Annotated in this window: 42 protein-coding genes and 3 pseudogenes (1 of these 45 only partly in view); 31 read left to right on the forward strand and 14 right to left on the reverse strand. The window is 61.4% G+C overall.

The window, feature by feature from the left end; genetic code table 11:
* The first annotated feature begins 188 nt into the window (after positions 1-188).
* The 3 genes from AB4Y44_RS13910 (at position 189) to AB4Y44_RS13920 (ending at position 2,271) form a co-directional block, all read left to right on the forward strand.
* Positions 189-668 (forward strand): transposase, encoded by a 480-nt coding sequence (locus AB4Y44_RS13910; RefSeq protein ID WP_368699909.1) that lies wholly within the window; start codon positions 189-191, stop codon positions 666-668.
* 22 nt (positions 669-690) lie between these two features.
* A complete protein-coding gene (locus tag AB4Y44_RS13915) occupies positions 691-1,191 on the forward strand; it encodes a transposase (protein WP_368699910.1) in 501 nt (166 codons plus the stop codon).
* Between the two features lie 762 nt (positions 1,192-1,953).
* Positions 1,954-2,271, forward strand: coding sequence for a hypothetical protein (locus AB4Y44_RS13920; RefSeq protein ID WP_342923785.1), 318 nt, complete (start codon positions 1,954-1,956; stop codon positions 2,269-2,271).
* Positions 2,272-3,000: 729 nt separating this feature from the next.
* Here AB4Y44_RS13920 and AB4Y44_RS13925 read toward each other — a convergent pair.
* Together AB4Y44_RS13925 and AB4Y44_RS13930 are read right to left on the reverse strand one after the other, a co-directional pair.
* Positions 3,001-7,323 carry a hypothetical protein gene (locus AB4Y44_RS13925; protein WP_368699911.1) on the reverse strand — a complete coding sequence of 1,441 codons (4,323 nt, stop codon included), beginning with the start codon at positions 7,321-7,323 and terminating at the stop codon, positions 3,001-3,003.
* 19 nt (positions 7,324-7,342) lie between these two features.
* Positions 7,343-10,498: a hypothetical protein gene (locus tag AB4Y44_RS13930; protein WP_368699912.1), complete on the reverse strand. Its 3,156-nt coding sequence runs from the start codon at positions 10,496-10,498 to the stop codon at positions 7,343-7,345.
* A gap of 925 nt (positions 10,499-11,423) precedes the next feature.
* Between AB4Y44_RS13930 and AB4Y44_RS13935 the strand changes: the two genes are divergently transcribed.
* The 4 genes from AB4Y44_RS13935 to AB4Y44_RS13950 all read left to right on the forward strand — a co-directional run bounded on the left by AB4Y44_RS13935 (position 11,424) and on the right by AB4Y44_RS13950 (position 15,134).
* Positions 11,424-11,648 (forward strand): hypothetical protein, encoded by a 225-nt coding sequence (locus AB4Y44_RS13935; RefSeq protein ID WP_368699913.1) that lies wholly within the window; start codon positions 11,424-11,426, stop codon positions 11,646-11,648.
* An 8-nt stretch (positions 11,649-11,656) separates the two neighbouring features.
* Complete coding sequence (locus AB4Y44_RS13940) at positions 11,657-12,610, forward strand: DUF692 family multinuclear iron-containing protein (protein ID WP_368699914.1); 954 nt, start codon at positions 11,657-11,659, stop codon at positions 12,608-12,610.
* Positions 12,607-13,263 carry a hypothetical protein gene (locus AB4Y44_RS13945; RefSeq protein WP_368699915.1) on the forward strand — a complete coding sequence of 219 codons (657 nt, stop codon included), beginning with the start codon at positions 12,607-12,609 and terminating at the stop codon, positions 13,261-13,263. Before AB4Y44_RS13940 ends, AB4Y44_RS13945 begins: the two co-directional genes overlap by 4 nt.
* A 401-nt stretch (positions 13,264-13,664) precedes the next feature.
* Positions 13,665-15,134, forward strand: coding sequence for a tetratricopeptide repeat protein (locus AB4Y44_RS13950; protein ID WP_368699916.1), 1,470 nt, complete (start codon positions 13,665-13,667; stop codon positions 15,132-15,134).
* 122 nt (positions 15,135-15,256) lie between these two features.
* Here the strand turns inward: AB4Y44_RS13950 and AB4Y44_RS13955 are convergent, their stop codons facing one another.
* Complete coding sequence (locus AB4Y44_RS13955) at positions 15,257-16,387, reverse strand: hypothetical protein (RefSeq protein WP_368699917.1); 1,131 nt, start codon at positions 16,385-16,387, stop codon at positions 15,257-15,259.
* A 973-nt stretch (positions 16,388-17,360) separates the two neighbouring features.
* On the opposite strand from AB4Y44_RS13955, the gene AB4Y44_RS13960 reads away from it, so the two are divergent.
* From AB4Y44_RS13960 to AB4Y44_RS13980, 5 genes are all read left to right on the forward strand, one after another.
* Positions 17,361-19,304 (forward strand): C1 family peptidase, encoded by a 1,944-nt coding sequence (locus AB4Y44_RS13960; RefSeq protein ID WP_368699918.1) that lies wholly within the window; start codon positions 17,361-17,363, stop codon positions 19,302-19,304.
* Complete coding sequence (locus tag AB4Y44_RS13965) at positions 19,261-19,590, forward strand: protease inhibitor I42 family protein (RefSeq protein WP_368699919.1); 330 nt, start codon at positions 19,261-19,263, stop codon at positions 19,588-19,590. Before AB4Y44_RS13960 ends, AB4Y44_RS13965 begins: the two co-directional genes overlap by 44 nt.
* A gap of 10 nt (positions 19,591-19,600) precedes the next feature.
* The gene (locus AB4Y44_RS13970) at positions 19,601-20,767 is read left to right on the forward strand and encodes a haloacid dehalogenase type II (protein ID WP_368699920.1); all 1,167 of its coding nucleotides are present in this window, start codon (positions 19,601-19,603) and stop codon (positions 20,765-20,767) included.
* 607 nt (positions 20,768-21,374) lie between these two features.
* Entirely contained in the window at positions 21,375-22,253 is an 879-nt protein-coding gene (locus AB4Y44_RS13975; RefSeq protein WP_368699921.1) for a hypothetical protein, read from the forward strand.
* Positions 22,250-23,314 carry a hypothetical protein gene (locus AB4Y44_RS13980; protein WP_368699922.1) on the forward strand — a complete coding sequence of 355 codons (1,065 nt, stop codon included), beginning with the start codon at positions 22,250-22,252 and terminating at the stop codon, positions 23,312-23,314. The genes AB4Y44_RS13975 and AB4Y44_RS13980 overlap by 4 nt, the downstream gene beginning before the upstream one ends.
* A gap of 180 nt (positions 23,315-23,494) precedes the next feature.
* On the opposite strand, the gene AB4Y44_RS13985 is transcribed toward AB4Y44_RS13980, so the two are convergent.
* Positions 23,495-23,629: a hypothetical protein gene (locus AB4Y44_RS13985; RefSeq protein WP_368699923.1), complete on the reverse strand. Its 135-nt coding sequence runs from the start codon at positions 23,627-23,629 to the stop codon at positions 23,495-23,497.
* A 719-nt stretch (positions 23,630-24,348) separates the two neighbouring features.
* Between AB4Y44_RS13985 and AB4Y44_RS13990 the strand changes: the two genes are divergently transcribed.
* Both AB4Y44_RS13990 and AB4Y44_RS13995 read left to right on the forward strand, forming a co-directional pair.
* Entirely contained in the window at positions 24,349-24,534 is a 186-nt protein-coding gene (locus AB4Y44_RS13990) for a hypothetical protein (RefSeq protein WP_368699924.1), read from the forward strand.
* On the forward strand, positions 24,506-25,669 hold the full coding sequence (locus AB4Y44_RS13995; protein WP_368699925.1) for a serine protease: 1,164 nt from the start codon (positions 24,506-24,508) through the stop codon (positions 25,667-25,669). The genes AB4Y44_RS13990 and AB4Y44_RS13995 overlap by 29 nt, the downstream gene beginning before the upstream one ends.
* Here the strand turns inward: AB4Y44_RS13995 and AB4Y44_RS14000 are convergent.
* Genes AB4Y44_RS14000 through AB4Y44_RS14010 form a run of 3 tightly spaced genes read right to left on the reverse strand, consistent with a single transcriptional unit; the run spans position 25,631 to position 27,661 of the window.
* The gene (locus tag AB4Y44_RS14000; RefSeq protein WP_368699926.1) at positions 25,631-26,896 is read right to left on the reverse strand and encodes an LLM class flavin-dependent oxidoreductase; all 1,266 of its coding nucleotides are present in this window, start codon (positions 26,894-26,896) and stop codon (positions 25,631-25,633) included. The genes AB4Y44_RS13995 and AB4Y44_RS14000 overlap by 39 nt on opposite strands.
* A gap of 31 nt (positions 26,897-26,927) precedes the next feature.
* Positions 26,928-27,332: a DoxX family protein gene (locus tag AB4Y44_RS14005; RefSeq protein ID WP_028230864.1), complete on the reverse strand. Its 405-nt coding sequence runs from the start codon at positions 27,330-27,332 to the stop codon at positions 26,928-26,930.
* Positions 27,333-27,349: 17 nt separating this feature from the next.
* A complete protein-coding gene (locus AB4Y44_RS14010) occupies positions 27,350-27,661 on the reverse strand; it encodes an alpha/beta hydrolase (RefSeq protein WP_368699977.1) in 312 nt (103 codons plus the stop codon).
* 123 nt (positions 27,662-27,784) lie between these two features.
* Here AB4Y44_RS14010 and AB4Y44_RS14015 point away from each other — a divergent pair.
* The 3 genes and pseudogenes from AB4Y44_RS14015 to flgB all read left to right on the forward strand — a co-directional run.
* Positions 27,785-27,961: pseudogene (locus AB4Y44_RS14015) on the forward strand (H-NS histone family protein); the annotation flags it as partial.
* 582 nt (positions 27,962-28,543) lie between these two features.
* Positions 28,544-28,885: a flagellar hook-basal body complex protein FliE gene (gene fliE, locus AB4Y44_RS14020; RefSeq protein ID WP_368699978.1), complete on the forward strand. Its 342-nt coding sequence runs from the start codon at positions 28,544-28,546 to the stop codon at positions 28,883-28,885.
* A 150-nt stretch (positions 28,886-29,035) separates the two neighbouring features.
* Positions 29,036-29,533 carry a flagellar basal body rod protein FlgB gene (gene flgB / locus AB4Y44_RS14025; protein WP_368699927.1) on the forward strand — a complete coding sequence of 166 codons (498 nt, stop codon included), beginning with the start codon at positions 29,036-29,038 and terminating at the stop codon, positions 29,531-29,533.
* Positions 29,534-30,300: 767 nt separating this feature from the next.
* Here the strand turns inward: flgB and AB4Y44_RS14030 are convergent.
* Positions 30,301-31,371, reverse strand: coding sequence for an SDR family NAD(P)-dependent oxidoreductase (locus AB4Y44_RS14030; RefSeq protein ID WP_368699928.1), 1,071 nt, complete (start codon positions 31,369-31,371; stop codon positions 30,301-30,303).
* Between the two features lie 131 nt (positions 31,372-31,502).
* Between AB4Y44_RS14030 and AB4Y44_RS14035 the strand changes: the two are divergent.
* Positions 31,503-31,646 (forward strand): annotated as a pseudogene (locus tag AB4Y44_RS14035) (aminotransferase class I/II-fold pyridoxal phosphate-dependent enzyme); the annotation flags it as partial.
* Positions 31,647-32,471: 825 nt separating this feature from the next.
* On the opposite strand, the gene AB4Y44_RS14040 reads toward AB4Y44_RS14035, so the two are convergent.
* Entirely contained in the window at positions 32,472-35,063 is a 2,592-nt protein-coding gene (locus tag AB4Y44_RS14040) for a LuxR C-terminal-related transcriptional regulator (RefSeq protein ID WP_368699929.1), read from the reverse strand.
* Positions 35,064-35,445: 382 nt separating this feature from the next.
* Here AB4Y44_RS14040 and AB4Y44_RS14045 point away from each other — a divergent pair, with 382 nt between their 5' ends.
* The 7 genes from AB4Y44_RS14045 (at position 35,446) to AB4Y44_RS14075 (ending at position 45,125) form a co-directional block, all read left to right on the forward strand.
* A complete protein-coding gene (locus AB4Y44_RS14045) occupies positions 35,446-36,702 on the forward strand; it encodes an acyl-CoA dehydrogenase family protein (RefSeq protein WP_368685538.1) in 1,257 nt (418 codons plus the stop codon).
* A 49-nt stretch (positions 36,703-36,751) separates the two neighbouring features.
* The gene (locus tag AB4Y44_RS14050) at positions 36,752-37,867 is read left to right on the forward strand and encodes a trans-acting enoyl reductase family protein (protein ID WP_368699930.1); all 1,116 of its coding nucleotides are present in this window, start codon (positions 36,752-36,754) and stop codon (positions 37,865-37,867) included.
* 76 nt (positions 37,868-37,943) lie between these two features.
* Positions 37,944-39,185, forward strand: coding sequence for a thiolase family protein (locus AB4Y44_RS14055; protein ID WP_368699931.1), 1,242 nt, complete (start codon positions 37,944-37,946; stop codon positions 39,183-39,185).
* A gap of 70 nt (positions 39,186-39,255) precedes the next feature.
* Positions 39,256-40,860, forward strand: a complete 1,605-nt coding sequence (locus AB4Y44_RS14060) for an AMP-binding protein (RefSeq protein WP_368699932.1) — start codon at positions 39,256-39,258, stop codon at positions 40,858-40,860.
* Positions 40,861-40,978: 118 nt separating this feature from the next.
* Entirely contained in the window at positions 40,979-41,734 is a 756-nt protein-coding gene (locus tag AB4Y44_RS14065) for an OmpW family protein (RefSeq protein WP_368699933.1), read from the forward strand.
* 1,289 nt (positions 41,735-43,023) lie between these two features.
* Positions 43,024-43,701 (forward strand): heavy metal response regulator transcription factor, encoded by a 678-nt coding sequence (locus AB4Y44_RS14070; RefSeq protein ID WP_368699979.1) that lies wholly within the window; start codon positions 43,024-43,026, stop codon positions 43,699-43,701.
* Between the two features lie 8 nt (positions 43,702-43,709).
* Positions 43,710-45,125, forward strand: coding sequence for a heavy metal sensor histidine kinase (locus AB4Y44_RS14075; protein WP_368699980.1), 1,416 nt, complete (start codon positions 43,710-43,712; stop codon positions 45,123-45,125).
* On the opposite strand, the gene AB4Y44_RS14080 is transcribed toward AB4Y44_RS14075, so the two are convergent.
* From AB4Y44_RS14080 to AB4Y44_RS14090, 3 genes are read right to left on the reverse strand one after another with little or no spacing between them, the layout of a single operon-like run.
* Positions 45,100-46,584 carry an efflux transporter outer membrane subunit gene (locus AB4Y44_RS14080; RefSeq protein WP_368699934.1) on the reverse strand — a complete coding sequence of 495 codons (1,485 nt, stop codon included), beginning with the start codon at positions 46,582-46,584 and terminating at the stop codon, positions 45,100-45,102. The genes AB4Y44_RS14075 and AB4Y44_RS14080 overlap by 26 nt on opposite strands.
* A 12-nt stretch (positions 46,585-46,596) precedes the next feature.
* On the reverse strand, positions 46,597-47,811 hold the full coding sequence (locus AB4Y44_RS14085; protein ID WP_368699935.1) for an efflux RND transporter periplasmic adaptor subunit: 1,215 nt from the start codon (positions 47,809-47,811) through the stop codon (positions 46,597-46,599).
* Between the two features lie 10 nt (positions 47,812-47,821).
* Positions 47,822-51,031 (reverse strand): efflux RND transporter permease subunit, encoded by a 3,210-nt coding sequence (locus tag AB4Y44_RS14090; RefSeq protein ID WP_368699936.1) that lies wholly within the window; start codon positions 51,029-51,031, stop codon positions 47,822-47,824.
* Between the two features lie 273 nt (positions 51,032-51,304).
* Here AB4Y44_RS14090 and AB4Y44_RS14095 point away from each other — a divergent pair, with 273 nt between their 5' ends.
* Both AB4Y44_RS14095 and AB4Y44_RS14100 read left to right on the forward strand, forming a co-directional pair.
* The gene (locus AB4Y44_RS14095; protein ID WP_368699937.1) at positions 51,305-51,607 is read left to right on the forward strand and encodes a DUF4148 domain-containing protein; all 303 of its coding nucleotides are present in this window, start codon (positions 51,305-51,307) and stop codon (positions 51,605-51,607) included.
* A gap of 207 nt (positions 51,608-51,814) precedes the next feature.
* A complete protein-coding gene (locus AB4Y44_RS14100; protein ID WP_368699985.1) occupies positions 51,815-52,000 on the forward strand; it encodes a hypothetical protein in 186 nt (61 codons plus the stop codon).
* 82 nt (positions 52,001-52,082) lie between these two features.
* Here the strand turns inward: AB4Y44_RS14100 and AB4Y44_RS14105 are convergent, their stop codons facing one another.
* Together AB4Y44_RS14105 and AB4Y44_RS14110 are read right to left on the reverse strand one after the other, a co-directional pair.
* Positions 52,083-52,364 (reverse strand): methyl-accepting chemotaxis protein, encoded by a 282-nt coding sequence (locus AB4Y44_RS14105; protein WP_368699938.1) that lies wholly within the window; start codon positions 52,362-52,364, stop codon positions 52,083-52,085.
* Positions 52,339-53,588 (reverse strand): annotated as a pseudogene (locus tag AB4Y44_RS14110) (methyl-accepting chemotaxis protein). Before AB4Y44_RS14110 ends, AB4Y44_RS14105 begins: the two are co-directional and overlap by 26 nt.
* 373 nt (positions 53,589-53,961) lie before the next feature.
* Between AB4Y44_RS14110 and AB4Y44_RS14115 the strand changes: the two are divergent.
* The 4 genes from AB4Y44_RS14115 to AB4Y44_RS14130 form a co-directional block, all read left to right on the forward strand.
* On the forward strand, positions 53,962-54,228 hold the full coding sequence (locus tag AB4Y44_RS14115) for a LysR family transcriptional regulator (protein WP_368699939.1): 267 nt from the start codon (positions 53,962-53,964) through the stop codon (positions 54,226-54,228).
* A gap of 205 nt (positions 54,229-54,433) precedes the next feature.
* On the forward strand, positions 54,434-55,360 hold the full coding sequence (locus AB4Y44_RS14120) for a LysR family transcriptional regulator (protein WP_368699940.1): 927 nt from the start codon (positions 54,434-54,436) through the stop codon (positions 55,358-55,360).
* 484 nt (positions 55,361-55,844) lie between these two features.
* Positions 55,845-56,792 (forward strand): cupin, encoded by a 948-nt coding sequence (locus AB4Y44_RS14125; RefSeq protein ID WP_368699941.1) that lies wholly within the window; start codon positions 55,845-55,847, stop codon positions 56,790-56,792.
* Positions 56,793-56,874: 82 nt separating this feature from the next.
* Positions 56,875-57,671: the 5' portion of a chloride channel protein gene (locus AB4Y44_RS14130; RefSeq protein WP_368699942.1), read on the forward strand. Its footprint extends 547 nt past the window's final position; 797 of the gene's 1,344 nt are visible here — the first part of the coding sequence; its start codon is at positions 56,875-56,877; its stop codon lies beyond the right edge, outside the window.

Here is a 57,671-nt window from a genome sequence, read left to right on the forward strand (position 1 = left end):
CTTGTTTTTTACGCGTAATCGTCGTAGCGCCGAGAGCTTCGTCTGCCCTGCGACGCAGTCTGATGGCCTTTTGACACAATTAATATCGCAATGTTGATAATCATTGAAAGGCCTCCTGGCCGCCCAAAGAAGGAGCGGCCAGGGTCTACAGTTGAGATGCCAAGCTCAACCGACCCCAGGAGGCTGAAATGAAGTATAGCGGCATCGATCTGCACTCGAACAACGCCGTGGTCGCCGTGATCGACGATCAGGACCGGGTGCTTTACTGCAAGCGACTGGCCAACGACCTGTCATCAATCATCGCCGTCCTTGCTCCGTTTCACGAGGACCTGCAAGGGGTCGTGGTGGAATCAACCTATAACTGGTACTGGCTCGTCGATGGCTTGATGGCCGCGGGCTTTGCCGTCCATCTGGCAAATACCGCGGCCATCAAGCAGTACGAGGGCCTGACGTACGCCGGCGATGAACGCGATGCCGTGTTTCTCGCGCATATCTTCCGCCTTGGGCTACTGCCAGAGGGGTACATCTACCCGCCCGAGGAGCGGGGCCTGCGTGATCTCGCCCGAAAGCGCATGCAACTCGTACAACAAAGCACGCTGAACACTCTCAGCATCGAGAACATCCTGGCCAGGCAGATTCAACGCAGAGCAGGTCCGCCATCTCGATAGCGCGGCTGTAACTTCACTTGGTTTGCCGCCGCATATCGAGATCGCTCTGGCGGCAAACCTCGCGGTCGTGCACACCCTGCAAGCACAGATCAGGGTAATCGAGTCGACACTTCATCGCGAAGCAAAACTGCGTCCCGAGTTCGCAATCCTCAAAACTGCGCCCGGTATCGGAGTCACACTCGCGACCACGAGCATGCTGGAGACGGGTGCCATTTCCCGCTTCCGCACTGCCGGGCAGTTCAGCTCGTACTGTCGGTGCGTTGAAAGCAGACGCGTCTCGAACGGCCGGAAGAAAGGCGAAGGCAATGCCAAGAACGGCAACAAGTATCTCTCCTGGGCAATCATCGAAGCTGCTGCTGTTGCCATGCGCAGTTGTCCGCAGGCGAGACGCTTCTATGAGCGCAAGAAAGCCCGGCGCCTGCCCGTGGTCGCCATGAAGGCGCTCGCGCACAAGCTCGCGCGCGCGGCCTTCTACATGTTGCGAGACGGCAAACCCTTCGAGGTGACCAAATGCTTTGGTTAGATCCGGCGGGGCCGTGAGCCCGGTAAATGTGTTGGCGTGAACCCAATCTAGTGATTGGGCCACGCGCTCCCGCCGCCCTCCAAATCAACGACCGCTGGGATGCCCAGACCATGAGCCGAAATGAGCCTGGCACTGCTCACGCAGCAAGCCGATCATTGGTGAATACTCCCGTGGACACCGGTCTGGTACCGATGGTTTTCTGGGGCTCTCTCATGAGCCACGGGCGAACGCCAGAATACCGGCGCTTGCCTTGATCCCGATGGATGACTGGTGCAGACCAGTTCTGCAACCAGGCGAGCGAAAAATCGGATGCATGCTCATGCGCGTCGAAGTGGTAGGGGGGCTGAAACTGTTTAGCTAAGCAGGGTAAAGCCTGAGAGAAGCGTATTTATCTCTTGATCTAGGCCTTTCAATGGATGACACATTTATTCTGCTCTACGCTATGCTCGGCGCGACTCGCTGATTTGCTGAATGATCGAGCGGAGACACGTGCCGTGGGCGATGAAGCAACCGGGCGTTGCTCGTGCCTGATCAGCACCCCATACCAGTGCTGCAGCGGACGCTGCTGCAGGCGGCTTGCCGGTCCCTGCTAACCAGCCAGACGTCGATGCACCCGATGTGCCGCCCGGCAGCGTCCGGCTCCAACTGCCGCCGCTGGTTGACGCCATTCCACCAATTCGCGGGGTACCTGGCCGGCCGCATCATAACTGCCGGGCTCGCGAGGGAATACACTGTAACTTGCGATGGATACAGGAGGCGGAGATGATCGATTCTGACCCCCAAAACACTTTCCGGGGACTACCGCTTACGCCAGAGCAGGACGCGGAAGTGCGGCACTATATCAAGGTCCGTACGCAGCACGGTTTGCCCTGGGATACGGCGGAACTGCACGCGATGCTCAGGGATATGCTGCAGCCCCCCGTTGACGACAACGGTGATGTTGATCCGGCAGCGGCCGAAATGAAAGGAGCCGCCGAACGGGCGACGGGATTGGTCGATGAGGAGATAGACGCGATCGAGTCGAATGAGGAGCGAAACGCGGCGATGGAGTCGGAGTGGATGAAAGGACCCAGACGTTAGGGACCGTGAGCAACTCATGTTTGTCGGTCGGGCTTGGGATTTTGGAGTACGAAAGAATGAAAATCACGACCGTTGATTCGCGGAACTGAAGTCTGTGACGCCCGGGAAGTCGCCGCCTTTTCTTCCGGGAAGGTGGGGGGAAGGCATGGTCCCGTACGTTGCGGGCCGGCGTGTCGCCACCGGCGGTTACGCAATAAGCCTTCGGGTGGGTGGCACATCACGCTGGGGTTGTTTTCAGGTTACATAGTTTTCGTGCAAAACAGATGTCTTGTGATAAGAAAACTTATCGTAATAGCTGCCTATTACATCCTGTTGGCACGCTCTGGTGGTTCGCGACCCTTGAAGAGGGCCTCAGGTGACCCATGCACAACCTTTGATGCAGTTTGTGACGTTTGAGCAACGGGACGATCAATAACCGCCGCGGGATTGGCGGCAAACTTCTGCCCAACGCCGTGATGGGTAATCGTACTTGTCGTGCAGAAAATGGTGGTAGCACTAGCGAATAGGGCCGAAGGGAGGTTGATAGCAGGTCTATGGACTTCGCCGCTTCCTATCCGCCCTTCGTCCTCTAACGAACTGTGCAGGTGTTCGTCGTTCCAGCCCATGACGAGCTGCATCACACAATGCAGTGGGCAATGACTCTTTTCTCCGATGGCGGCCCGATTTCCGTGCCTGGCGATGTGAACGCCAGCGGGGGCCGTGATCGTCTGACCGTCGCCCAACGCCTGATCAAGCTATCTTCGGCCCGGGGAAATCGATCGCGAATATCTCGGCATAGATCAATCTGCCTGGCCACAGCGTGCGATCATTCTCCACCAGCACATAATCTGCAGAGACATACTCCCGCTCCTCGATTAACAGCCGGTACTCGCCTGCCTGGGGCAGCTGTGCGAACGTGATCGTTGCTACAAACAGCGTGAGATCCGGCTGCCCCGCCGCCGCACCCGATTGCACAGTCGCCACGCTCGCGTCGGTCGTCGGTGCATCCGACCACGCGAGATCAGACGCAAGCGACGAATCATGCTTCTGTACGCGTACCGTGATGTGAGTCGGCGGTGGCTGCAGTTCCTGCGGCTGCTCACCCTCGATAATCGGTGCCGGCCCCTGCGGAGTCAGCCCCGACACCACCACACGTATAGTGCGCGGATGGAACGGGTCGGCAGTGACCATCGCGGCGCGATCGGGCGTAAGCTGCGCAAAATCCGCCAACACCACGCGTGAGACCTTCGCGACTACAAGCGCGTGCGGCTGATAACGCAGCAGCGCCAGACGTACGAACGGCATATACGTCGTTGCGAAAGTGTTGAGCGTCAGATCGGCATACCATAAGCCGCTGGACGCATCGAACTGTGGAGCAAATCCCACGACGTCAATCAGCCCGGGCGAGCCGTCAGCCGCGGTGGCGCTCGACTCTTCCAGCGGTAATCCGGGCTCCGACATGGCGGCATCCGGGAAATTGCTCGTTTGTGGCACATACGAGAGATCGGCCGTCGTCCAGATCGGGTCCATGCCCCATTGGGTGATATACGGCTTGAACCGGTCACGATCGAGCGTGCCATTCTGTGTGCTCCATAACGCCACACCCAGCAGTTCTCCTTCGCCGGACGAATACCACGGCCGCTCTAGATACACGCGCAGACCGCCGCCGAAACGTACGCTGCGCTTGAGGTTCGTGGCGGTCTGTCGCTCCCACCCGAAGGTGGGCAGCACATAACGGACCTGCGGCGCGAGCGGCCGTGCGGAGGCCGGCACGTCAACGCTGACTGCGCTGCTGTCTCGAGTAAAGACAAGCGTCGGATCAAAGTATTCGCGGAAACGCGATGTCGCCGTGGCCGTGTAACGAATGCGCCGGTGTTTGGTGTCGCCGAAGAAATGCCGTGGCGCCGCGGTGCTCAACGCCAACTGCTCAGAGTCCGGGCCAGGAATCCCCAGCGTGTCGCCGTCACGCACGAACGCAATCTGTTCATGTTCGGTATGGTAATACCCGACAAGGCGCGTATTCTGTGCATCTGCGGCGATATAGCCTTCGGCAAGAGTCACCAGCTTGATCTCTTCCACATGTTCGTGGCGCTGCACGATTGCCGATGCGGCCTGGTTTGGATCATCCACCGGTTCGGCCCAGCTCGCCGCGATGTCGATCTTTGCGGTGCTTGCACCATGCACTTTAAGCCCGCCAATCAGGTACGCGTCGGGCGCGCCCTGTGTGCGCCATGCGGTGCATACCGCAAGATCGGTGGGGTCGTTCCGGCCCATGATCGGTGCCGTCTGCAACGTCTCGACAACGCCTGCGCGGCCCGGATGCGCGATATCCAGCGCCACGAATGCCGGCCGGTCGATCGGCTGCTGCACCGCATGTATCAAGGTCAGCAATCGGGGCGGCGTCAGCATCCAATGCCCGCCTTCTACGGCAAGCTGAAGCACATGCGCTGCACGATCGGCAAGACCGCCTAGCGCAAACACCTCGGGCGCCGCATTCGTCACGGTCACGCGTTCTATGTATTGTCGCAGCCACTGCCATACGCCCATCAGCGGCAAATCTTCCGGCGCGATGCAACTGGTCAGCGGCACTGTCGTCATCGTGCCTTTCGGCAGATACAAGGTCAGTACGCGATTGCCTGGATCCCAATCCGGCGCGCATTGCTGCTCACCTTCGGGCGGCTCTGCAAGCGCTATTCGGAACCCGACACGCTGCTGCCAGTCATCAGGACCGAAACTCACGAGCGTTGCCGAGCCAGGACGCGCATTGGGATCATTGAGCCGATGATAGACAATCGGTCCGACGGCGCCCGCGCCCGGCGCCACATCGCCGCGCGTCCCCGCCGCCGTGCCGGGCAAGTTGCGTATCGCCGCGCCGCGGGAGAGTGGGTCGAGTAAATACGCAAGCGGCCCGTACTCGGCAGTCGTGATCCGCGGATAGGTATCGGTCTTACCCGCAACCGTGATGGAGGCGTGTGGCAACTCGCCATTATCTCGGGCGCTGATCAGTGTCCAGGTCGCGGCGTCGCCTTTCAGGCGTCCGCCTGCGTCGTCGAACAGACCATGATGCTCGCAGACTTCCACGGCGGCGCGCGGCGGCAGGACGTGTCGGTCAGCCGCAGTCAGATCCGCAGCCGCCGCGTCCTGCGCAGGATCTGCATTGAATGTGCGAATCACTAGCCGATCGACCGCTGAACCAGGACCGGTGACGGCGGCCGGGTCGCGGATGACCACCAGAGGCGAGGCAATCGGCTCATAGCGCAGATACGCAAATCCTTCCGGGTCCTGCGGCAGCGCATACAACTGCGAGAGCAAGTCAGTAAGCTTATCGCCGAGCGCCATGCTGTTGCCCGCGAGATCGACTGCGCGGGCGCGAATCCGGTAGCGTCGCCCGAACCGGAGTTGCGGCAGCGTTCCGGCAACAACTTTGAAGCTCGCCTGCAACTTGAATGGCGTGACGGGTTGATTCTCGGCGTAGTCGGGATCCGGCGTATCAGGTGGAATCGCCTTGTCCGGGTCAGCGTAACGGCTGAGGTGCTTGCCGGGACGTGGCGCGCTGAGACTCCAGCCGGCCCAGCGGGCAACTGCTTCATGCAGATAGATGTCCGTCGTCGCCGGCTGTGCGCTGGGCACTGGTTGGGTGGCCGCAAGCTGCACAAAGCCCTCATCCTGTGCTGGCCCGAACACCTGATCGCCGATTTGGTATGAGCCGGTACGCGCATGCAAGGAATGCCACGCGTTCGTATGCGAATCCCAAATGTCAAGCCGCCATCCGCGCGCAAGATCCTCGGCATAGAATGGGCGCGGCTGTTTCCCGCTTTGTACCCCGTCGTTGAACGTCTTGTTCTGCGCGATCGTGTCGAGTAAAGCGAGTATGCGCCCGTCCGCGTACAGGGTAAATCCGCCCGAACGTAGTGCTGGCAAGGTGGATTCCGGATCGAACACCTCGGGGTGCAAGGCGGGCGCGGGGCCGCCGATGAACCGATTCGAATCGGCGTCTGGCGACAAGGTCTCGGCCAGCATGATCGCCTTGTGCATGGCGCCGTCGACGTCCACCTGCGCGAGTCCGAACCGCCCCGGATCAAGACTGAGCAGGCCGACAACGAGATTGGGAGCAGTGGAGTCGACCAGCGTGCGGGGCGCGGTCAGGAACAGCGTCCCGCCATCGGCGGGCAGCGAGATATAAGCGGTTCGCAGCGGCGGTACCGTTGTCGGGACTTTCCACTCCCACCCCGGCTCTACGCTTGTGATGGACAGTGTGCTCGGCGTGCTCGCTGTCGTGGAGGGAATCGAGCCGGTCGGAAGATCGAAGTCGAACACAAGCCCGAGCGCGCGTTGCAGGATCGGGTAGCCATTGATGGACGAAAGCGCCTGATGGAAATCCAGCGCTTTCGTCCAATCCGGTGCGAGCGGTGGTGGGTTTCGCGGCGTCGGCATGTGGTGGAATACGGAGAAAGGCTGTGCGGCCGCTTGATTCGCGCCAGGATCCGGATCGGCAACGAGGAGTCCTTCGGCATCAAGCTGGCCTGGATCGGTGCCGATACGAGGTTTGAAAGTGCCGAACGCGCCGCTGGTAATCCGCATGTGATCGCGTAATTGCTGGCCCGACACCGGGCCCCAATGGATTGCGAGGCCCGCAGTCAACTCGCGCAGTACGCGCCGCGAGGCCTGCTCGGGACCTGAGGGAAGAGCGAGCGCGATGCCGGCGCTCTGATAAATCGCCTTCAGCGCGCTAAGTGAGCGGCGCATGGAAAAGGTGATAAACCCGCGGCCGCTGTAGTCGTCGAATGTGTAGGGGTTCACTAGCGTATCGTTGGCGAACAACGCTTCCCACATGGCGGGCTGGAGCTTGGTTCGGTCGATGGTGAGTGCCTGCGTGGTGCCGTTCGCAGCAAGCTGCAACGTGAGTCCGAACTTTTGCAGCTGTTGCGTCCAGTGCCGCCAGTCTGGATACGCGCCGAGCGTGGGCTCGCCCGTGAGCCTCGGGGTGACGAATACCGATATCGGTAATGTCCCGCTGCCTAACGTCACGGCGCGCGGCATGACGGTGAAGAGTATGGTTTGTTGATTGGCCACGCCGCTCTCCCATTTCCGCTTAGGCGTATGCGGCCGCGTAGTCCTGCCAGGACTGCGCGGTATTGAAGAAGTCCAGGAACTTCGGGTCGCCGCCACTGCCACCGAAGGTGCGCTCCACGGTCAGGTCGACGGATTTGTGGAAGAAGGCAATGTCGACTTCCACCGTCAGTGTGGCGGTGCCATAGGCTTTGCCAACGTCCTGGTAAGTGAAGCTCAGATTGAATTCGACCGAGACGGTGATCAGCCCCAGCACGCTGAGCGAGCCGCCCATGCGGAAGTACCCGGTGAGCGTCGCTTTCAGCGCATTATTCGGATCTTGACGTTGAAGCGAGAAATAGATTCCCGCCATGACATGAACCTCACCGCTGGCGACACCCAGGTTGATGGCCGCCGCCGCGCCGAACTCCAGCGCCGCTTCGAGCGCTTTCATTCCGGCGGTGTCGAGCTGCATGTGGAAGAAGCCACCGCCGGCGAAGAAAGCGACGGTCAAGGAAAACGGATGCGGCCGCGACGACACCGCGAAATCGACCACCGGCTTACCGTCAAGAAATGGCAGCGTCAACCCGGCCGAAAGTGCAACGCTCTGCAGTGCAAAGACGCCCACCGCAAGTGGAGGCAGTCCGATTGCGAAGCCGGCGGTAATGCCGGTAGGCGAGATGTCGAGACTCGGCGGGTCGCCGAACAAGCCAGGCGGAATAGCGTCTTTGAGGTCGTTGATGAACTCGAGATCACCAGTAAAATCAATTGGGTCGGCTTGATCGAGGGAGACGGAAACGTTGGGCTTCTGCCCGCTAATAGTAGTGAAGTGGAACTCGGTGAAGTTGACCGTGACAGAGGAAAGAATTGCCACCGAGAAATTGGTGAGCCTGCCGTCGAAGCTGAAGGTGGGCGGCTGCGCGACGCCGCTCAGCGACAGTTGCTTGTGGATTTCACCGTGAATAGTCAGTGCGGCGCCGGGATTGGGCGTGAAGCTCGCAGCGCCCACATCGATCTTCTGCAGCTTCGGCGCGAAGTCGATAGTCGTGGTGATCAGCTTACCGCCGGGGACGTCCTGCGTGGCGGCCTTCATCTGCGGAGCGTTGCCGCTAAGTGTGCCGGCCGGAATCAACGAGCCGAGATCGAAAGCCCCGAACAAACGCGCAAGGCCATCGGCTGGAAAGAAGTTGCTGGGGTTGAAACTGCCGGTGGCCGCGTCAGCGGCTTGGCCGGCCAGCGGACCCAGCGCGCGGGTCAATGTGGAGACGCCGATATTGGGCGTAGCGATCCCCCCCGCTTTGTCGGCGCTGAAATTCACGCCGAGGGTCGCAGGCGTGATGGTGCCACTGGCGTCCTGCTGCACGATCTGTGCAAAGACGCCGGTTGCCGCGTCGAACCCGTGCTGCACATACTGGTCGTAAAGCGCGATCACCGTCGGCTGATCCGCGCCGATGAGCTCCTGCACCTGCGGGATCCGCACATTCGCCTTGAATAGCACCGGTGGTCCGCCTGCGGAGTCGGCGGTGAAGTTCAGTAGGTCCGTGACCAGCGTGGTGTTGTCGGTCCGTTTTGCCGGATCAGGATCTGGTGGCGCGAATGCTACGCGCTGCCCGGGCACAAGGGCGGAGCGGCTGTCTATAGTGGAAACGTCGTTGTACGCCGCCGCGACGAGCGCCATCTTGCTTGCGTCCTCTACGTCGCTGATCGAGGCGAACATCAATGGAACGGTGAAATCGATATCGAGACCACCCGCATCGGTAGCACGCGCGTGAAAGGAGAAGCGCTCCCGCCCACCGCCCGCGCTGACTTCGACCCAAAAAGAGCGTGATGTGCCGGGGATGATGGTAGGCGCTGGGTCCGCAAGGTCCGGCGTGACCAGCGTGGTAAGTTCAACGCGCTTGAGCGGCATCTGCCGCGCGGTGTAGTCGAACGTGCGCACTGGCTCGCGCACCACGATGAATAAATGCTGGATGAGATACGCGCCGATCGCGCCGTCCGGTGTGTTGCGGAATTGCCGCTCGGTGACTTTGATTAGCGCGGCCTTGTTCCGGAAAGGCCACAGTTCGCCCTCGTAAACAATGCGCACATAATGGTCGCGCCCCTGGCTCGCGCGATGCACCCATTCGCTCAGATCGAGTGGCTCGAGCCGGCGCGGAAGAACAGCCGCAGGTGCCGCCACTGCGCGCTGGCCGGCAATGCCGAAGATTTGCCCAAGATTAGGCGGGGGACGGAAGATTGGTGTGGTGCGGAACGGCGGTGTCCACGCGCCGCGAGAGCGCAGCCAGCCTCCCAGCGGCGAAAGCATGAGCTGTTCGGCGGCGAAGGGCTGCGGCACGAACGGGCCGGTACGGATGATCGGAATTTTCCACCGGCCCACCACGAGAGTGGATTCGGTCGTCACCGTCCAGCCGTGAAAAGCTGACGTCTCGATAACGATCTGATAGCGGTCATTCGGCGCCATCGCCGTGCGGGCAAGATACGGTCCTTCGTCGGACGGCTTTGGCGGCGGATCGCTGTAGTCCTGTGACCAGATCGCCCGCAGCATGCCCGGGGTGGTGACGGAAAGCTCCTGCGGCGCGGCGCCGGAGTCGGCAGGTGCCAGCACAAGGCGCGTGTGCCAAAGCTCCGTGCGGCCGCGCGCAGTGAAGGGCCCGGTGCGGTTTGTCCAACGCCCGTCGGCGTTGGGCGAAATCCATACTCGCCACGGAAGTTCGAGCGCGGTCTGATCCGCGCCGGGCTCTGCGATGTCCGGTGCGGCATTGATCTGCGCCTGCGATGGGCTGGGCGGGACCGCGGCGATTGGATTCAGCCGTGGGGCCAGCGCAGTCCAGTCCGTAAGGCCCGCGATGGAGAGCGGAATGCGAGTGCTCGGCGGCACATCGAACACCAGCCGGCTTGGACGGGCGAACTGCGCGACACTGGTCGCGCCGTTCGCTGGCTGGCCCGGTGTGATCAGCACGTCGTGGCCCGAAGGGTCCGCACGGCCCGAAATCTGCTCAGGTGCGATCGGCGAGGATTCGAAGAATGCGTTTTCGGCAATCGTCTGTGGTGGCAGAGTGACCACCAGCCAGGCTGGCGCGCCTTGCTGATCGATGACAAGCGCCGGTTTGCTGGGATCGGTGGTATCAACCCTAAGGTTCTCCGTCGTGACACGCAGATTCAGGAGATCGTCTGGCCGGACTAAGTCGAAGCGGAGCATGATTCCCTCTATCGCAACCCATCAAAGGTGACCAGCCTGCGTAGCGCCTCCGCGACCGACTTTGCCGATAACGGCTTGAAACGAAAATGTAATCTCGCGGGCCTCACTTGGATTCACCGGACTGGGTCCATGACGTTTCTCTCGCGAGGACCATCTCATCGTCCTAGGCGTGTATTGCACGCATGCGAGTTCGTGATAAATCGAAGAGCAAACGTTAGGAATCCATAGCGAATGATGATAGACACGGGTAATGCACTCCTGAGGTGCAAGCCCGCGAATTTCGCAATCGACGCATGAGTGCTTTCAAGGGGGCCATTCGTTGGTTCCACATATTTGTATAGACGACAAGAGGCGACGCATCAAGGATATCTAGCGTGCGGAGAGGGTGGAAGCGTGAGTGGCTGCGATCAGTGCAGAAGACTTGGGAAAGCTTGATATATGCGCGCCGCTAACCTAGCCTTTTATTGGTAAAGAAGTGGAATCGAAATTTGCTTGAATAAATTCGAAAGTGCTTTCGGCAGAAACGATCACCATTGCTTGATTCATCAATTCTTTCGTGGCTTTGTGGGATCCTGAATTGCCTCTTTCTGATCTTCCTCTTGAATGGAAGTGGTTCTCATTCAGGGGTGCCCCAGTCAATGTGAGGGCAGCAGTTTGCTTAGCCTTTTAACTTTGGATGCGAAAGTTAAAGATATGCATACCTTAGAAATTGAAATTTCAAACTATTAGGATCGCTGGCCAATGAGGCGCCTTAAGCATGGAGGCGACGTTCTTTAAGTAGTTCCGTAGTCGATCGTGATACTTGATCGACAGCGTACTGTCGCACACTCGTGAACGATATCGCCGTTTCCAAAGCGACTTGCCCGCATATTCCGGCGCTGCGGATACAGTAGAGTCATTGCCGGACGTCAACAAGGAGTGAAGCATGAGCGCCCCCCATCTCGTCACCAAACGTGCCACGTTGCAGCTTACGCCTAATCCGAAGCAACAGACCAAGGATGACGTCCATGCAGTCGTCGACGAAATTCTCAAGCGTAGCGGTTGCCTGACGTGCGGATTGATCGCCGTGTTCCACGTCGAATTTGCCCAGGACCCGGGACCGGATCTTACCCAGCGGGGCGTAACGTCAGCGACTTTCGAAAACTCATAGGCGATACCATGTCCGCGGCATTGATATTGAGCGGACAGACGCGCCGGCAGACAGGTGCGATAGCACCCGAATTGGGTGTCGGATTCGACTACTTTCCGAGTTTGCCGGCCGATATGTATGATTGCCACCTCATCGATTTTGTTGAGCTGACACCCGAGACGCTGTGCAGCGTGCAGCGCACCTGCGGCAGAACCACTCCGGTGTTGGATCGCGCGCAACTTGACCGTGCGCGCACCACCTGCGGCGGGATGCCCATGGTCGTGCACGGGGTCGAGTTATCCATCGGTTCGGCACACGGCTGGAACACCGCCTATCTTTCCATACTCGACCAGTTGCAGCCGCTCTGGCCGTTTCTGTGGCACAGCGAACATCTCTCCTTTCAAACGTACGTGAACGTTAATGGAGACGTGACACCGATCGGCACACCATTACCTCTGCCGATGACGAACGAGGCTGGCCGCCTGGTAGCGCAGCGTTGCGCCCAACTGCTTAAACGCTATCGCGTACCGTTCCTGCTGGAAAATCCCGCGCACTACCTGACCGATTTGCCAAGCGATTCCGACATTACCGACGAGTGCGTACTGATGAACCGCGTCACGTGCGCAAGCGGGTGCGGACAATTACTCGATTTGCATAACCTTTATTGCAACGCTGTCAATCACGGCTTCGATCCGTTCGAGGCCGTTGGTCGATTCGCTCTCGAACGCGTTGTCGAGATTCATGTTGCCGGGGGGCGCTGGGAGGGCGGCTACTGGACAGACGCACATGACAGCGCTGCTCCTGTGCCGGTATGGGAACTGCTCGAGTACACGTTGCCTCACTGTCCGAATGTGGCTGGTGTCGTGTTCGAACTGCTGGAACCGCATGCGGTTCGGATGGGGGCGGACGAGATCGCGCGCAATCTGGAGTGCGTGCATGAAATCTGGTCGCGTCACGCTCCCAGCGTGCGAAACGCGCCATGAAACTTTGCGACTTCGAGTCGGCACTCGGCCGTGCAATCTGCGAGCAGCAACAGCCGCTGGAGACGAGCGTCGTCCAGCTGCCAGCGTTGGAGAGAGAGCGGCTCGAGCAACTGCTGTCGAGTGCCGGCGTTGCATTTACGCGAATCGTACAAAGATCGTGGTGTGAAAGCCGTATTAAACTGCTCGCCAGACATTCACTCGGCGAATTGCCACCAGAACAATGCAGCGCGCTTGTCTCAGCCTGGGTCGACCGGGGAGGAGGGCGGAATGCATTCGGCGGCGAGGAAGCGATCGAGTTTCTGAAGTTTTTGTCACCGCATCTTCCTTCCGACTCAGCATCCTCGTACTGGTGCCGTGTCGAGCTTGCAACTTTTCGGGCTTACATGGGCAGTCTGGAATTTGTTCCGCCTGCCAGTCCGTGCGAGCGCACCATGTTAATCGTCCGCAACGAATCTGCTTCTTTGGTGAGCACATCGCAAGCGGCGTTGTTCTTCGCGCCGGGGCTACCGGAACTTGTTCGCGAAGCGACACCACTTGAACGCGAACTGTGGATGGACCTCGAACTTGCGAGGCGCGTCAATGTATTTCCTGACGCGGCTCTCACGTCACTGAATTCGATGCTGTCGGTCGGGATTCTTGCATCGACGGAATAACAGGCGAAACTTCTTTTTGAACACATGGCCACTCTTGATGCTGGAGAAAATGGCGTGTGACCACTTGTTCGGATACCTAGGTAAGCGATTTGTGGATGGATTGAATTCTGGTTTGAATCGCTGCACGAAGGCATGCCTTGGAATTTCACGGACACCAACGGCAGTTAAAAAAAGGCCCGAGAAGTCGCTTTAACAGGCTCCCATCCGACGCAATCTCAACCATACCGGCGGTGGATAGTCCGCCAAGCACCAGTCGCTCGTCGACAACATATTGTTGCTCCATTTGCTATCGAAGGATATCGAACGAAGGATGGTCCCAATCACGCGGTCACGTCCGGCGGAAGGCGGTCAGCTATGTGCGACTGCGTGAGTCGGGCTCACGCGAACTGAACGACGCCCGCATGAAACTGTCAGAGATTCTTAAGGAAGGTTTACGGTTCATCGTGAAGGCTGGTGGTGTGTTCGGACGCGCCATTCAGTCCGGCTTTCAGGGACTCGGCTACCTGCAAAAAGGGTTCATTGCGATTGGTGTCATCGCGGCCGTAGGTGTTGGTTTGGTCTATGCGAGCTCTGGATTGCGCTCGATCACAATAATCGAGCCTATCGCAACGCCAAGCGATCTTGCCGCAAAAGGATTCACCGCGTCCACAAGTCAAAGCAGGTTCAGCGAAGACATGCTCTCAATGATCAATTCCGCATCTTCTGTCATGCCGACGGAGATCCACGATACGCTTGACGAGGAAGGAACAAAGGATCTGCATCTTGGGGTACCGGGAACGGGAATGTCGGTGCAGGACGTGGTGAGCGCGATCAAGGACATTTTGCGTCGTGACGGTCGCATCACCGCCGAAATCGTCCGGGACGGAAAGGCGCTGCGGATTTTCGGACGGGTTTTCCGCCCTGGTGGCGAAGTGTATCTATTCGATGCTTTCAGTGAGAGCGGCGACGTCGATGAGGTAATTTACCGAGGGGCAAGGGCGGCAATGCAGATATACAGTCCCTACATACTCGCTTCAGCGACTTTCGATCAGGCGCAGAAAAAGTGCGATGAGGGGACGCTTTGTCAATACACGGACGCCGCAAATGAGTTCGATAAAATTCTTAAAGGTGGATCACCTAAAGATCAGGAAAAGCTCGCTGCATGGGCACATCTCGGCCTGTCAAAAATTGCTGAGAACAATCTTGATTACCTGACAGAGATTGAGCATGCGCGGCGGGCGGTGATGCTTCGTCCAAAGTTCTACTGGGCTCACTATAACTGGGGCATAGCTCTTGAGAACATGGGTTGCGATAATGAAGCGCTCGAAAAATATCGGCGCGTAACGGTCGAGCGAGATCGCTTCGCCGCCGGACACAATGCGCTCGGACGCGAGTACCTCAAATACGCGAACCGAGAATACATACCGACAGATTCGTTACTACGGTTAAACACTCGGCCAGCAGAGTTGGCCCAGCGCGAGTTCGAAGCGGCCATTCGATACGATCCCCGCTACGCCGAGGCATATGTCAATCTAGGCGAAGCGCTGGAATTGCAGGGAAAACATACGAAAGCGCTGGATGAGTTGCGCGCGGCAATCGCGCTAGACGGCGAGTATACAAGCAAAGCCTTCAAACAGGTCGCGAAGATTGAGACCGAACTCAGAGAACCGGAAAGGGCTGCAAACGCTATGGTAGAAGCCATGATCAGCGAAAAGCGCTATCCCCAATGCCGTGGTGATCTGGAATCGGCAGACGCCACCGTCTGGCGTAGCTGCGTCGCTGATCTGTCTACGGATGAGCTACCGAAGGTCGGGCGGCACACGGCAGATTGGCCAACTACGCACTTTGAAGCCGCGGATTGCAGGAAGTACGCAATTGAGAACTGGCCGTGAGTCGGTAAGCTAGCCGAATTAGCGGACAGGTTAGCGCTGCTGTGGACGCCGCTAGCGGAAATTGCGAGCGTCAACAGCCGCTGCGCGTGATATCCGTCACGCGCCTGACTCGAGCTCGTTTTCTAATCATTGCTGGCGCTCACTCGCGGCCGCGCCGTTTCAACGGCACGGTGAGTAGCCCGGGAGCTGGTGACGCTGTCTTGACCTCGTTGCGGACCGGAATTTCCCGACGCCCGCCGCGACGCTACAGAAACACGCGTCAGGATTGCGACCGGCATAGAGAACGCAATGCCAACATTTGTGCTGTGGTGCGTAACCAGGATGTGATCCGGAATGTTGCCCCAAGAATTCAGCGCTCCCAATCCGTCGAGTATGCCCAGGTACTGTTCATAGTGATCGACCTCCACCGACTCCGATATGGGGCAACCGAACGTTGCCACCCAAAGGCGCTTTGTGACACCGGGGGCGAGTGAGCGAAGCGCGTTCGCAATAACCAGTGCTCCCTTGCTGTGACCAAGGAGGGTGTCGATCGTCGGCGCGTTTTCCAGTATCGAATGCAGTACGTCAGAGGCTGGGTTACCTGTTAAGAATTCAGGCGCCCCTGTTGCCGCTTCCTTATGGCCAGGTGTGGTCATGAGCAGCTTGCGTCCGATCTTGGCGGTCTCGGGCAACGCGTGCGCCATCATCGTTTGCGCAAGTGAGCCCAGCCAATCGTGGACACCGAAACCGAACCAGCCACCCAACGCTTGTTCAAGAACATCTGCGACTCCGTATCCGGGGACGATCGCCGCCACGCGTTGGCCGAGTGCCATCGAGGTATTCCACGCGAACGCCGCGGAGCCGAGAGCTGAGCTACCGACGCCAGTAATCGTGACAGTCCTCACATCCTGGCCGTCTGATCGAGTCCAGTCGATGAAATCATTCACGCTGTCAAATCGCTTGACGAATGGAGCCTTGGCGCTATCGACAACGAGGATGCAGCCCTCCGGGTTCGACAGCGCATCAAGATCTACACTGGTGAAACCGCTCAACGAAACCGGTCCGGAATGGTTGAGTTTCGTTGCGGTGGGCGACGTCTGTGTACTCACGACTTCACCGCGCCACAGTAGTTCACTCATGATCACACCAATATCGTAAAAGAGCGCGTCGAGTGCCGTATTGGCCAGTCTCATGGCACGCAGTGCAGGTGCTATGAAGGGACGAGGCAATTCGAATAACGCCATTCCGTCAGCCGCAGGGGACGATTCGCGCATACCTGCCTCCAATTCCAATGGGGAACTCGAATCCGGGCTGGAAGAATTCGCAATTGATGGCGCCGCGTCGCGTGCCCGAACTGCTGCCTTGCACCACTGCCAGAAGGCTAGCAGGTCATCCACCACCCGCTACCTGTGGGCGCGCGGGAATGTGCGCTACCACACACAGGCTGAAGATGAAATCCGTGCGGCAATTGGGTCATGACCCACTGTCGTGGACAAGTACCTCGCGCCTGCTACGCAATTGACGCCGAGCACGTGCATTAGATGGTTGCCGCATACTTTTCGCCGCGGCACCAGGAATCCCTATTGGAAACTCATGATTGTTGTGCCTCGCCGTACGGCACCTAACGAGGCTGGGCTGCAACGTAGCAGCAAAAGGTTCGGAGAGAACAAAGCGGGTCGAGTGCTGCGGGGTCCAGGCAAGGCTGTTGAGGTGGCGTTCGCCGCCAGGCCATTCTGGCGAGCAACCCGAGCAGACTCCGTTCGAAGAGGGCATGAGCTTCAGGTGATTGGGGCCTGGTAGGCCTTTTTTCGTGATTTCTATCGGGAACAAAAAGTCAGGTCCGGGAAATATCGAATATTTGCTTTGGATAACTAACATAGTTTCGCTTACCTCGTCTCCATCAAATGGTGGATTCGCACACCGGTCTTGTCAGCTACACTGGGCAGTATCGATAACCCAACCGAACTGTCATCAAGCGGGAGGATAGGATGTGGCGCACGATAGTCAGCCAGGCCTATGCCAGGAATGCCGCGGACGACACGTCTGCTTACTGCGACACTGATCCAGGTCACTCCGGGTACTCGGGTTTCCACTTCGATCATCCAGGGAGCCGCAGAAGCATTCCCCCATCTTCCACGCTGCAAAACCTCGGCAAGAATTCGGCACGACATCTCGTTTGCGTGTGCGCTGTGCGTAACCACGCCGTTGTTTCCGCGACGCGCGGTGGAAGACAAGGAGGAAATACAGATGGCCCTGGCTACATTTGGAGATCTGCGTAAGCAGCTGGCGAGAGAAGGATTAAAGTGGACGGTCAATCCTGCACTGACCGACGCGACGCCGATCACCCGGCCACCGCTCGGCCTGCTTGGCAAGCTGCCACCGAGCGATCCCAACAAACGCATCGATGTGGCCGCGCTGGTGCGCGCCAACCCACCAACCAACGCGCTGCTCGCGCAGGACCTGTTCAATCGCGGCATTCTCAGCCTGAAACCTGCGGTTCAAGGCCGAACCGGCAGCCTTGCGGCTGCAACGCCAGCGCGCGGCGGAGCGGGCGGAGGCGGGGCCACCGTCGTTGACTGGCGCAATCGTTTCGGCTGGAACTGGATCACGGGCATCCGCGACCAGGACCCGTGCGAACATTGCTGGATTTACGGCGCGACCGCCCTGGTCGAGGCCATGGTCCGGATCGAGCACTGCGTCTGGTGTGCCCGCTCCGAAGGCGACTACATCGAGGGCAACAAGGTCACCTGCGGCCAGTGCGGAGATCCGGTAAACGTTCTCAATTGGGTCGCCTCGAATGGGCAGTGCGATCTCGATTGCGTACCCTGGGTTGACCGCGATCCGGGTAATCGCACCGGCCCGTACTGGAATCCGCCGCCCAACGGCTGCGGCGGCGGCTCGAATGCAGCGCCGCCGGCCTACAATCCGCCCTTCGACCGGGATGGCCGGACCGTCAAGATCCCGGCGTTCACTTCTATCGGCAATGTCAACGATCAGAAGTCCTGGATCCAGAACGTCGGGCCGCTGGTCGTCTATTTCGAAGTTTATAGCGATTTCTTCGGTTGGTCCGGCAACGTCCCGTACGAGAAGTCGTCAACGGCGACTGCCCAGGGAGGCCACATCATGCTGGCAGTCGGCTTCAACGACAGTCTTGGCTGCTGGATCGTGAAGAACTCCTGGGGTCCTTGGGGAGATGGCGGTTTCGGTCTGATTGCCTACGGCCAATGCGGCATCGACTCGAGCAACAAGCTCGGCCTGCGGCTCACCAACCCCGATCCGTGGACCAAGCGGCGTTCCCACGCCGGCGGTATGCTTGAGAGCGGCGACGGTGCGCTGCACCGCAACTTCGAGTTGATCGCGCCCAGCCACGGGAATTCGTGGACGCACTGGTGGCGCGACAACTCCGCCAGTGCCCTTCCCTGGGCCAAGGCCGAGACAATTGGCAACGACGTAGCCGATCCGCCGACCTTCACCGCCACGACCTACAACCGAAATTTCGAGATGGTGTATCGGACCACGGCCAACCGGCTACACCATCGATATTTCGATCAATCCAGTCAGAAATGGGATGATGGTCCCATCTTCGGCCCGTCAGGCGCGACCGGTGCGGTCGGCTTTATCGAGAGCAGTTGGGGACCCGGCAACTTCGAAGTCGTCGCCGGCGTGGAAGGCGGGAAGGTGCAGCACTGGTGGCGCAGTGGGAACGACTGGCAACCGAGTGTGACCTTCGGAAGCAACATCCTCACCGCCGGCCCTAGCCTGATTCAGAGCACGTGGGGGGTGCTGGAATTCGTCGCGGTGCTGGATGACGGAACGATGCAGCACTGGTGGCGCGACGGCTCGACCTGGAAGTCCGGTCAAGTTTTCGGCGCCAACATCAAGTCTCCGCCGGTGATGATCCAGGGTCAGTATGGGATGGCGAACGAGACCGGCAATGGCAACTTTGAACTGGTGGTCGCCAATGCGGAGGGCCAGGTCGAGCATTGGTGGCGCGACAATTCCAACACGAATTTCGTCTGGTCGAAGTCGGCAACGTTCAGCTCCGGCGTGTTCCGCGTGCTCGCGCTGGTCGAAGGCAGCTTCGGTTTCAATCTGGAGGTTGTCGTTCTGTGCCGTGATGGCACTATCCAGCACTTCTGGCGCGACAATGGCGGCTGGCATCCCGGCGTCACCATCGGAAGTACCCTCTGAGCTGACGCTGCGCGTCGGTGAGCGGAAAATCATCCTGCTCACCAGCGCCGGCTCTGTCGGCTACGTTTGGCAACTGCGCGTGACCGGTGACACGCAGACGATCGAGGCAAGCACGGGCCCCGAACATGCGCGGCGGCCCGATGCCCCGCCTGGCGGCAGTCTGCAGCAGGCGCTGTTCGTCACCGCTGTCGCACCAGGCAAAAGCGCGATCCATCTGGACCTGCTCCGCTTTGGCCACGCTCCGCCGCGCGAGTCGCATCAGATCACCGTGACGGTCATTCCATAGCGAGATTGGCATGCTGCTCAAGGCCCTTACCTTCGACATCATTGGCACGGTGTTCGATGCCTATGACGGCCTGGCGCAGGGCGTCGCGCTGCTCAATGCAAGGTATGGCGTTAGCGTCAACGGCGCCGCTTTTGCAAGCGGGTCTCTCAACGGCTATTCGCAGGGCGTGGCGCAGGTGCTGTCAAGCGGAATGTGGGTTCCGCCAGACATGATCCTGCAGACCGCGACGCGGGAGAACCTGCCGATAGCGCAATTGGGAACGAAAGCCGACGCGGCGGTGCAGGACTACTTCGATTTGTGGCATGCACTGCCGCCCTGGCCGGATGTTGCGGCCGGAATGGCGGCTTTGCACAGCCGCTACACGTTGGCAGTGCTGTCAAACATGAGCGTTACAACGCAATCGGCGCTGCGGGCGCACGCGAGCCTTCCGTTTGACAGGCTGCTCTCGGCCGAGACGGTGCAGCACTACAAACCGGACCATGCCGTCTATCAGATGGCGATCTCCAGCCTTGGCGTCGACGCATCCGAAATCCTGATGGTGGCAGCGCATAACTTCGACCTGAATGCCGCCAGGGCGCAGGGTTTTCGAACCGCGTTCGTGGGGCGTCCGGCCGAGTTCGGGCCCGGCGGTTCGCCAGGCAACCATCCCGACCCAAGCCTCGACTTCAACGCGACCAGCTTGATCGACCTCGCCGAGCAGCTCGGCGCCTGGCTAGTGACCCCGCCGGACGATTGCCTCCCGCTGCGTCCTGACGCCGTGCAAGTGCAGAATATCTCCGGAGACTGGAAGATTGTCGACGGCAATCAGCAAGTGCTAGATTTCGGACGGTCGCAGGCGAATGCCGTGCGCGCGAAGGCGATCATCGAGCATTACCGCTTCGATCGCATCTGTTTCGTGGGGCGCCCCGATCCGCCGATGATGTATTTCACAATCGGCGGAGAGGCGCCGTCCGGCGCGATGCCGGGCGAGGACGCCATTCCCTTTGACCTGGCAGGTGTGGTGACGCAGCAGGTGGCGGGGAGTTGGATTGTCACCGATGGCGCCTCGCGTATGCTTGATTTTGGCACCAGCGAAGCGAAGGCTGTCCATTCGGTGAGTATGATCAAGCGTTACGGCTTCACGCACCAGTGTTTCGTAGGGCGCCCAAACGCCCCGATGATGTATTTCAGGAAATAAGACCGCAACATGACTGGCGTATGGAACACAAACTCTCCGCTCCCAACAGTTGCGTCAGCGACATTCAATTCGGGCACGACGCCGCGGCTGAGCGATGACTCGGTGCTCCTGCACGACGCCTACGGTAAAGAGTGTCGGCCTGTGACCTGGCGACTTCCGTAGCAAACATGGATACCGCCACTGGCCGATGCAAGATTTGAGGAACGCTAGCCCTACACGGTCGGCTTGTCTGGGATCATCTGGAGCCGAGGACCACACATCCCAACGATAAGGACATCAGCCTGCAGGCTCGTACGTTGAATGGAACAGACTTTCTGACAAGCTTGTATAGCAGGTAACGCAAATTCACTTCAGCGCGCCAAAATCCGGCTTGGCCAGCCTTAGTGCACTAGACTGTAGGAAGGGTATAGCCACCTGAGTGTGCTCGTGTTTCACGCCAATGCATGCTGGCGAACGCCCCCCCGTTTTGCAGTATCACTCCTCACGCGAACACTTACCCGTTCGGACGGAGGCTGTTGTGATCGCATATTGCACGCGCTCGCCGCGACAGCGGCGCGTTCACGCGATATTTTGCTGTGTCGTTGGATTCGCGACGGCAAACGTCGCGTTGGGCGAAGCTTATCCCGGCTCGCAAGAGGGCGGCAATAACGGGCGAGGCAGCGTCAATATCGGTATTCCCTTGGAGATCATTTTGGGCTTGCGAACAGCAAGTTCGGCGTCGCCTGCGTCGTCCGCAACCTCGACTGACGCACCGAATGAACCGACTACCGCGCAGTTGCTCGAAAAGGGGCCGCAATTTCCGCACGATCGCACGCCCGATCAGTTTGCGGTGGCCGGACTGCTCAAAGGTGGATGGCCGTTTGTGCTCGACTTCCGGCCGGCGCCAGGTTCATGCACCCAGCTCAAGGTCATCGTCGAAGGGCAGAGTTCAGTTCCGGTGACCATCGATCCAGACGGGAGTCAGGGGCGCCATCTGATCAAGCTCGAGTTCCCCGCTGGGCAACCGGAGCGTCCCGCCCACTATGTTCTGTGGTCGCAGTGGCCGGCCACTGCGTGCGCACCAGGTGGGCCGCCAGGAAAACCTTCGTCGATCGACGTTTATGGTATCGGTGCAGGCCCTGGTGCAGTCGGGTCGGTGGCTGTCAATCAACTGCATTTCGGTCCGGCGGTGGCGCACATCCAGACAGGCAACGTGACTTACACGTTCGTTACCAAGTCCCCGTTCAATCACGTCATGGCCGATTTCCTCCGCTTCGAACATGGCGCGTCGACAAACACGGTTCGAACCGTGCCGGTGGTGTCGGTGCCGGTGCAGCCCCTGCGGCCCGACGGTCACCAGGCAGGAAGCTGGGATGGCAAGGACGCCACGCACCGTCCTTCGATCGGCATTCACCTTCTACAGGTTCGGGCGTGGTTCACAGAGGACAATGACCACAGCTGGGTAGGGGGGATCTCTGACGAAACCGTAACCATTGTCGAGCCATGACGCGCCAGAACGCTCAGAGTCGACAACTGCCGCAGGGGAAACGTCAAAAAATTGTGGCCGCCAGTTTTGCATTGGGCGCATTGCTTGCTGTGAGTCTCATTGTCGAGTACACAATCACGCGCTCAAGTGCGCATGCTTTGGAATCACCACAGTGGAAGGCGGGAACAGGTGACGAAGTGATCGTCAGTCCGTCCACTGCCGGAGCGTTGCTCTCGATCGAGGGGGCCGATCACGAAGGGGTGGATGCCTACTTTGACAAGGCCAGCCTGGGTTCGAGCACGAGGCGGCTGCTCCAGGCACTCAACGTTGATGCCCCTGGGGACAATGAGATGCTTACATGGCGCTCGGTCAATCCAGAAGCCAGCGGGCACACGATGATCGATGTCACTTTTTTGTCCCCCCAACCTGGGGCGGAAGTCCACTTCGCCTCTTTAGACGAGGGCTCGAATGCGATACTCCGGGTGACAGTGCGGCATGCAACGCTGCGGGTCAAGCTGCTCGTGCTGCGCGGTGACATGTCGCCTTCAGCGGCATCGGAGCAGAAGAGCCTCGAGTGGGGTAACGGTCATCGTATCCTACCGCCTGGTACGTTCCCTATCGAACTGGATGTGCCGGACGGCGCTTCGATTCAGTTCGTATTCCCGGTCAACGAGCCGCATTCCAGTTTCTACCTGGGCGACTTTGACAACTCCGCACCCGCGCGGCGACGTCTTGCAGTGCGCTACATTGGCATCAAGCCAGGCGACAACAAAGAGTACCGTACGTTTGCCTGTGCCGCAGACGGCGATCGCATCTGGTGGCGCCTGGGCGACCCGGCAGGCGATGCCTGCGTAACTGCACCGCGTCTTTTTGCCGACAAGCTGCTACTTTCGGCAGACACACTTGTTCTGTCGGTCGAAGGAACAGCGTACGCAGCAAAGGATGGAAAATACGACCGCTGGGAGTGGTATGCGTGGATGACTAGAAATCCGGTGTTCGCTGCAATAGGCACGGCGCTCGCGGGCGCGTTAGTGACTTGGGTCGGCTTGAAGTTAAAGAATGTGGTGATCCGGAAGAGTTAGCGTTCCGTCCAGCATAGATATATTCGAACAAGTCCGCGACGGCTTAGCGATGCGTGTGATAGCTCGCGCCATGCACACGTTCGTTCTTCAGCTCAAACTTGTTGCGATTCGCCAGCGCCAGACATGTGTGCGCAATCGAAGACTGTGCAGCCACTGCCACCGCGAGCCTATGTTGGGCATCTAGCCGCCGCGTCCACGCGGCGCACCCGTTCCCGTGTTGCGCGAGGCATTCTCGTCGGCATCACCGTCGTGATGCCAGAAGTCGAGCGGGTTCGCGTAGAGATAGTAGGCAGGGAGCGCCACGTCGATCACCATTGCCCGTCCGTAGACGAACACAAGCGAAGCGCGATAGAGATGATGTGCACGCCAACAACAGGGTGTGCACATTCGGATGACCATCCGCGCATCCTTGAGAAATCGTGATGAAATCCTGTACCGCGATATTGCTGACTTCTCATTTGGATCGCACGCAGTAACGCAAGTCGCAATAGACCGATCGCGCGGTTCGTTGAAACGAACCTTTCATCAACCGATCCTCTCTAACCCGAGAACAATGCTACCTCGTCCACGTCGACGGCTTGAAATTTGAAGATGTGAATTCTATTCTTCTGGTCATGCGGGATTGCGCTCGCATTTGACTCCGAAGCTCGACGGCTTGATCGAATCTCATAGCGCTTTGGCTCCGACGGCCGTGCCAACGTCATCCGCGTCGATCACTTCTCGTCGCGTATTATCCGCCCGCCACAAAACGAAGGAAGCGGCCGTCGGTTGGACTCACATGGAATCTACCAGGCGCCTCGCTCAATCGAGAACAGGTTGTTGACCGCTTTACCAATTTACGCCTTTGACTGGAGCCACCCGAAATCCGCCCGCTGCTTGCCGATTGTAGCTCGGTACATACCGGCTTTCTGCAAGCGACGACCAGAGCCGCCAGAAGCGACATTGAGCTGTCGATTTTCCGTATCGTCTCTGAATTCGAGCGCGCAGGCAGATCAGGGACGAACTGTTTGCCAACTTGCGCGCAAGGAACCGTCATGAATAGCGACCTGAAGAAAGCCGTTCGCAGGTCGACAGCGACCCTACAGGGTGGGCATGCCCAAGAGCGTGCGACCTTCAAAGGATTATTTAACGAGCGCCGGCTGCATGTTATGCAGAGCCAGAACTGTTTTACCGAAATCGGAGGGAGTCACCGTGAAGAAAGAAAGCACGGCGAACGCTGACCGCCTGAAGTCCAGCGCACCACTGAATGCGGACCGGATTCTTCGCTTCGAAAACGTGGTCAAGAATCAGACTCCGCCTGAATCGCTTCAAAAACTCAAGTCATCGAACAGCTTCATGATTGAGGAATCCGGGCCGTTTAAACCCGAAGACTTGATTCAAACGTTCGAACTCAGCGATGGGAGGCACGCGTATCATATTGGTAGTCGGAACAGGGTCATACGCGGGCTGCCGATGCAGGCGTTCCATCGCCTCAGACGGGACGAGGTCAGGCAGAACTCACCGACGCTCCCACTACCACCGCCGAGAGTGCCGGAATGGGCCGACATAGTCTACCACCCGAAGATTTCTACCGGACTGCTCCGGCCGGTGATGCGGCGAGTCAACGGCAAACGGGTACGACCGCTCTATCTGTTCGGCCCGGGAGATCAAAGGCAAGCCTTCTTGCCCCAAGGTTATCCGTGGCAGTGCATTGGAAGGATTTTCGTGTGGACGAACCCATTTGGATTTCCTGCGTGGTCGGGGACCGGTGTGCTGGTTTCGCACAATACCGTGCTGACGGCGTCGCATATGGTGCCTTGGAACGCGGATACTGCAATGATGCAGTTTATTCCCGCATACTTCAATGGCGTATCGACGCTCGGCTCCAACGTATATTCGTATGTGGACAACGCTGCGGCATATTATTCTGAGCCGGATCCCGCCGACAAGCCCGCGTGGGATTTCGCGGTGCTCAGATTGATTGATCCATTGGGCGATAGCTTAGGCTGGTTTGGGGCAAGGACCTACGACGATAGCTGGAACGACGGAAGGTTCTGGACGCTGGTTGGCTACCCTGGGGCTGTTGCCGGCGGTGAACAGCCGTCGTTTCAACAAGCGATCGCCTTTCACGACGATGATGAGGATGGCGATGCAATGGAGCTGGAGTCGGACGATGGCGACCAATCACCGGGTGATTCGGGAGGACCGTTTTTCGCCTGGTGGGAGGGGGACGGCTGGCCGTCGTTGGTCGCCGTCGCCTCATCCGAAGAAACGGAATGGGACTTTCCGTGGTTCGGCGGCCCCGAGGAAAACAACGTCGCGGCAGGCGGTTCGCCGCTAGTTGACCTCATCCAATGGGCGCGGAATAACTGGTGAAAGACAGCAGGTCGCAACTGATCTCCACTGGCTGTCCCCGCTAAGTTCAAACGTCGTGGCGGCCGGCCAAATGGAAATATGGGGGTGAGGAGGGGCCTTGTTGCTACCAGGGGTTTGGGGTGGGGTCCTCAGCTCGACGAGTGCCTTTGACAGGGGCGCATGACCAACAAGACCTTCACATCTGTCAGTTTTGTCGGACCTTGCCTCGCGTGATCGCGCGGCGCACCGCAGGTATGACCTCGGTGGCGAACAGCTCGATCGATAGCCGGACCTTGTCGAATGGCAGGCCGCCGATATCCATCTGGGCCATGTAGCGCTGGTACCCGAATAGCTCGTGTTCGAAAAGAATCTTGTCGACGATCTCATTGACGCTGCCGACGAACAGCGCACCACGAGGCGAAGCCAGCGATTCGAATTCGCGACGCGGCATTTCAAGGTGGCCGCGCGGCAGGTTGTTCGCGATGTAGGGCGATAGTGAGGAAAGAAGTCGTCGCGCGCCCGGGCGCCATCGCGCTGCACGTGGAAATGACCGGAAATGGCCACGTGCAGCTGCCCGGCCGGATGCCCCGCGGCGAGGCCAGTCTGGCGATAGAGATCGATGAAGGGCACGAACTGCTCCGGCAATCCGCTGATGTTGGCGAGGTTTAGCGGCAGACCGGCGCGGCCGGCGCGAATGGCGCTCGACGGCGTGCCGCCCGCGGCCAGCCAGACTGGAAGACGCCCGCGCACCGGCCTCGGCATGATGGCGGCGTCGGCGATGGCCGCGCGATGACGTCCCAACCACGTGACGCGCGCTTGTTCGTTGATTGCCGTCAGCAAAGCAAGCTTCTCCTCGAACAGCGATTCGTAATCCGCGAGCGCATAGCCGAACAACGGAAACGATTCGACGTACGCGCCTCGCCCGACAAACAGCTCCGCGCGTCCGCCCGAGATCAGATCGAGCGTCGAGAACTGCTGATAGAGGCGAACGGGATCCTCGGAGCTGAGGATGCTGACCGTGCTCGTCAACCGAATGCGACGCGTCACGGCGGCAATCGCACCCAATACGACGGACGGCGACGAAACGGCAAAGTCCGCGCGGTGGTGCTCACCGACGCCGAACACGTCGATGCCGGCTTCATCGGCGACTCTCGCGGCCGCGAGGATGGCCTCGATGCGCCGTTGTGCTCCGGTGGCGCAGGATGTCCCGGTCGCGAGATCGCCGAACGTGTAAATACCGAATTCCATGGCATCAGTTCCGGGCAAGGCGCGTCACACCTCAGGCGTTGCGCAGCGTCGGCTTGAGCGCGAAGGCGCCGTCGCCGAGCAGCGCCAGGACAGCTGCGGCGACCGCGAGGAAAACCGGGTACTCCCAGCCGCCGTTCGCGCTGGTGAACATCCACCCGTTGCCGAAGTGGACCGTCGAGGCCATGAACAGCTCGATTGCGGCAAGCGCGGCAATGGCACGCGCGTACACGCCCGTCAGTAACAGCACGCCGCCAACAATTTCGAAGGCGATGATGGGCCAGGCGAACCAGCCGGCAAAGCCCACGGACTCGAAAAATTTCGCGGTGCCGGCCGGCGTGAAGATGAGCAGCTTGGTCAGGCCATGCGCGACGAACATGAGGCCGAGCGCGAGGCGCAGCAGGAGAGCGGCATACGGGGCGGTGCGGGTATCGGTCATGGTGGGCTCCGGTTGGGTTAGTCGAGATTGAACTGCTGCTTAATCCAGCGCGAGAAGTCGCTTGCGATGTCGGCGCTGAGTGTATGGCCGACTGGGTACAGGCGCATGTCGTGCACGACGCCGAGGCGGGTGAGCCAGTTATCGGCATGAGAGGCGAAGCTCACGGGCAGTTTGTCGTCGTGCTGGCCGTGCGCGATGAACGCCGAAACCTGCGCGAGCCTGTCCGGGGACGCGAGATGTGGCTCGATCTCGGGCAGAATGCGCCCGCTCAGGATTGCGAAGCGCGACACGTCCTCGGGCGCGGACAACGCGACGCTCGCGCTGAGGATGCCGCCCTAGCTGAAGCCGGGGTAATCGAATGAAAGGGACTTCCCCGTCCCGAGGCTGCGGCGGAAGCCGCGAATGTCGGCACCAAAGTGCCATGATGGGGTTTCGAGCCTTCATCAACGCCAGTCACTGAGCGCGAAATCTTCGGACGTCGGCGAGGCGGGACGGCGATGTCCGCAGCGGGCTTCGTGCCCCCAAAGTATCGCGACCCGAAGACGGGCGCAACCTGGTCGGGCAGGAGGCGTGCGCCCAACTGGATCAAGGACGTGAAAAACCGCGACAGCTACCTGATTCGTGATTGACGTCGGACGAAAGTATGCGTCGTTGCTACTTCGAACCAACGGGAACCGGCAGACGATAACGCGATGCACGCGTACGCAAACTCCGTTACACCAAGCGGCAGTTTTTGAAGCGCCGACCTTGCAAATATCATCAGACCGGCCGGAAGGCTCGTCAGGCAAGGCTCTGTGAGCGGTTTTGAACGGCGCAATGTCGTTCGGTGGCTAACCACGCCACCCATTCTCTTTTCCACGGAGCGTCGTTGAATAAACTCCACCATTGTACAGGCCGGCAGTTGCTGCAGCCAGCGCGTCACTTAGTTATCGCACGGGATAGGACTGTTGGCTCCATGCCTGCTTGCGTTGGACCCTCACTGCAGTGCACGTTGCTGTGTTGAGTCGTCGTTCGGTAACGCATTGTCATAGTAGTTGCGATCAAGATAACAAAGTTGTAATTGGCCCGTCCCCTTGGCGTCATGAAGAACCGTCAATAATGACCCCCACTCTTGTACGCGGGCCAAGAGCGGCTCCTACAGACGAAACCAGCTCGCACCATGCGCAGCTTTAAGCAGGTTACGTTTGCCCGCGCTGCAACGACGGGAGATAGTGATGGCACTGGTAAATCCGACCACATCTGCTTTGCAGCAGATGCAAGCAATGGCGAACGAAGCGACGATTCCGGAGTCGCTGGACTCGTCGGCGTCGGCCTCGTCCGCGACCAGCCCGGGTAGCTTCACGGAACTGCTTCAACAGTCGCTCGCGAAGGTAAGCGCCAGTCAGGCATCGGCTACGGGTGAGATGCATGCGTTCGAACTTGGCGCGTCGAGCGTCTCGCTCAATTCTGCGATGATCGACGGCGCGAAGGCCGGCATTTTGTTTCAGCAATCATTGCAAATCCGCAACCGACTCGTAAGCGCCTATACCGACATCATGCAGACGCAGTTGTAGTGAAACGTCGGCCTTCTGGAAGCCTTGAATTTGAGTCTTGGGCATGCCCGACCGATTTGCCAAAAGCTATTACGGACTCGGGGCCTTCTCAGTTGCCGGAATTAAAGGTCAGTGACGCCTTGCACGCCCGATCAATCGTAAGGGACTTTGATGCTAGATAAGCTCGATGCGGCCTTCGCCTTTGACAAACAGGCGCTCGATGTCCGCTCGTACCGACAAGAACTAATGTCCTCGAACATCGCGAACGCGGACACGCCAGGCTACAAGGCGCGCGATGTCGATTTCGCGTCCTCTCTTGCCGTCGCACTGCGACGGAGCGACGGCACGGTGGGCTCGGGTCCGTCGAATGGCTCTGCGCTGCCCATGATGGGGACTGCCAACATAACAAGCGGCGTGACGATTGCATTGACGCAACCCCGTCACATCGCCGGCGACACGGCGCTCGTCGCAATGGGCGGACTGGCCGATGACGACGGCCCGTTGCTATACCGAATTCCGATACAGCCAGCACTCGACGGCAACACGGTGGACCTCGACACAGAGCGCGTCCAGTTTGCGGACAACACGGTGCATTTCGAATCGCTTCTTACGGACGTGTCAGGAGAAGTAAAGACGTTGCAGTCGGCAATCACGTCAGGCAGCGATTAGCGCAGCAACCTCCGCTGCAGGGCGCTAACTGACTCTTGATCGTCCGGCTGAACACAAGGCTGAAGGGCAGACCATTGTCTTCGGCGATAAAGTCTTCGAGACATTCCGGCAGCAAAGTGGCCTGATTGCGGTTTGCACCTTCGACAAATCGCCCCATCTCCGCCTCTCGCGCTAAAAGGTTGATTCAGTCTAGGCGATCGCACGGGGTTTTGACAGACCCTCGGCCGCACAGATGTTTACGCCGACCGAGAATTGAGCCACTTGGCTCAAAAATCCGTCGGCGCGGACAAATATAGTCACCAATACAGGTTTGCGAATCTCATGAGAGAATTTGCTCCCACGGGAAGCACTGCGGCCACGCCCATGCCGACAAATCCAGGTTTGCACAAACTGTTCAACATGATCGCTTAGTTTCGCAAAATTCATCGCTCCGTGCGCCTTCGCGTACTCGCCGAAGCTCATCACCACAGGAACGCGATGCAGCACGCCACGGGCCGTGTGGTGAGCAGCCGTCAGCCAGGTGACGTATTGTTCAATACCGCTTAATTGCGGCCATGCCGGAAATGAGCCTGTATTGCGGATCTACGGTGCTTACGCACGAGCGAAACATTCGCGGGTGCGTAAGCTCAATGACAAGGGTGTCGTCCATCACCTGGCGGCAGGTTCCCTAATCGATGCGATGGAGCGAAGACGAACGAGGAGTTTGCGGATCTTGCCGCTTCCCGCGGAACGAGCGCGGTCGTGGATGATGACTACGCGCCGGGGCGTCAGATACTCTTCGCGCTGTCACCGCCCGTCACCTCGATTTCTGCTCCGGTGATCATCGCGGCACCTTCTGACGCAAGGTAGACGGCGGCCGGCGAAATATCTTCCGGCTGCAGCCATGCGACACCCAGCGGCATGGTTGCTGCGCGACGGTCCCAGGCCTCTTGCGGCGTCAACGGACCGTTCGGCTTGTGATAGCCGGTTTCGCCGATGCTCTCCGAAAGCCGCGCGTCGTAGAACGTAAGCGCGGTGCCGACGAGCCCCGGAGTGATCGCGTTAACGGTGATGTTGTAGCGACCAAGTTCGAGTGCGGCGGACTTCATCAGGCCAAAGATACCCCACTTCGAAGCCGAATAGCTTGCAGCGTCCTTCGAGCCGTGGCGCCCTTGCATTGAGGAGATGACGATAATGCGGCCGTAGTTGCGCGCCACCATCTTCGGAGCGAATACGCGTATCGTGTTCGCCGTGCCGTTCAAATTGTTGTCGATGACATCATGCCATTCGGAGTCCTGTAGCTCGAGAAGTGGCTTCCAATACTGCACCGCGGCATTGGCAACGACAATGTCGATCTTTCCAAAGCGCTCGTTGATACCTTCCGCGACGGCACGGAGTGCTGCAACATCGCGGATGTCCGCGCGAATGCCTTCCGCGCGGCCACCGTACGCCTTGATCATCCTGATCGTTTCCGCGAGATCGTCCGGCGTCGCCGGTACGGCGCTCGAGGCCGAGGTTACGGGCGCCGCGATATCAATGGCGATCACATCAGCACCGTTCGCCGCATATTCGACAGCGATCGCACGCCCGATGCCGCGCGCGGCACCGGTCACGACCGCGACCCGGCCCGCCAGTTTGGTGTCGCGCCCGGCGACGATCGGTCCGGCCGTTTTATCCTCGGGCGGCATCGGCACCGGAATACCGTCGACGGTTGCGTTCCGACCGGATGTGGGTTCGGCTTTCGCAACCCCGGCAAAGAGCATCGTCGCGGCCGCCATGCCGCCCCCCATGATCATTTTGCGCCGGGACGAATCGGGGCGCTGGGTACTATCATTCGTTTCGCTTTTGACTGTTGCCATGCAATGCTCCTGAGCGATGAAACGTCCTTTCGACGTGCCGCACCCTACGACGGTAGAGGCAGCGAATAGTCTTGCGGGAACACGCGAGGCAAGCAAGGCTCGACGCCGCAAATCTGATTTGCGACAGCGGGGTCGCGGGCCCTGAGGAGGACGGGTTCAAGCTGACGCCCGAATTGCTTGAGGCTGCGATTACGCCTCGCACGAAGTGGCTTGTCGTGAACATGCCCAACAATCCGACCGGTGCTGTCTACACTCAGAGCGAACTCTCTGCGCTAGGCACGGTCAGCTTGATCGAACGGTGGGAGGCAACCTGCTGCTGCAACTGCTTCTTCGGATGGACGTCAAATTTCTAGGCCATCTCTGGCAAGCGTCTTGTCGCCCTTGAGCGCCGCAAGTGCCACCTTTGCCTTGAACGCCGGTGAGCGTGTCCGTCGGTTTCGTTTCGTCATCTTCTGGTTCCTTGTCGCCGGCCAGTATGACCGACTCCCGTCCCCCCGGCTTTTCCACTTACCGACCTGTCTGAATTCCCGGCGCCACCGCTCCCCATTCACGGCATACGTTTCGAGCAGTGCGCGAAAGTGGACTGTCAGTAGGAATCATAAAGGCGCGCGCTTCGACCCGCATGATCCGCGAAACACTCATCGCGCAGCCCACGCGTCGCATTGCGAAGCATGCGGACGACTCGCGCTGGCGAGTTCTTCGACGTCTCCCACTGCGTCGAGCAGTGCCAGCCAAGCAGCCAGCGCATCTGCTCGAAGCAATGCCCCCCTTCCACGTCGATGGGCACGGTCCGGCTGCCGGGGTAGAACGACACGAGCGCAGGCGCCCCGAATCGGGCAGCGTGCGTGATGGGCGACGGTGGCGCTCATGGTATCGGCTCCTCCATGCAAGCGGGTTGGGACGAAGGGTGCGCGAGACGCGGTCCACGCCGGAGCGCATGACCCTGGTCAGGGTGTGTTAAACCGCCTTGGACACAAAATTCGGATAGGTTCTATATTGTCCCGGCGGCTTCATACCAACTCGATACCGAGAACGCATGCTGGCCGAGACCAACAGAAACAATTTCCTATGCAACTTCACGTCGCACCCATACGTGATGTCTAGATACGTTCCATTAGCCCGAGTTCCTGCGCGCGCGCGACCGCTTGTGCACGCTTTTCGACGCCCAGTTTCACAAAGATGTTCTTCAAATAAGACTTGACGGTTTCTGGCGTGATGCCGATGGTGCGTGCAATCTCCTTGTTCGACTGTCCTTGGGCGATCAACGCGACGATGCTGCGTTCCCGTGGGCTTAATGAGTCCCTTTGCGCGTCACGGTGAGGTTTGCTCTCAGGCTCATAGCGCGCGTGCCAGCCGTCGAGCAGAGCGTGGATATAGGGCGCTGCGTCGGCTGTGTTGGGGGGGCTGGACCCCTCTTCGCGCAGGGCGAGTAGCAGCGGCCCGATTTCCGGTCCCTGATCGAGAATAGACCGAAAGATGCCTGCGGACGCTGCCGTGGTCAACACATCGCGAAACGCCGCAATCGCGAGGTTTCGCTTTCCCGTCGCCATCGCGACGAGTGATAGCTCAATTCGTAAATGCAACGCGAGATAATCATTGCGACGATTTTCGACACTGCGCAACGCGGTATTCAGTAACCCGACAGCATCTTGCGTCCGTTTCTGCGCGATCGACAAACGCGCTGCGGCGATCGCCCGGTACGTCTCGATCTCGGGCGAAACCAACTGCGTGCGCTTACCTACCGACGCGGCAAGCTGATGCAGCTGCGAAACACACACGCTGGCCTCCGTAATCCGTCCTTCGGCGAGATAGAGCCGTGTCCGCTCCACAAGAGCGGCGGCTGTCAGCCGGTCCCATCCGCGCGCATGACCCAGTGCATAGGCACGATCCAGCAGCGCATAGGCCTGACCAAGGTTGGACCGGGCGACCGCGATCCGCACGAGTACCCGGTACGCGATCAACACGCAGTCAAGAAAGGCCACGGCGTCGATAACGGGCATGAGATCGACCAGCAGGGCTTCCGCTTCGTCCAGCCGGCCTTGTTCGTAGCGTATCTGGCTGATCATCGGCGCGCACAACGCCGCCGAGGTGGATTGGGGACCGGCGTATCGCTCGGCGAGCCGCATGGAATCGAGGAAGTACCGCTCCGCCAGTGGGAAGTGCATCTGCTGCATTTCGGCATGGCCGAGCAGACAAAGGCGATAGACCGAGGAAAACATGTTGCGCTGATCTTCGTCGATTGAATAGGGGATCCAGGGAGTCGCGTAGAGCGCTTCGAGGTTGCCTGCTTTCCACTGCCCGAAACGCACGACGTTGGAAACGACGTTTGTTGTCCAGACATCGGTCGACGGCTGCGCGAGACAGCCCTGAGCCAGCACGAGCGCCCTGAGCGCGTCGTCCTGAAGCGCGGCGACAACTGAGCGTATCGCCTGGCATTCCAGAAGAATCGCTCCCGAATCGGCACACCCGTCTTGCGCGTCGTGCTCAAGTTCCTTGAGCATCACAAGCGCCTCCTCGAAGCGCATTGCGAGTGCCATGCCCCATGCAATCGCCAGCGAAATCCTTGTTTGCGCGCGCATCAGTTGAGCAGGAAAATGGCGCTGCCAGCCAAGTAGCGTAAGCAGGTCTCCATTCCTGACGAGGGCCATTGCGCAATGGCCCATCAACGCAAGAGCGTCTTCGGTAGCACCCGAAGCGATCGCGTGTCGGACTGCGTCCGTCCAGAGTTCATGGTCCGTGTACCACGCACAAGCGCGGCGATGAAGTTCAGCCACTTCAACGGGATATTGCCTTTGAAGCCGCTGGTGCAGGTACTCGCGCATCAGATGATGATAGCGGAACCAATGTCCTTCGAGATCCATCGGTTCAAGCAATAGCTGGTGCGCGGCCACGTCTTCCAATGTGCGCTGGCTCGCCGCCACGCCTGTTACGGCCTCGCACAGTGACGCTGTTAACCGGTCAAGTATCGACGTTCGCAGCATGAACGCGACCGTTTCTGCTGGCAGGCGCTCGAGCATGTCCTCCAGATAGGCCGCGAAGTGTCGTGAGGCACCTGATGGCGCGATGAACTCACGCCCCGGCTTGAATGCTTCGTGTGAGAGCGCCGATGTGGAAATGCGCAGCGCCGCGGCCCACCCTTCGGTGCTGGCAAAGAGCGACTTGACGTCAGCGGTGGCGAGTTTTCCCGGGCATTCGGATTCGACGAAGCGCTGCGTTTCGTCGAAGGTGAAGCGCAGCATCGGCGCTTCGATCTCGAGTATCTCGTTGTACGCACGCAATCGTGCGAGCGGGAGCGCGGGATCTGTGCGGGTGCATATCACCACGTGAACGTTGGCTGGAGCGTTCTCGACGAAAAACGACAACGCATCGTGAACCGCAGGAAGGCTGATGACGTGATAGTCATCGAGGAAGAGATACACCTCATCGCCCACGTCGACGAGCTCGTTGATCAGCGTGGACACGACCGTTTGCGCGGGAACGAGCGACGCCTGGGCCGTCAGGCCGATCGCTGATGCACCGATACCACTGCAGGCATGCCTGAGTGCATGCGCCAGATGATTGAGGAACCGCGCCGGTTCGTCGTCGTCGGGGTCGAGTGAGAGCCATGCGACCTGTGCGTTGCCCATGCGCAATCGTTCGAACCATACCAGCGCCAGCGACGTCTTGCCGAAACCGGCGGGCGCCTTGATCACGACGAGCCGTTTGTTTCCGGCCTCGTCAGCAAGACAAATCAACCTCGGACGGTCGACCAGGCGCGCGGGCGATCGTGGCGGCAAAACCTTCGTGGCGGGGAACAAAGCTGACGTGTTCAGGGCTGTCTCCGGACTGTAATGAGCAATTGCGGGAGTACCTGCGGGTATTCGGGTTCACCCTGACTGCTCCCCCTGTTTGCGCGATCGTGCTCCCCCATACGGGGGCTAGAGTCAAGCGCCGCGCAAAGCGACTATCAACTCATGGAAGCACCAACGTTCAGGCAACCCGCGAATCGGTCACTCCTTGAAGTTCGGTCAGCGCGCAACGGGATCGATGCATCGTTCAAAAAATGATACTCCCACTAGCCTCGAAGGAGGAGACATGTCAGCCACGAATCAACCCATCGCCGTTCACAAGCTCGGGCCGCTCGGCGCGGAGCCGGAGTTGTCCGAGATGGGCCAGATGGTCCAACAGACGGTTCATCGTTTTGCGGAGGAAGTGATGCGCCCCACGGGCATCCAGCTCGACCGCATGACGCCCGAACAGGTCATCGCACCGGGCTCGCCGTACTGGGAGGCTCGCAAGAAGGTCATCGGGCTCGGGTTCGGCGTCGATGGGCTACTCGAGCTCGAACCTGCCGAGCGCGCGAAGACGATGTGCATCCTCTTCGAGGAACTGGGCTGGGGCGACGCCGGGCTCGCCATCACCTACGGCGCAGGGCTCCTTCCCGCGTTGTTGAGTGCAGTGCTCGGCAACACGTTCTGCCGCTCGCTCACGCCGGACGACAAGCTTGGCTGCTGGGCGATCACGGAGCCCGATCACGGGTCCGACATGCTCGACGCGAACGGCATGATCTTCCATCCGCAGGGTACGTACGGGCGCCCCAATTGCGTCGCGACGCTGCGCGGCGACGAAGTCATCATCAACGGGCAAAAGTCGGCGTGGGTGTCCAACGGCATTGCAGCGGAAGTGTGCATTCTCTATTGCGCTGCGGACAGCGGCGATGGCGTCGACACGAAGCGCGGCGCGGTGGTCATCGTTCCGCTGGACGCCAAAGGCGTATCGCGTGGCAAGCCACTCGACAAGATCGGCCAGCGCGCGCTCAACCAGGGCGAGCTCTTCTTCGAAGACGTCAGGTTGTCGAAGGATCACGTCCTCGCCGGCCCCGACCAGTATCTCGACGCCGTCTACGCGATCCACACATTCGCCAACGCGATCATGGGCGCCGTGTTCACAGGCACCGCGCGCGCGGCCTTCGAACTTGCCCATGCTTATGCGCATGAACGAAAGCAGGGCGGATTGCCGATCATCCGCCACCAGTCAGTCGCGTCGCGGCTCTTTCACATGTTCCGGAAGGTGGAGGCGGCACGCGCGCTCTCACAGCGCGTCGTGCACTACAACTTCACGGCGCAGCAGCCGTCGCTGCACGCAGCGATGACGTCGAAGATCACGGCGACCCAGACCGCGTTCGAGGTCGCCAACGACGCGCTGCAGATCTTTTGCGGCAACGGACTGACGCGTGACTATCCGATCGAAAAGATCTGGCGCGATGCACGCGCTTCGCTGATCGAGGATGGCTGTAACGAAGTCCTTGCGATCAAGGGTGGCTATTACCTGATCGACCCGGAACTGCTTTGAACGACAGGTTGTGCTCACACATTTGATTAAAGCGGAAGGAGACAAGGAAATGGCAACGCAATACGACGTGGTGCTCTACGGAGCGAGTGGCTATACCGGCAAGCTGACTGCGTGGAAGCTCGCCGAGCGCGGAATCCCGTTTATTGCCGCCGGTCGTAACAAGGCGCGGCTCGAGGAGGAGATGGCGAAGGTGCCAGAGCTGGCAGGGCATGACTACCAGTGCGTTAGCGTTGAGCATGAAACGGCGGCGCTGGCCGAACTCTTTCACGGCAAGAAAACGGTGATCAACATCGTCGGGCCGTTCATGCAGCTGGGGCGGCCCGTAGTCGAAGCAAGCCTTGTAGCGGGCTGCCACTACTTCGACACGACCGGCGAAACCGACTGGATGTCGCTGCTCAAAGAGGCTTATGGCGAGGTCTTTGCGGCGAAAGGTCTGGCGCTGTGTCCGGGCAACTCGTACATGTGGACCGAAGGCAATCTGGCTGCCGAGATTGCGCTGGAAACGCAGGGCATCGATACCCTCGACGTAGTGTATCTCGGCGACTCCGAAGTCAGTGTCGCGTCGACGATGTCCTTTCTGCGGATGTGCACGCAGCCGCAGTTCTTCCTGCGCAACAACGAGCTGGTGCAATGGCCATGGGCCACGCCGTACCAGGTTCATGTGCCCGGTGAGCACGTGCTGCTGAACGCGTTGCCGTGGGGCGGCGGTGGCGAGCCAATCTGGTACGCAGACGATCCGCGCGTGCGCAATTGCCAGACGCTCGTCTCGTTCCGCAACCAAGAGCGCTTTAACGCCGTGGTCGGCCTGCTGATGAAGTTCGAGGCAGAGTGCCGGACACTCGACGCTGCCAAACAGGAAGAAGTCACCAACGAATGGGGCAAGGCCGTGACCCAGGTCGAGCCCGCGCGCGAGAACCCGGACGCGAACCGCTGCACGCTTTCGTGCCAGGGGCGGGGCAATACGAATTCAGTCAGCGTGATTCTGCGTGGCAATTCTCCGTATGCGCAAACGGGTGTGCTCGGTGCGGAAGCCGTGCGCCGCGTGCTGCGAAATCAATTGCACGCAGTCGGCTTTGTCTCGCCGGCGCGGGCATTCGGTGCGCGCAACCTTGTCGGCGCGCTGGCGGAGGAAGGCTACCTGTCCTACGAGGTGAAGAGCGTTTGACAGCAGCGGCGAACGCCACGTGGGCCTGGCGTACATGGTGCGCGTGGCGCCGGGAACTCGGCGTTGGAGAGAAGAGATGAGCAGCGAAGTGTATATCACGGGCGTTGGCATGACGCCCTTCGGCAAGCATCTGGACACGAGCATCAAGCAGCTCACGCGCGCGGCGGTGGAGCGAGCGCTCGCAGACGCGGGCTGTGACAGCAGGCAGGTGCAGGGGGCGTTTTTTGGCAACTCCACGCAGGGGCATATGGAGGGCCAGCACATGATTCGCGGCCAGCTTGCGTTGCGTGCGATGGGTATCGACAGGATACCCGTGATCAACGTCGAAAACGCCTGCGCGAGCGCGAGCACGGCGTTTCACCTCGCCGTGAATTACGTCAAGGCAGGTGCCGCCGATATCGCGCTGGCGGTGGGCGCGGAGAAAATGTTCTCGCCAGACAAGGCGCGCACGTTCAGTTCGTTCGACGGCGCGTGGGATGTGCACGACACGGAGAACGGCAAGCGCAGGCTGCTGGAAATGGGCCACGGCATCGAGCCGCCGGCGGGTAGCGTATCGACGAAGCCTTATAGCGTATTCATGGACATCTACGCTTCGATGGGCCGCATGCACATGCGCGAGTTCGGCACGACGCAACTGCAATTCGCCGCCGTGGCTGCGAAGAATCACGGGCATTCGGTTCACAATCCGCTCGCGCAATATCGGGATGCGTACACGATTGACGATATCCTCGGCGCGCCGCCGATCACGTATCCGCTCACGCTGCCGATGTGCTCGCCGGTCAGCGACGGGGCGGCAGCGGCGATCGTTTGCAGCGAGGCGGGGCTCGCGATGCTCAAGGGCCGGCGCTCGCGGGCCATTCGGGTGCTCGCCTCCGTGCTCCAGACGGGCACCGATCGGCCGGCCGCGGGGTTCGACCAGCATCTGGTCCGGCTCGGTTCGTCGAAGGCGTATGAGCAGGCCGGCGTGGCGCCCAAGGACGTGTCGGTGGCCGAGGTGCATGACGCGACGGCAATCGGCGAAATCATCCAGTCCGAGGTGCTCGGGCTATGCGATCTCGGGATGGGTGGCATATGCGCCGAGCGCGGCGAGACCACCATCGGAGGACGGATTCCCCTCAATCCGTCCGGCGGTCTCGAATCGAAGGGTCATCCCATAGGCGCCACCGGGCTGGGCCAGATTCATGAACTCGTCACGCAATTGCGCGGCGATGCGGGAGCCCGCCAGGTGAAGGGCGCGTGCATCGCGATCGCTGAAAATGGTGGCGGTCTGTGCGGTGTGGAAGAGGCAGTGGCCAGCATCACGATTCTCGGCCGATGAACTCCCGTGCGGCCGTGAGCGGCGCACAAGAACGGCGGAAGCAGCAAGGAAATAAAGGAGACTGTGTGCCATGAGCACGAGACCGGAAACCACGTTGGCGGCGTTGATCGCCAACCGCGTCGAGACCATGCCGGACCTCGACGTGCTCACTGTCGAAGGCGCCGGCGCGCGGCCCGATGAAGTGCGCACCTGCCGGCAGCTTTGGGAAAACGGGCAGCGGCTCGCGCAGGTCTTGATCGATCAGGGTCTGCGTCCCGGCGAGCATTTCGCATTGCTGATGGCTAATCACGCCGAATTCGTGGATGCGATGGTTGCCGCGTCGATTTCGGGCACCGTATTCGTGCCGATCGATCCACGCGCGAAAGGCGACAAGCTCGCGTACATGCTCGAACAGGCGCAATGCCGTGGCGTGATCGCCGCGGACTATACGCTCGAGAACCTCATGGACGTGCGCCGCTCGCTTGCCGGGTTGTCCTGGGTGATCGCACTGGAAACGGATGAGGGTGGCAAGCCGCTGGCGGATTTCCCTGGCGTCGCGTCCCTGAACGCGTTGTTGCCTGCGCATGTTCCTGACTTGCCCGTCATGGCTCGGGACCCGGCAGGCGCTATGCAACTGATCTTCACGTCCGGCACGACGGGCGACCCGAAAGGGATCGTGATGACGCATCAGCGCTACTGCGCGACGGCGGCGGCGGTTTCGGCGCTGTTCGGCTATGCAGCCGACGACAGGCCGTACTCCGGACTCTCGCTCACGCATGCCAACGCCCAGATCGTGACGCTTGGCGCGTCGCTCACGGCGGGCATGCGCGCCGTTCTGTCGCGCCGCTTCACAAAGTCGCGCCTGTGGAACATCACGCGCCAATATCGCTGCACCACGTTCACGCTGCTCGGCGGCATGACGACGGCAATCTACAGCGAACCCACGAAAGCTGATGACGCGGACAACCCCGTTCGCTTTGTGATTTCAGCCGGCATGCCGGCTGCGATCTGGAAGGCGTTTGAGAAACGCTTCGGCGTGGGGATCGTCGAGTTCTACGGTGCGGCCGAAGGCGGCATCACCGTGAAGCCGCTCGGCGTGGGTCCCATTGGCAGCATCGGCAAGCCGGCTCCCAGCCTCCAGCACCGGATCATCGACGACGACGGCAACGACTGCGCGAAGGGCGTGCCGGGCGAACTGCTGTTCAGGCCGGCGGACGGCTTGCCGTTCAACGTCGAATATTTTGGCGATCCGGAGGCTTCGGCGCAGAAGTGCAAGGGCGGGTGGCTGCACATGGGCGACGTCGTGCGTGAGGACGAGAACGGCTGGCTCTTCTTCGAATACCGCAAGGGCGGCGGGATTCGCCACAACGGTGAGTTCATCAACCCGGCGCCAATCGAGAAGGTGATTGCCGAGTCGGGGGCCGTCGAGGACGTCTACGTCTATGGCGTGAGGGGCGCGTCCGGTGCGCCGGGCGAGAAAGACGTGGTGGCAGCCATCGTGCCCAAGCGCGCCAACGACTTCGACCCGCAGCAGGTGTTCCGCGCCTGTCGCGCAAAGCTGGAAGCGAGCTCGGTCATTTCGTGGGTGCAAGTGGTGCCGGAAATACCAAAGACCGCGTCGGAAAAGCCGCTGGAACGGTATCTCGTCGAAATGTTCGAGGGGCAGCCCGGCAACGTGTTCACTGAGCAGGCGTGACGCTTTTCGATTTACCGGCGCGCCGACACCGAATGCCTACGCGCTTCGAGCTGCGAATCTGAGAAACGCAGCCGGTTCCATTTACTATGCACTACGAATAAATGAACTGGAGGACGGGATGAACAGGTTTGCATGTCTCGCCTTGGTGGTTGGCGCGATATCCGGCAAAGCGATGGCCCAGAGCGCGGGAAGCATCGTGACAAGTGTAGGCGCGGCGTGGCTCGATTTCGGGCAATCGTCGTCAGCACCGTTGCAAAGCACTTCGGCCGCTGGCACCTTTACGTCGGCCGGCACGGGTGGCCAGATCCATAACACATTCACCGCCGAACTGTCGATGACGTGGTTCATCACCGACAACATCGCGCTCGATCTGGCGAGCGGTGCGCCGCCCAAGCTCAAGCTTTACGCGCAGGGCGCGGCGGCCCCGTTCGGCTTGCACGGCCCGTCCCTCGAGCTGGGCGATCTGCAGCCGCTGGCCACCACGCGGTCATGGCCGCCGATTCTCTTCGTGAAATACTACTTTGGAACGGCGCAGTCGAAGCTGCGCCCGTTTGCCGGCGTCGGTGTGAACTACACATGGTTCTCGCATACCGAACTCAACCCGGCCTTTGGCGGCGCATTGCAGCAGGTCGCCGGTCCGGGCGGTCATGTCGATACGTCGCTGAGCCCGTCATGGAATCCAGCGTTCAACGCGGGCGTTTCGTACAACTTCAGCAAGAACTGGTACGCCGTGGCTTCCGTCACGTATCTGCCGCTGAAAACGAACGCGACGGTCACCTCCGTTGCGGCCAACGGGCAAGCCGTGTTGACCAACAGGACGCGCATTTCCGCGAACCCTTGGATTACCTTTGCTGGCGTCGGATATAGATTCTGAGGCGGTTCCCTGACCGTATTTAGCCTTTGGCCGTTACCCTGGTTACCGGGCTACCTCGCAAGGCACAGTACGCCGGCCAGCTAAGGGATGCCTTGAGCTCGTGCGCGAGCCAATCGACAACGCGCTAGCTTCCCGGTTCCATGTCTGCACAGGTCGAGGATCTTGCGGTCGTTTTTCGAGTACAGCGCGACCAGCTTGTGAGTATCGGCACTGCCGGTGCGATACGATGGCCGTGCACAATGGGGCGGAATCCGTACGGGCATTGAACCCCGAGTTGGTCGTCATGGAAGCATGCAGCACTGCCCATGAAGGAGCCGGTCCAATCGACGATTAGCCCTGTGAGCACTGGAGAGCAGCACCCCCGATATAACAGCCAAAGTTCTGAACGCTGGCACATGTCGCACGGCTGTCCCACATTACGACGTCGCCCGGCCGCCATCGATGCCGATACGTAAGCTTCGCCAGCACTCGCATTCGCCTATGCCCTCGATGCCATAGGCGAGGCGATGTACAGTGCAGTTCGGTTGTTAACGGGGTTGCGCCATGTCATACGCCAGCGAACCGGCGGCGCCGCGGCCCGTTCCTGCGGCGTCGTTAAAGCTGGATCGATCTGATCACGGGAGTGGGCGTAGGCGTGGGTAACAATGGCGTCGCGCAATCGTGACTGCATCGCCTGCGGCAGCCGGCTCCCAGGCCAGCCGTGTCGAGGTGAACTCGGTCTCTCCACCGTAGTCAGGAACGATGCGTGCCGACAACACCGAGGCCAGCGCCGGCGTTGCCTTGAACGAACTTATCGGTGTGCCATAATTGATTGGCGGCAGCTAATCAGTCTCCATCCGCAGAGCGTTCGTCAACCAGTCACGCCGCAGACCCCACCGGAGCAAGGCGCAAGATGCTCCCGATGCCGGCGATGGTGACGAGCTCGCCACAGCAGAATCTCGATGTCCTCAACGTTCCGGCTGAGCCACCTTATGAACTGGAACCGGGGGCCCAAATGGCGACCGGGACGGTGGACCGATGAACGCGTATCGAACTGATCGTGGCGATGCTTGACTATGCTGCGGTCATGAAGCTATGGCGGTACTACTGGACTAAGGCGAATAAGGGCGGCAACTAGATTGCGATTCGCACAAGATCAAACGCCCCGCATGGCGGCGCGCTTTCATTTGTAGGTCTGGAAAGGAAAGATGACCGTTCCGCTCGGGTATGCGAAGTACGCCAGTGGCCACGCGCACATGGCCAGCAAGCGCATACAATTAAGCCGGATACACTCTGTGAGTAGAACGGCGATGCGCATTCTTGTGATCGAAGACGAGCCGAAAACCGGCGCCTATCTGAAGAAGGGCTTCGAGGAATCCGGCTACGCGGTGGACGTCGCCGCGGACGGCGCGAAAGGCCTGATTCTCGCGAAAGAGGCGGCGTACGACGTGATCGTGCTCGACGTCATGCTGCCCGCAATGGACGGCTGGACGGTGCTCAAGACGCTGCGCGCCACGCACACCACGCCGGTGCTGTTCCTCACCGCGCGCGACGACATCAGCGACCGCGTGAAGGGCCTCGAGCTGGGGGCGGACGACTACCTCGTCAAGCCGTTCGCGTTCGTCGAACTGCTCGCGCGCGTGCGCACGCTGGCCCGCCGCGGCCCCCCGCGCGAAAGCGACGTGCTGCTGCTCGGCGACCTCGAAGTGGACGTCACGCGCCGGCGCGTGAAACGCGGGGCCACGCGCATCGACCTCACGCCGAAGGAGTTCTCGCTGCTGCAGCTGCTCGTGCGCCGCCAGGGCGAAGTGCTCACACGCACGCAGATCGCCTCATACGTGTGGGACATGAACTTCGACAGCGACACGAACGTCGTGGAAGTCGCCATCCGCCGCCTGCGCGCGAAGGTGGACGACGCGTTCGACGTCAAGCTGATCCACACGGTGCGCGGCGTGGGCTACGTCGCCGAAATCAAAGGGAACGCCTGATGCCGCGCATGGCTGTGCGCTCGCTCGCCACAGGCCTCGCGCTGAGTTTCGCGGGTACCACGCTCGCGGTATTCGCGCTTGTGGGCAGCACGCTTTATTTCACGCTGGACCGCGAGGTGAAGCAGCAGGACGACCTCGATATTGTGCTGATTTCGCGCCACACGCGCCGCCTCGCGCAGGAACTGCACAACGAGCACGACGTGCGCGAACATGCGGAGCGGCTCACGAGCCAGGTGCTCGGCAATCCCGCGCTTTCCATGGAAATACTCGGTACCGGCGGCGCGCAACTCGTCGAGCACAACACGGCGGGCATTGCAGACGCGGCGTTTCCAGAAGCGGCGCTCGCGCGGCGTCTCCCGCCGACGCAACGCATTACCGAAGGCGACGTGGTGGCATGGCGCAACGCGCGCGGTGTGCCCGTGCGCGGACTCGCCACGGACGCCGCGCTGGCGGACGGCACGCCCGTCACCATCGTCATCGCGCGCGACATGACCGATCGCTGGCGGCTGCTCGACCACTATCGCGAGCGGCTTTACGGCTTCGGACTGGCGGGCATGCTGCTCGCGTTCCTCATGAGCTGGCTGCTCGTGCGCGAGTCCCTGCGCCCTTTGCGCGAGATGGCGGCGCGCGCGGCCACGGTCACGGTGGACCGGCTCGATACCCCCATTGAAGTCGAACGCGCGCCGAGCGAGCTTGATACGCTCACGAAGTCGCTCAACGCCATGCTCGACCGTTTGCACGGCGGCTTCGAGCGGATGTCGCAATACACCGCGGATCTCGCGCACGACATGCGCACGCCGCTCGGCAACCTGCGCGGTGCGAACGAAGTGGCGCTCGCGCGCGAGCGCACCACGGCCGAATACGAGACGTTACTCGAATCGAATCTGGAGGAATGCGAACGGCTTTCGCGCATGATCGAAAGCGTGATCTTTCTCGCGCGCGCGGAGCATCCGCAGTTCATGACGACCCTAGCGGAGTTCGACGTGCACGATGCGCTCACTCAGATTGCCGACTACTTCGAAGGTCTCGCCGACGAGGCGGGCGTGCAAATCCGCGTGCAGGGCGAGGGCCGCCTGCGCGCGGACAAGGAGCTGTTCCGGCGCGCCGTGGGCAACCTGCTCGCCAATGCGCTGCGCTATACGCCGCGCGGCGCGGCGATCACGCTGAGCGTCGAGCAGACGCCACGGGCCGTCGAGGTCACGGTGGCCAATCCGGGCACGCCCATCGATGCGGCGCTGCTGGAACGCATTTTCGATCGCTTCTATCGCGCGGATGCGTCGCGCCACCGCGAGCCGCGCGCGGGTGCTTCGGCGGGTCTGGGGCTCGCGATCGTGCGCACGATCATGACGCTGCACGGCGGCTCAGCACGCGCCGAAAGCGATGCGACGAGCACGCGGTTCATCCTGACGTTCGCCCGCCCTTAGCGCTCAAGTCGCTCAGCGCCGCGCGGCTCCAGCCGCCGCCGAGCGCCTGGAGCAGATGCACGCTCGCATCGAGCCTTCTTCCTGCGATCTGCTCCTCGTTGCGTTCGTTCGAGAGCGCGATGGTCTGTGCCGTCACGACATCGAGATAGTTCACCGCGCCCGCCTGGTAGCGGTTGGTGGTGAGCTTGAGCGAGAGTTGCGCGGCGGCGGTGGCGCGCTGCTGGCTCTGCGCTTCGCTCGCCAGCGTATCGAGCGCGCTCAGGTTGTCTTCGACTTGCTGGAACGCCGTCAGCACGGTTTGCCGGTAGCCGGCTACTGCCGCATCGTATTGTGCGTTCGCGCCTTTGAGCGTGGCGTCGCGCCGGCCACCGTCGAAGAGTGTGCCCGCCAGTTGCGAGCCGAGCGACCAGAAGAGGCTGGGCGCACTCAGCCACGGCGCGAAGAACGTGCTTTCGAGGCCCGCCGTCGCGGAGAGCGTCAGGTCGGGATAGAAGGCCGCGTGCGCCTCGCCGATTCTTGCATTGGCCGCCGCCACGCGTCGCTCGGCCGCCGCGATGTCGGGGCGCCGTTCGAGCAGCGCGGAGGGCACGCCCGCGGGAATCGACGGCACGGCGGCGGGATCGACACGCGGCGGCAGACTGAACGTCGAAGCGGGCACGCCGATCAGCGTGGCGATGGCGTGCTGAAGCTGCGCGCGTTGCACGTCGATGTCGCTATCCGCCGTGCGCGCGCTCTCGAGCTGGGTTTGTGCCTGGGCGACGGCGGAGGCGTCGATCGCGCCGTCGGCGAGTTGCTGCTGCACGATGCGCAGCGCGGCCGCGTAGGCGCTCACGGTGTCATCGAGCAGCTTCTTCTGGCGATCGAGCGAACGCAAATCGAAGTAATCCGTCGCCAGCTGGCTCGCAACCGAAAGGCGCACCGATTCGAGGTCGGCTTGCGTGGCCTGGGCGTTGGCGTGGGCCTGGGTGGTCGCGTCCTTCACGCGCCCGAACAGGTCGGGTTCCCAGCTTGCCGTGAGGCCCGTCGAGTAATCGGGAATCGTCTTGCCCGCAAGCGAATGGTCCACGAGATTCTGCGAGGTCCGGTAACGCTGCGCCGCCACGCCTGCCGTGACGGTCGGCGCGTAGCCCGCGCGCTGATAGTCGATCATCGCGCGCGCGGCTTCGAGATTGGCGACGGCCTGGCGCACGCTCTGGTTCGACACGTCCACGCGGGCTTCGAGCTGGTCGAGGTCGTTGTCGCCGAAGAGCGTCCACCATGGGCCGCGCGTTTGGGCGTCGGCGGGCGCGGCGACGGTCCAGCCGGGTGCCGCTGCGGGTTGCGTCGTTTGTGTCGCGAAGTGCGCAGGCACGTCCGTCGAGGGTACGCTGTAATGGGGCAACGTGGTGCACGCCGCGAGCGATGCTGCGGTGAAGGCGACGACGATCCGGCGCAGCGTAGGGAGAGGGCGTTCGAACATGATGAGCCTCGGTTACGCTTTCGCTTGCGCAGCCGTCGAGGCTGCCGCCACGCGCACGCTCTGGCCGCTCGCAATGGCGTCGCCGGGATTGTTGATGACGCGATCGGTCGGCGCGAGTCCGGTGGCGATTTCCACATAGGTGCCGAAGTCGCGGCCGATGGTCACCTTGCGCAATTGCACCATGCTCTTTGCATCCACCACCGCGACGGTCACGCCGTCCGGGCGGAACAGCAGCGCACTCACGGGCAGTTCGAGCGCCGGCGCGGCCGCCGTGAGCGCGAGGTGCACCTGCGCGTAGGCGCCGGGCATCAGCGCGCCGTCGTGATTGTCCACATCGACTTCCACATGCAACGTGCGGCTCACGGGATCGATCACGTTCGAACTGCGCGCCACACTGGCTTCGAAGCGGCGGCCCGGATATTGCTGCGTCGTCAGCCAGACTGCCGTGCCTGGCGTGACGAGGCTCGCGTCGTCCTGAGGCACGTCCACGTACACGCGCAGCCGGTTGGTCTGCGAGAGATGGAACAGCTCGCCTGGCATCGTGGCGAGGCCGGGCGTGCCGCCCGCGGTGACGAGCGCGCCCACTTGCACGTTGCGCGCCGTAATGACGCCATCGAAAGGCGCCGTCACCTTCTGGTAGGAAACCAGCTCCTGCAGCCGCGCCACGTTGGCCTGCGCCGCCTGGAGCGTGGCCAGTTTCGCGGCGGCGTCGCTCGTTTTCGCCTGGGCGTCCTGCTCGGAGACCGATTGCGTCTGCAGCATCGTTTGCCAGCGCTGCGCCGTGCTGTTGGCGAAGCGATAGTTGGCCTGTGCGGTGGCTTCGTCGGCGCGCGCCTGCTGGAGTTGCGCATCGAGCTCGGGCGTGTCGATCTGCGCGAGCGTCTGACCCGCCTTCACGTGCGCGCCGATATCCGTGTACCAGTGCTGCACGTACCCGCTCGTGCGCGCGTAGATCGACGCGTCCGCCCAGGACATCACCGAGCCGGGCAGCAACAGGTCCTGCGTGGCGGGTGCGCGCGTGGGCGTGAGGGTGGAGACGATCAGCTCACGCTGCGCCGCGACCTGCTGCGCTTGCGCCGTGCGCGCCTGGAGGCGCGGGCCGATGCCCGCCGTGAGGAGCGCCGCGGCGATGGCGAGGCAGGTCAGGCCGACGACGACAGCCGAGCGACCTCGCGTTGCGGTTCGCGCCGCGGCATCGCGTTCTTCGTGCGGTGTCTGCGATTTCATTCTGGAATCCTTATTCAACGTGGGTGGTTGTATCGGCTTGCGCATCGTTGCTGGCATCGCGCGCGGCGCGGCGTTGCGCGAGCCAGCCATGCACCATGCCGAACACGACCGGCACGAACACGAGCGTGGAAAGCGTGCCGATCGCGAGGCCGCCGATCACGGCGCGCCCGAGCGGTGCGTTCTGTTCGCCGCCGTCGCCGAGACCCAGCGCCATCGGCAACATGCCGATCAGCATCGCGAGCGCCGTCATGAGCACCGGGCGAAAGCGGTTGAAGCCCGCATCGAGCGCGGCGGCGAGCGGCTCCATGCCCGCGGCGAGCGACTCGCGCGCGGTGTTGATGACGAGAATGCTGTTGGCCGTGGCGATGCCCATGCAGAGGATCGTGCCCGTGAGCGCCGGCACGCTGAGCGTGGTCTGCGTGACGAACAGCATCCACGCGATCCCGGCGAGCGAGGCCGGCAGACCGCTCACGATGATGAGCGGATCGAGCCACGACTGGAAATTCACGACCATCAGCAGGTACACGAGCGCGATGGCGAACACGAGGCCCGCTGCGAGGCCGCTGAACGAGGCGTTCATCGACTGCACCTGGCCGCGCATCACGATCGACGAGCCAGGCGGCAGTTGCGCGCGCGCGGCGTTCACGAGGCGGTTCACGTCGGAGGCGACGCCGCCCAGGTCGCGTCCCTGTGTCGACGCAAAGATGTCGAGCACGGGCTGCACGTTGTAGTGCGAGACCACGGCTTCCTGCGAGCTGCGCGAGACCGTGCCGAGCGTGCCAAGCTGGTTTTGCGGCGAGAACGTGACCGATTGCGACGTCGTCAGCGGAATATTGGCGAGTGTTTGCAGCGAATGGATATCGTATTGCGGCACCTCGGTCACGAGCGGATAGCTCACGCCGTTCTTCGGATCGAGCCAGAAGTTGGGCGTGGTTTGCGAGCTGCCCGAGAGCGCGATGAGCAGGTTCTGCGCCACGTCGTGCTGCGTGAGGCCCGCTTGCAGGGCCTTCGTGCGATCTACGTCGACGTTGATGGTGGGCTCGTCCCCGGGCTGCTGGATGCGCGCGTCGACGAGGCCGCGCACGCCACGCATCTGGTCGAGCAGATGATTCGCCACGACGCGGTTTTGCGCGAGCTTGTTGCCGACGATCTGCACGTCGATGGGCGCAGGCAGGCCGAAGTTCAGGATCTGGCTCACGATGTCGGCGGGCAGGAACGCGAAGGTCACGCCCGGAAACGAGGCGTTGAGCACGTTGCGCAGCTTCGCGACATATTGCGCGGTGGGTTTGTGCTTCGGCGCGAGCGTAACGAGGATGTCCGCGTCTTCGGGACCGATGGGGTCCGACGAGTCATATGTGAGGTTGATGCCGCTCACCGGCACACCGATGTTGTCGAGCACCGCGGCTTGTTCGGCGGGCGGAATCACGCTGCGGATTTTCGCTTCGACTTCGTCGGTAATGCGGGCCGTTTCCTCGATGCGCGTGCCGGTAGGCGCGCGCAGGTGCAGGCGGATTTCGCCGGTATCGACAGCGGGGAAGAAGTCGCGGCCGGTGAACGGCACGAGCACGAGCGAGCCGAGGCACAGCGCGACCCACAGCACCACGAAACGGCGGCGCTGCGCAATCGCCGCCTGAAGCAGCGCGCGATAGCGGTTGCGCACCGCTTCGAAGCGCCGTTCGAAGCCCGCCTGAAAGCGCGTCAACACACCGGCGATGCCGCGCCTGGGCGCAGCGTCAGGCTTGCGCGCACGCAGCAGATACATGGCGAGCGTGGGAATCAGCGTGCGCGAGAAGAAGTACGACGCGCACATCGCGAACACCACGGCCTCGGCGAGCGGCACGAACAGATACCGCGCCACGCCCGAAAGCAGGAACATCGGCACGAACACGATGCAGATGGAGAGCGTCGAGACGAACGTCGGCACGGCGATCTCGCCGGAGCCGTTGAGAATGGCGTCGTGCAGCGGCGCGCCGCGCTCAAGATGATGCGTGATGTTTTCGATAGCGACGGTGGCGTCGTCAACGAGGATGCCGACCGCAAGCGCGAGGCCGCCGAGGGTCATGATGTTGATGGTCTCGCCGAGCGCCGCGAGCGCGATGAGCGACGTGAGCACGGCGAGCGGAATCGTCACGGCGATGATGAGCGTGGCGCGCCAGCTGCCGAGAAAGAGCAGAATCATCGCGGCGGTGAGGCAAGCCGCAATGAGCGCCTCGCGCACCACGCCTGAGATCGCCGACTTCACGAACACGGACTGATCGGAGAGCGGCGTGATTTTGAGCGCGCTCGGCAGGCCCGCGGCGATCGTCGGCAGCATGGCCTTCACCTGCTGGATGATCGTGAGCGTCGAGGCGCTGCCGGTCTTTTCGACCGTAAGGAGTGCCGCGCGTTTGCCGCCCGCGCGCACGATGTTCGTTTGCGGGGCGTAACCGTCGATCACGTGCGCGACGTCGCGCACATACACCACGCTGCCATTCACGGTCTTGATGGGCAGGTCGTTGAGCGCCGCGACGGTTTGCGTGCTGCCGTTCATTTCCACGTTGTATTCGCGCGAACCGATCTTCGCCGTGCCGCCGGGCAGGATGAGGTTCTGTGCGTTCACGGCGTTGACGACGTCCGCGGGCGCGAGTCCTTTGGCCTGCAACGCTTTCGGGTCGAGCTGCACCATGATCTGGCGGATCTTGCCGCCGTAGGGCAGCGGCACGGCCGCGCCCTGGACGGTCGCGAGCTGCGTGCGGATGAAGCTGTTGCCGAGGTCGTAAAGCGACTGCTCGGGCAAGGTCGCGCTGGACAGGCCCAGTTGCAGCACTGGCACCGTGGAGGCGTTGTACGTGATGATGTTCGGCGGCAGCGTACCGGGCGGCAGCACGCGCAGGATCGAAGCAGAGTTCGACGCCGCCTCGGCAATCGCGCGGTTGATGTCGGCGCCAGGATGGAAGAACACCTTCACGACCGACACGCCGTTGAGCGACTGGGATTCGATGTGCTCGATGTCGTCCACGTCCGAAGTCAGCGCGCGCTCGTAGTTCGAGGTGATGCGGTGCGCCATGTCCTCGGCGGAGAAGCCGTTGTAGGTCCAGACGATGCTGACCACCGGGATATTGATGTTCGGAAAAATGTCCGTGGGCGTGCGCATGATGGCGAGCGGCCCGAGGATAAAGAGCAGTACGGCCAGCACGATGAACGTGTAAGGCCGTCTGAGAGCCAGTTTGACGATCCACATGACGGGGTCCGGGTTGAGGCGGGAGTGGCGCAAGTATCGGGAGGGCGCGCTTACCCGGTCCTGACCTCGACATTACGGATTTGTCATCTTTGCCGCGCAAGGACGCTAGCCGCCGGGGGCGCGCTGCGCCCAGATAACGAACTCGTAATCAGCAGGTCAGCTTTGGGTCAGCGCCGCGCGACCAGAATGCGTTCAACCTTCGCGACATTGCCGAGGGTGGCTGAGGCGGCATCCCTTCCCGATGCAGCGGCCATTCATTGAGAGGTGAACACCATGAAAGCACTCGTTTCCACATTGCTCGTTGCCTGCGCCCTGGCCGCTCCCGCTGCCGCTTTCGCACAGACCGCCACCCCCGCCGACCCGGCCAACGCGCCGGTCACGCGCGCCCAGGTGATCGACGATCTCGTGCGGTTGGAGCAGGCGGGGTATCGTCCTGTGGCCAAGGACAACGACTATCCCGACGACATCCAGCGCGCGGAGGCGATCGTCGCGCAGCAAGACGCACAGACGGCGCAGCACGCCGCACCGGCGAACAGCGCCGTAGGCGGCGTGGCGATGACGGGCAGCTCGGACTAGGGCGTGCCGGGTCTGGCTAGCGCTGTCGGCCGGTCGATTTATGCGGGGCACTGAGCAGGCGGGCGCGCGCCAGGCCTGGCGATAACGGTATCCGGACGTCAGCGGTGCGGCGTTCGTCAATGTTCACGTGGGCGGATGCGGGCTTGCCGTAATGCCGCGGTGGGAATCTCGCGCGAGGCATGCGGTAAGCCTGTTACCGACGACGCCTTGCCGCTCAACAAGCCGACCCTTAAGGAGTTGCGCGACTCGTGGCGTATGGTGCCGCTCGAAGAGCTACCGCTGCCGCGGCACTTGACGTTGTCGACGCGCGTGTGGATGGGCGTTCTGCGCACCTACCTCATCGTCGCAGTGGGGCTCGTCATCGTGAAGGTCGTGCAAATGGCCATTCACTAGAGCGAATAGGGCAGGCGCATGCCTGCCCCATTTTGCGAACGCGCCGATATCACGCTATCTCATGTAATGAGCGCCTCGCGCACTACCGACTGTCGAGCTTGAACATCTCTACGGAGTCGCGCAGCGCCTGAGCCTGTTCAACCATCGATTGCGCGGCCGCAGCGGCCTCTTCAACGAGCGCGGCGTTCTGTTCCGTCACCTGATCCGTCTGGCTCACAGCCAGGTTGACCTGTTCAATACCCGTGCTTTGCTCATGCGACGCAGCGGCGATTTCGCTCATGATGTCCGTCACCCGTTTGACGGACTGAACGACTTCCTGGATCGTGTTGCCGGCTTTCTCAACCAGTTGCGGGCCGACATCCACGCGTACACGATTCGCTAATGAGTTGCTTGACCTCCCGAGCGGCCGTCGCGCTGTGTTGCGCGAGCGTGCGGACCTCGCAGGCCACCACGGCAAAGCCTCGACTGCTGCATTGAGCACGAGGATGTTGGTCTGAAATGCGATGCCCTCGATCACTCTGACGATATCGGCGACCTTGGCGGAACTGCCGGAAATCTCGCGCATGGTCTCGACCACGCGGGCGACCTCTTCTCCGCCGCGCACTGCGACCGCCGATGCGGTGCTCGCAAGCGTGCTCGCCTGGTGAGCATTGTCCTCGTTCTGCCGGACCGTCGCGGTCAGCTCTTCCATGCTCGATGCCGTTTCTTCGAGCGAGGCCGCTTGGTCTTCCGTATGCTGCGACAGGTCGGTGTTTCCTGTCGCCACCTGCCCGGTGGCGGCGGCAATCGACAACCCTGCTTGCTTGACTCCGCCGACGAGCGTCGCCAGCTTACTGATTGCCCGCACCGACTCGGCCAGATCGCCGAGTTCGTCGTGGCTCTTCACATCGATCCGCATACGCAGGTCACCCTGCGCCAAGGCATGCGCACCGTCGACCACTCGTTGCAAGGGGCGAACGATCGAACGCGTCCCCATAGTGCACAGTACCAACGCCACGACGAACGCTAGTGCGCCCGCGCCCCACAGGATGGCGCGCGCCATGTCATATGCGTCGCTGGTGCTTTTCGCGGGGCTGTCCATCAAGCCCTGGGCCAAATTCAGAAACTCGTCTTGCTGCTGCAAAAAGGCGATTCGGGCCGACCTTGCCTTCGCGAGCGCGGCGCGCGCCGCCGCAATGTCGTGCGCCGCCAACTCGGCAAACACGGACTTCGTTGCTTCCTGATGAAGCTCACGCGCCTGGAGCAGGCGGTCGAAGCTAGCGTGGCCGGCGGCCGTCGTGAGCAGACGAGGGATGGCTTGATAGATCGGGGTGAGCTGATCGCAAATTTCCTGCACCTGTTCGAGCGCGACTTGTTGTGCTTCAGGTGAGGGTTCGTCGAGCGCTGTGTAAAGCAAGACCGTTCGTTGGAGCGTCGCTGCTCGAATCGCGTTCACCAGCTTCAGCTCTTGGGCGCGAATGCTGACGATGGTTTGTGTCGTTGCGCTCATGCGCGCCATCTGCGCGGTGGCTGTCACGCAAATCGCGAGCAGAAAAACCAGAACCACACCGAATGTAGCCATTAGTCGTTCACCAATCTTGAGCTTCATGCTTCATCACCTTTTTTAGTTCGCGAGAGAATTGGCGGGGCTTATGGCGGCGTTCCCCGGCCTTACGTCGGCGTGCACCACGAAAGGAGCGCACACGTGGATGGTGCGTTCATGCACGACGCGGCGCGGTGTGATTGCCGCGAAAATGATTCGCATCTGCGTGACGTACCTCGGATTTCGGCTTGCGTTTCCAGCGTTGGCCGGGCGCGGAATGCCCGCAACAAAAAAGGAGATTTGCGGCAAGGGGACTAGGCGAGTCCGGCGCACGGGTGCCAGCATAAGCTTGGCGCCAGGTGTTGGCCGCCGTGTTTGCGCCGATCAGGCAGGTAGTTATCGCCGCAGGGGAGCAATGCGAGCTTGGAGGACGCATGAGATGAACTACTATGCAGCGGTTCGAGCCTTTCTGCTGGTTTCCGAGGTGGGCAGCTTCAATCTCGCTGCACAGCGGCTGTCCATCGAGGCTTCCACGGTCTCCCGCTACATCGCCAACCTCGAAAGTGATCTGGGTATCGTCCTCTTCTATCGTTCCGCGCGGGGCGTCGAACTGACCGACAGTGGCGCTATGTTCAGAGAACGAGTGAATGTTGCCTTTCGCGGCGTCGGCGAGGCTCGTCGCGCTGTTTCAGACCGTGCGCGGTGATATGGATGGAAGTCGAGCCTGCGTAGCTGACCGGTCAGGTCAGCCCTCGGGGAAAAATCAGCTTTGCAAAAAAGGGATAGCCTCGGTGCGCGCGGCGTCGTACACTCGGCTCGCAAGGCACCGCCGGCAGGCCGCTATCGCTCATTTCAGACGGTAGCTGCGTTGCGCCTGCCTCGGTGCGCCCCGTTTTTTGGACGCCGATCTGATGGACTATTTTTCCGCGATGCGGGCGTTTCGCTACGCAGCCGAACTGGGCAGCCTGAGTCAGGCTGCCGCGAAGCTCGGTGTCAAAACCTCCACCGTTTCCCGTTGCATCACCGACCTCGAGCAGGATCTGGCGGTCGCGCTCTTCAACCGGTCCACACGCGGCCTGGTTCTGACCGAAGGCGGCCGTGTGTTCTACGAGCAGGCGCTGCAGGTGTTGAAGAGCCTCGATGAGGCGCGGGCGGTCACGGCGGCCTTGAACAGTTCGCCGCGCGGCCTCTTGCGGGTGACCATGCCCACTGCGTTCGGCAGGCGTCACATCATTCGTCATCTGCCCGAGTTCATGGAGCGTTTCCCCAAGATCGACGTCGACGCCGTGATGACCGACGACGTCGTCAAGATCATCGACTCAGGCATCGATCTGGCGATCCGGATCGGTGCATTGCCGGACTCGCAGCTCATGGCGCGCCGGCTGGCGCAGCACCGCCGCGTCGTCTGCGCCAGTCCGCGGTACGTGGCGCGGTATGGCGCGCCGGCTTCTCCCGAGGAGCTGTCGACGCACGTGACGTTGCGCTTTCCGCTCGCGGCGGACGACCGCTGGATCTTCGTCGACCGGTCCGCCGGACCCGACGCCAGTCAAATCCCGGTTCGTATCGATGGCCGAATCCGCGCGGACGACACGGACTCGCTGCTCGACCTCGCCGTCGCCGGTTGCGGCGTCGCCCTGCTGCCAACCTGGGCGATCGGCGAGGCGGTGCAAGCCGGGCAGCTGGTCAGGTTGCTCCGGGAGTGGGAGGTCCAACCCACGCCCGCGGTGCCCGCTATCTGGGCGGTCTATCCGCCCAAGAAGACAGTGTCGACGAAGGTGCGCGCCTTCATCGACTTCTATGCGGAACTATTCAGCAAGGAAAGCTACTGGGAGGTTTGAGCCGCGCCGCCACGCTCGGGCGGTGGTTTATTGCATCGGCGGTGCACCGAAGGACCCGGCAGCGTTGAATGGGCCCCGTCACATGCGTCTTCGCGACTTGCTCGCGCGACGTCGTTCCTGGGCGAAGACCTGCAGTCCCCCCCGATCTGATGAGCCTGATAGCCGCCGCCGATCATCGATTCTGATGTTCAGTTGGCGCTCAACACGACGGCCGCGCCGCGCGCGGACAGGCTGCGGTACGCGTGCTTGGTGCTGCGCAGCGTGCGACGAAGTGATGCGCTCGAACTGGCCTTGGCAGAACGCGATCCTGACAAAGCGTAGCGCCGGCTCGCCCGTGGCCTTATCCCCTTTGCGCAAAGCTGATTTTTCTTCGCCGCGGTTCTGGCCGGCCGTCAACCTTCCTATAGTGAAGTTGACGCTGCGTTCTTCTGTCGCGGCGCGCTGTGTCCCGAACCGTAGTTCAACGTTACTTAGGGTGCCTACCATGCTCGACAAAACCGCAGTTTCTACCGTTCGTCTCGATGACGAGGCCGCAACGCGTGACGCCGAATACTTCGAATACACCAGCTCGGCCAACCCGATCGGCGCGAAACTGATCTCGCGCGTGCCATATCATTGGTTCCTCTCGGAACTCTACGACAGCGGCTCGACGCGTATCGTGCCGCTCGATCTCTCGAAGGCACTGGGCGTCGATTACCCGGCAACGGGCCCCGGCCTGCTGGCGAATTTCCTGCGCATCGAAGCGGGCGAGAAGCTTTCGGTCAATCCGAACGCCACGTCGCAGGTCTTTTATGTGCTGGAAGGCAGTGGCACGGTCTCGCAGGGCGACTCGGCGTTCAGCTTTGGCACCGGCGACTTCTTCGCGCTGCCCGGCGGTGACGAGGCTGTGCTGGCCGCGGATGCCACGGCGCGCATCTACTACGTCAACGATGGCCCGCTGCTCAGCTACCTGGGAACCCGCGTGTCGCGCCAACGCTTCGCGCCCACGCTCTATCCGGCCGCGCGCGCAAAGGCTGAACTCGACAAGGTCGCGGCAGCCCCCGGCGCAAGCCAGCGCAACCGCGTCAGCGTGCTGCTCGGGAACGCGAATTTTCCGCAAACGCGCACGGTTACGCACTCGATGTGGGCCATGTTCGGTGCGGTAGCGCCGCAATCCATGCAAAAGCCGCACCGCCATGAGTCGATCGCACTCGACTTCATTCCGGATTGTAAGCCCGGTGTCTACACGCTGGTTGGCACGGAAGTCGACGAGGAAGGCAACATCATCGATCCGGTACGCGTTGACTGGAAGCCGGGGATGGCATTCGTCACGCCTCCGGGGTACTGGCATGCGCACTTCAACGAGTCGGACGAAGTCGCCTACGTCATTCCGCTTCAGGATGCCGGTCTGCAGACCTACCTGCGCTCGCTCGACATTCGCTTTGCGCGCTAAGGCGTGACGCAAGCGGACGAGATGTTCGTCGCGCCCGCCTTGCGTGGCTCGTACCATTCCTTCGTTCCGACGCATTGCAGTGATGACTTCAGGTTCCAGTAACGCGCTACGTGGCTATGTGAGGCTTGTCGTGGCTAGCGCGCTCACCGGCGTGGGCGCCGGGCTCGGTGGCATGATGCTGGCGCTGTTGCTTCATGAAATCCAGCATCTGGCATATGGTTATAGTGTCTGTCGAATAGTAAGTAAGGAATCCTTTTTAAGTGGTGTCGCTGACGCGTCGCCTGCGCGACGCTTCGAGGCGCTCGTGCTCTGCGGCCTCGTGGCCGGTTTCGGCTGGTGGGCGCTCTACCGCTGGGGACGCCCGCTGGTCAGCATCAAGCAGGCGCTGACTGCCGGCGTTCCACGCATGCCGGTTCCGAGCACCATCGTGCATGCCTTGCTGCAGATCGTGACGGTCGCATTGGGCTCGCCTCTCGGGCGGGAAGTCGCACCGCGAGAGATCGGCGCGCTGTGGGGAGGCTGGCTCGCGCGGCGAGCGGGGCTGTCGCTCGCGGATCAGCGCGTTCTGGTGGCATGTGGAGCGGGCGCCGGGCTCGCAGCGGTCTACAACGTGCCATTGGGCGGAGCGCTCTTTGTGCTCGAAGTGCTGCTGGGTAGTTTCGAATGGCGGCTCGCGGTGCCGGCCCTCGTGACTTCTTCGCTGGCCGCGGTCACGGCGTGGGTCGGGCTCGGCAATGAACAGCAGTACAGCGTTGCACAACTGACGCTTGGAGCGCCACTCGTGGTGTGGTCCGCGATGGCAGGGCCGGTGTTCGGGGCGGCGGCATGGGGCTTTGTCCAGCTCACGAGCGCTGCGCGTGCCCACGCGCCGAAGGACTG

It is taken from the genome of Paraburkholderia sp. BR10937 (assembly GCF_040965695.1).
Taxonomy (GTDB): domain Bacteria; phylum Pseudomonadota; class Gammaproteobacteria; order Burkholderiales; family Burkholderiaceae; genus Paraburkholderia.

Excerpts from the sequence above, each read along its gene's own strand:
- AB4Y44_RS13910 (WP_368699909.1), top strand. The coding sequence starts at position 189 with ATGAAGTATAGCGGCATCGATCTGCACTCGAACAACGCCGTGGTCGCC.
- AB4Y44_RS13920 (WP_342923785.1), top strand. The coding sequence starts at position 1,954 with ATGATCGATTCTGACCCCCAAAACACTTTCCGGGGACTACCGCTTACG.
- AB4Y44_RS13930 (WP_368699912.1), bottom strand. The coding sequence starts at position 10,498 with ATGCTCCGCTTCGACTTAGTCCGGCCAGACGATCTCCTGAATCTGCGT.
- AB4Y44_RS13935 (WP_368699913.1), top strand. The coding sequence starts at position 11,424 with ATGAGCGCCCCCCATCTCGTCACCAAACGTGCCACGTTGCAGCTTACG.
- AB4Y44_RS13940 (WP_368699914.1), top strand. The coding sequence starts at position 11,657 with ATGTCCGCGGCATTGATATTGAGCGGACAGACGCGCCGGCAGACAGGT.
- AB4Y44_RS13945 (WP_368699915.1), top strand. The coding sequence starts at position 12,607 with ATGAAACTTTGCGACTTCGAGTCGGCACTCGGCCGTGCAATCTGCGAG.
- AB4Y44_RS13950 (WP_368699916.1), top strand. The coding sequence starts at position 13,665 with ATGAAACTGTCAGAGATTCTTAAGGAAGGTTTACGGTTCATCGTGAAG.
- AB4Y44_RS13955 (WP_368699917.1), bottom strand. The coding sequence starts at position 16,387 with ATGCGCGAATCGTCCCCTGCGGCTGACGGAATGGCGTTATTCGAATTG.
- AB4Y44_RS13960 (WP_368699918.1), top strand. The coding sequence starts at position 17,361 with ATGGCCCTGGCTACATTTGGAGATCTGCGTAAGCAGCTGGCGAGAGAA.
- AB4Y44_RS13965 (WP_368699919.1), top strand. The coding sequence starts at position 19,261 with ATGGCGGCTGGCATCCCGGCGTCACCATCGGAAGTACCCTCTGAGCTG.
- AB4Y44_RS13970 (WP_368699920.1), top strand. The coding sequence starts at position 19,601 with ATGCTGCTCAAGGCCCTTACCTTCGACATCATTGGCACGGTGTTCGAT.
- AB4Y44_RS13980 (WP_368699922.1), top strand. The coding sequence starts at position 22,250 with ATGACGCGCCAGAACGCTCAGAGTCGACAACTGCCGCAGGGGAAACGT.
- AB4Y44_RS13985 (WP_368699923.1), bottom strand. The coding sequence starts at position 23,629 with ATGGTGATCGACGTGGCGCTCCCTGCCTACTATCTCTACGCGAACCCG.
- AB4Y44_RS13990 (WP_368699924.1), top strand. The coding sequence starts at position 24,349 with ATGAATAGCGACCTGAAGAAAGCCGTTCGCAGGTCGACAGCGACCCTA.
- AB4Y44_RS14000 (WP_368699926.1), bottom strand. The coding sequence starts at position 26,896 with ATGGAATTCGGTATTTACACGTTCGGCGATCTCGCGACCGGGACATCC.
- AB4Y44_RS14005 (WP_028230864.1), bottom strand. The coding sequence starts at position 27,332 with ATGACCGATACCCGCACCGCCCCGTATGCCGCTCTCCTGCTGCGCCTC.
- flgB (WP_368699927.1), top strand. The coding sequence starts at position 29,036 with ATGCTAGATAAGCTCGATGCGGCCTTCGCCTTTGACAAACAGGCGCTC.
- AB4Y44_RS14030 (WP_368699928.1), bottom strand. The coding sequence starts at position 31,371 with ATGGCAACAGTCAAAAGCGAAACGAATGATAGTACCCAGCGCCCCGAT.
- AB4Y44_RS14045 (WP_368685538.1), top strand. The coding sequence starts at position 35,446 with ATGTCAGCCACGAATCAACCCATCGCCGTTCACAAGCTCGGGCCGCTC.
- AB4Y44_RS14050 (WP_368699930.1), top strand. The coding sequence starts at position 36,752 with ATGGCAACGCAATACGACGTGGTGCTCTACGGAGCGAGTGGCTATACC.
- AB4Y44_RS14055 (WP_368699931.1), top strand. The coding sequence starts at position 37,944 with ATGAGCAGCGAAGTGTATATCACGGGCGTTGGCATGACGCCCTTCGGC.
- AB4Y44_RS14060 (WP_368699932.1), top strand. The coding sequence starts at position 39,256 with ATGAGCACGAGACCGGAAACCACGTTGGCGGCGTTGATCGCCAACCGC.
- AB4Y44_RS14065 (WP_368699933.1), top strand. The coding sequence starts at position 40,979 with ATGAACAGGTTTGCATGTCTCGCCTTGGTGGTTGGCGCGATATCCGGC.
- AB4Y44_RS14070 (WP_368699979.1), top strand. The coding sequence starts at position 43,024 with ATGCGCATTCTTGTGATCGAAGACGAGCCGAAAACCGGCGCCTATCTG.
- AB4Y44_RS14075 (WP_368699980.1), top strand. The coding sequence starts at position 43,710 with ATGGCTGTGCGCTCGCTCGCCACAGGCCTCGCGCTGAGTTTCGCGGGT.
- AB4Y44_RS14080 (WP_368699934.1), bottom strand. The coding sequence starts at position 46,584 with ATGTTCGAACGCCCTCTCCCTACGCTGCGCCGGATCGTCGTCGCCTTC.
- AB4Y44_RS14085 (WP_368699935.1), bottom strand. The coding sequence starts at position 47,811 with ATGAAATCGCAGACACCGCACGAAGAACGCGATGCCGCGGCGCGAACC.
- AB4Y44_RS14090 (WP_368699936.1), bottom strand. The coding sequence starts at position 51,031 with ATGTGGATCGTCAAACTGGCTCTCAGACGGCCTTACACGTTCATCGTG.
- AB4Y44_RS14095 (WP_368699937.1), top strand. The coding sequence starts at position 51,305 with ATGAAAGCACTCGTTTCCACATTGCTCGTTGCCTGCGCCCTGGCCGCT.
- AB4Y44_RS14115 (WP_368699939.1), top strand. The coding sequence starts at position 53,962 with ATGAACTACTATGCAGCGGTTCGAGCCTTTCTGCTGGTTTCCGAGGTG.
- AB4Y44_RS14120 (WP_368699940.1), top strand. The coding sequence starts at position 54,434 with ATGGACTATTTTTCCGCGATGCGGGCGTTTCGCTACGCAGCCGAACTG.
- AB4Y44_RS14125 (WP_368699941.1), top strand. The coding sequence starts at position 55,845 with ATGCTCGACAAAACCGCAGTTTCTACCGTTCGTCTCGATGACGAGGCC.